General features: G+C 66.8%; 51 protein-coding genes (1 of these 51 running past the window's edge). 13 read left to right on the top strand and 38 right to left on the bottom strand.

What is annotated here, in order from left to right; translation table 11 throughout:
- Both cbpA and KH389_RS02675 read left to right on the top strand, forming a co-directional pair.
- Positions 1-781, top strand: the 3' portion of a protein-coding gene (gene cbpA, locus KH389_RS02670; RefSeq protein WP_043863494.1) for a curved DNA-binding protein. It extends 182 nt beyond the left edge of the window; 781 of the gene's 963 nt are visible here — the last part of the coding sequence; the start codon falls outside the window, past its left edge; its stop codon occupies positions 779-781.
- Between the two features lie 2 nt (positions 782-783).
- Complete coding sequence (locus KH389_RS02675; protein ID WP_043863493.1) at positions 784-1,089, top strand: chaperone modulator CbpM; 306 nt, start codon at positions 784-786, stop codon at positions 1,087-1,089.
- Positions 1,090-1,154: 65 nt separating this feature from the next.
- Here the strand turns inward: KH389_RS02675 and KH389_RS02680 are convergent, their stop codons facing one another.
- The 6 genes from KH389_RS02680 to urtA form a co-directional block, all read right to left on the bottom strand.
- A complete protein-coding gene (locus KH389_RS02680) occupies positions 1,155-1,673 on the bottom strand; it encodes a GNAT family N-acetyltransferase (protein ID WP_088514153.1) in 519 nt (172 codons plus the stop codon).
- A gap of 32 nt (positions 1,674-1,705) precedes the next feature.
- The gene (gene urtE / locus KH389_RS02685; RefSeq protein WP_043863491.1) at positions 1,706-2,404 is read right to left on the bottom strand and encodes an urea ABC transporter ATP-binding subunit UrtE; all 699 of its coding nucleotides are present in this window, start codon (positions 2,402-2,404) and stop codon (positions 1,706-1,708) included.
- A gap of 103 nt (positions 2,405-2,507) precedes the next feature.
- Entirely contained in the window at positions 2,508-3,368 is an 861-nt protein-coding gene (urtD, locus tag KH389_RS02690; RefSeq protein WP_167400197.1) for an urea ABC transporter ATP-binding protein UrtD, read from the bottom strand.
- Positions 3,365-4,444, bottom strand: coding sequence for an urea ABC transporter permease subunit UrtC (gene urtC, locus KH389_RS02695; RefSeq protein ID WP_213606835.1), 1,080 nt, complete (start codon positions 4,442-4,444; stop codon positions 3,365-3,367). Before urtC ends, urtD begins: the two co-directional genes overlap by 4 nt.
- On the bottom strand, positions 4,444-5,946 hold the full coding sequence (gene urtB / locus KH389_RS02700) for an urea ABC transporter permease subunit UrtB (protein WP_213606836.1): 1,503 nt from the start codon (positions 5,944-5,946) through the stop codon (positions 4,444-4,446). The genes urtC and urtB overlap by 1 nt, the downstream gene beginning before the upstream one ends.
- A gap of 127 nt (positions 5,947-6,073) precedes the next feature.
- On the bottom strand, positions 6,074-7,339 hold the full coding sequence (urtA, locus tag KH389_RS02705) for an urea ABC transporter substrate-binding protein (RefSeq protein ID WP_043863487.1): 1,266 nt from the start codon (positions 7,337-7,339) through the stop codon (positions 6,074-6,076).
- A gap of 247 nt (positions 7,340-7,586) precedes the next feature.
- Here urtA and KH389_RS02710 point away from each other — a divergent pair, with 247 nt between their 5' ends.
- Positions 7,587-8,117, top strand: a complete 531-nt coding sequence (locus KH389_RS02710; RefSeq protein WP_213606837.1) for a hypothetical protein — start codon at positions 7,587-7,589, stop codon at positions 8,115-8,117.
- On the opposite strand, the gene cycA is transcribed toward KH389_RS02710, so the two are convergent.
- From cycA to cbiE, 14 genes are all read right to left on the bottom strand, one after another.
- Positions 8,108-9,529, bottom strand: a complete 1,422-nt coding sequence (gene cycA, locus KH389_RS02715; RefSeq protein WP_054916158.1) for a D-serine/D-alanine/glycine transporter — start codon at positions 9,527-9,529, stop codon at positions 8,108-8,110. The genes KH389_RS02710 and cycA overlap by 10 nt on opposite strands.
- Positions 9,530-9,707: 178 nt before the next feature.
- Positions 9,708-10,721 carry a FecCD family ABC transporter permease gene (locus KH389_RS02720; RefSeq protein ID WP_213606838.1) on the bottom strand — a complete coding sequence of 338 codons (1,014 nt, stop codon included), beginning with the start codon at positions 10,719-10,721 and terminating at the stop codon, positions 9,708-9,710.
- Positions 10,718-11,662, bottom strand: coding sequence for an ABC transporter substrate-binding protein (locus tag KH389_RS02725; RefSeq protein WP_058541574.1), 945 nt, complete (start codon positions 11,660-11,662; stop codon positions 10,718-10,720). The genes KH389_RS02720 and KH389_RS02725 overlap by 4 nt, the downstream gene beginning before the upstream one ends.
- A complete protein-coding gene (locus KH389_RS02730) occupies positions 11,659-12,447 on the bottom strand; it encodes an ABC transporter ATP-binding protein (RefSeq protein WP_100632896.1) in 789 nt (262 codons plus the stop codon). The genes KH389_RS02725 and KH389_RS02730 overlap by 4 nt, the downstream gene beginning before the upstream one ends.
- 97 nt (positions 12,448-12,544) lie before the next feature.
- Positions 12,545-14,683, bottom strand: coding sequence for a TonB-dependent receptor (locus KH389_RS02735; protein WP_213606839.1), 2,139 nt, complete (start codon positions 14,681-14,683; stop codon positions 12,545-12,547).
- Between the two features lie 198 nt (positions 14,684-14,881).
- On the bottom strand, positions 14,882-16,942 hold the full coding sequence (locus tag KH389_RS02740; RefSeq protein WP_213606840.1) for a TonB-dependent copper receptor: 2,061 nt from the start codon (positions 16,940-16,942) through the stop codon (positions 14,882-14,884).
- 82 nt (positions 16,943-17,024) lie between these two features.
- Complete coding sequence (locus KH389_RS02745) at positions 17,025-17,441, bottom strand: DUF2946 domain-containing protein (RefSeq protein WP_088514157.1); 417 nt, start codon at positions 17,439-17,441, stop codon at positions 17,025-17,027.
- Positions 17,442-17,461: 20 nt separating this feature from the next.
- Positions 17,462-17,932, bottom strand: coding sequence for a copper chaperone PCu(A)C (locus tag KH389_RS02750; protein ID WP_043863478.1), 471 nt, complete (start codon positions 17,930-17,932; stop codon positions 17,462-17,464).
- Positions 17,933-17,979: 47 nt separating this feature from the next.
- On the bottom strand, positions 17,980-18,366 hold the full coding sequence (locus KH389_RS02755; RefSeq protein WP_054916153.1) for a DUF2946 domain-containing protein: 387 nt from the start codon (positions 18,364-18,366) through the stop codon (positions 17,980-17,982).
- A 96-nt stretch (positions 18,367-18,462) separates the two neighbouring features.
- A complete protein-coding gene (vapC, locus tag KH389_RS02760) occupies positions 18,463-18,879 on the bottom strand; it encodes a type II toxin-antitoxin system tRNA(fMet)-specific endonuclease VapC (RefSeq protein WP_213606842.1) in 417 nt (138 codons plus the stop codon).
- Complete coding sequence (vapB, locus tag KH389_RS02765; RefSeq protein ID WP_088514159.1) at positions 18,879-19,109, bottom strand: type II toxin-antitoxin system VapB family antitoxin; 231 nt, start codon at positions 19,107-19,109, stop codon at positions 18,879-18,881. Before vapB ends, vapC begins: the two co-directional genes overlap by 1 nt.
- An 83-nt stretch (positions 19,110-19,192) precedes the next feature.
- Complete coding sequence (locus tag KH389_RS02770) at positions 19,193-19,906, bottom strand: cobalt-precorrin-6A reductase (RefSeq protein WP_213606844.1); 714 nt, start codon at positions 19,904-19,906, stop codon at positions 19,193-19,195.
- Positions 19,903-20,997: a cobalt-precorrin-5B (C(1))-methyltransferase gene (locus tag KH389_RS02775; RefSeq protein WP_213606846.1), complete on the bottom strand. Its 1,095-nt coding sequence runs from the start codon at positions 20,995-20,997 to the stop codon at positions 19,903-19,905. Before KH389_RS02775 ends, KH389_RS02770 begins: the two co-directional genes overlap by 4 nt.
- A complete protein-coding gene (gene cbiE / locus KH389_RS02780) occupies positions 20,990-22,201 on the bottom strand; it encodes a precorrin-6y C5,15-methyltransferase (decarboxylating) subunit CbiE (protein WP_213606847.1) in 1,212 nt (403 codons plus the stop codon). The genes KH389_RS02775 and cbiE overlap by 8 nt, the downstream gene beginning before the upstream one ends.
- A 101-nt stretch (positions 22,202-22,302) precedes the next feature.
- Between cbiE and cobG the strand changes: the two genes are divergently transcribed.
- The 7 genes from cobG to KH389_RS02815 all read left to right on the top strand — a co-directional run bounded on the left by cobG (position 22,303) and on the right by KH389_RS02815 (position 29,043).
- The gene (cobG, locus tag KH389_RS02785) at positions 22,303-23,646 is read left to right on the top strand and encodes a precorrin-3B synthase (RefSeq protein WP_213606849.1); all 1,344 of its coding nucleotides are present in this window, start codon (positions 22,303-22,305) and stop codon (positions 23,644-23,646) included.
- Positions 23,639-24,265 carry a precorrin-8X methylmutase gene (locus KH389_RS02790; RefSeq protein WP_054916150.1) on the top strand — a complete coding sequence of 209 codons (627 nt, stop codon included), beginning with the start codon at positions 23,639-23,641 and terminating at the stop codon, positions 24,263-24,265. The genes cobG and KH389_RS02790 overlap by 8 nt, the downstream gene beginning before the upstream one ends.
- Positions 24,265-24,996, top strand: coding sequence for a precorrin-2 C(20)-methyltransferase (locus KH389_RS02795; RefSeq protein WP_213607489.1), 732 nt, complete (start codon positions 24,265-24,267; stop codon positions 24,994-24,996). Before KH389_RS02790 ends, KH389_RS02795 begins: the two co-directional genes overlap by 1 nt.
- Positions 24,996-26,702, top strand: a complete 1,707-nt coding sequence (cobJ, locus tag KH389_RS02800; protein ID WP_088514162.1) for a precorrin-3B C(17)-methyltransferase — start codon at positions 24,996-24,998, stop codon at positions 26,700-26,702. The genes KH389_RS02795 and cobJ overlap by 1 nt, the downstream gene beginning before the upstream one ends.
- Positions 26,703-26,830: 128 nt before the next feature.
- Positions 26,831-27,622 carry a hypothetical protein gene (locus KH389_RS02805; RefSeq protein ID WP_213606851.1) on the top strand — a complete coding sequence of 264 codons (792 nt, stop codon included), beginning with the start codon at positions 26,831-26,833 and terminating at the stop codon, positions 27,620-27,622.
- A 55-nt stretch (positions 27,623-27,677) separates the two neighbouring features.
- Positions 27,678-28,403, top strand: coding sequence for a hypothetical protein (locus KH389_RS02810; protein WP_116052617.1), 726 nt, complete (start codon positions 27,678-27,680; stop codon positions 28,401-28,403).
- Positions 28,390-29,043, top strand: coding sequence for a hypothetical protein (locus KH389_RS02815; RefSeq protein ID WP_043860476.1), 654 nt, complete (start codon positions 28,390-28,392; stop codon positions 29,041-29,043). Before KH389_RS02810 ends, KH389_RS02815 begins: the two co-directional genes overlap by 14 nt.
- Before the next feature lie 3 nt (positions 29,044-29,046).
- Here the strand turns inward: KH389_RS02815 and KH389_RS02820 are convergent, their stop codons facing one another.
- The 12 genes from KH389_RS02820 to KH389_RS02875 all read right to left on the bottom strand — a co-directional run bounded on the left by KH389_RS02820 (position 29,047) and on the right by KH389_RS02875 (position 43,953).
- The gene (locus KH389_RS02820) at positions 29,047-29,643 is read right to left on the bottom strand and encodes a MarC family protein (RefSeq protein ID WP_043860475.1); all 597 of its coding nucleotides are present in this window, start codon (positions 29,641-29,643) and stop codon (positions 29,047-29,049) included.
- 39 nt (positions 29,644-29,682) lie between these two features.
- A complete protein-coding gene (locus KH389_RS02825) occupies positions 29,683-32,460 on the bottom strand; it encodes a hybrid sensor histidine kinase/response regulator (RefSeq protein ID WP_213606853.1) in 2,778 nt (925 codons plus the stop codon).
- A gap of 92 nt (positions 32,461-32,552) precedes the next feature.
- Positions 32,553-33,848 (bottom strand): phosphoribosylamine--glycine ligase, encoded by a 1,296-nt coding sequence (gene purD / locus KH389_RS02830; protein WP_043860473.1) that lies wholly within the window; start codon positions 33,846-33,848, stop codon positions 32,553-32,555.
- 181 nt (positions 33,849-34,029) lie between these two features.
- Positions 34,030-35,637, bottom strand: coding sequence for a bifunctional phosphoribosylaminoimidazolecarboxamide formyltransferase/IMP cyclohydrolase (gene purH / locus KH389_RS02835; protein WP_058541562.1), 1,608 nt, complete (start codon positions 35,635-35,637; stop codon positions 34,030-34,032).
- Positions 35,638-35,719: 82 nt separating this feature from the next.
- A complete protein-coding gene (fis, locus tag KH389_RS02840; RefSeq protein WP_003186237.1) occupies positions 35,720-36,040 on the bottom strand; it encodes a DNA-binding transcriptional regulator Fis in 321 nt (106 codons plus the stop codon).
- Positions 36,037-37,050: a tRNA dihydrouridine synthase DusB gene (gene dusB, locus KH389_RS02845; RefSeq protein ID WP_043860471.1), complete on the bottom strand. Its 1,014-nt coding sequence runs from the start codon at positions 37,048-37,050 to the stop codon at positions 36,037-36,039. Before dusB ends, fis begins: the two co-directional genes overlap by 4 nt.
- 207 nt (positions 37,051-37,257) lie before the next feature.
- Positions 37,258-38,589: a DUF3426 domain-containing protein gene (locus KH389_RS02850; RefSeq protein WP_210015340.1), complete on the bottom strand. Its 1,332-nt coding sequence runs from the start codon at positions 38,587-38,589 to the stop codon at positions 37,258-37,260.
- A 40-nt stretch (positions 38,590-38,629) separates the two neighbouring features.
- The gene (gene prmA / locus KH389_RS02855; RefSeq protein WP_043860469.1) at positions 38,630-39,508 is read right to left on the bottom strand and encodes a 50S ribosomal protein L11 methyltransferase; all 879 of its coding nucleotides are present in this window, start codon (positions 39,506-39,508) and stop codon (positions 38,630-38,632) included.
- A 224-nt stretch (positions 39,509-39,732) separates the two neighbouring features.
- Entirely contained in the window at positions 39,733-40,839 is a 1,107-nt protein-coding gene (locus KH389_RS02860) for an acetoin dehydrogenase dihydrolipoyllysine-residue acetyltransferase subunit (protein ID WP_078481548.1), read from the bottom strand.
- On the bottom strand, positions 40,836-41,855 hold the full coding sequence (locus tag KH389_RS02865) for an alpha-ketoacid dehydrogenase subunit beta (RefSeq protein ID WP_088514167.1): 1,020 nt from the start codon (positions 41,853-41,855) through the stop codon (positions 40,836-40,838). The genes KH389_RS02860 and KH389_RS02865 overlap by 4 nt, the downstream gene beginning before the upstream one ends.
- Before the next feature lie 39 nt (positions 41,856-41,894).
- On the bottom strand, positions 41,895-42,872 hold the full coding sequence (locus KH389_RS02870; protein WP_043860466.1) for a thiamine pyrophosphate-dependent dehydrogenase E1 component subunit alpha: 978 nt from the start codon (positions 42,870-42,872) through the stop codon (positions 41,895-41,897).
- A gap of 22 nt (positions 42,873-42,894) precedes the next feature.
- Entirely contained in the window at positions 42,895-43,953 is a 1,059-nt protein-coding gene (locus KH389_RS02875) for an ATP-NAD kinase family protein (RefSeq protein ID WP_088514168.1), read from the bottom strand.
- Positions 43,954-44,221: 268 nt separating this feature from the next.
- Here KH389_RS02875 and KH389_RS02880 point away from each other — a divergent pair, with 268 nt between their 5' ends.
- Positions 44,222-46,087, top strand: coding sequence for a sigma-54-dependent Fis family transcriptional regulator (locus KH389_RS02880; protein WP_213606855.1), 1,866 nt, complete (start codon positions 44,222-44,224; stop codon positions 46,085-46,087).
- Positions 46,088-46,249: 162 nt separating this feature from the next.
- Here the strand turns inward: KH389_RS02880 and accC are convergent, their stop codons facing one another.
- The 6 genes from accC to KH389_RS02910 form a co-directional block, all read right to left on the bottom strand.
- Positions 46,250-47,605: an acetyl-CoA carboxylase biotin carboxylase subunit gene (accC, locus tag KH389_RS02885; RefSeq protein WP_043860463.1), complete on the bottom strand. Its 1,356-nt coding sequence runs from the start codon at positions 47,603-47,605 to the stop codon at positions 46,250-46,252.
- A gap of 17 nt (positions 47,606-47,622) precedes the next feature.
- Entirely contained in the window at positions 47,623-48,081 is a 459-nt protein-coding gene (accB, locus tag KH389_RS02890; protein WP_043860462.1) for an acetyl-CoA carboxylase biotin carboxyl carrier protein, read from the bottom strand.
- A 91-nt stretch (positions 48,082-48,172) separates the two neighbouring features.
- Positions 48,173-48,625, bottom strand: a complete 453-nt coding sequence (gene aroQ / locus KH389_RS02895) for a type II 3-dehydroquinate dehydratase (RefSeq protein WP_043860461.1) — start codon at positions 48,623-48,625, stop codon at positions 48,173-48,175.
- Positions 48,626-48,797: 172 nt separating this feature from the next.
- A complete protein-coding gene (locus tag KH389_RS02900; RefSeq protein ID WP_104572965.1) occupies positions 48,798-50,567 on the bottom strand; it encodes a protein-disulfide reductase DsbD in 1,770 nt (589 codons plus the stop codon).
- Positions 50,568-50,732: 165 nt separating this feature from the next.
- On the bottom strand, positions 50,733-52,694 hold the full coding sequence (locus tag KH389_RS02905; RefSeq protein WP_213606856.1) for a methyl-accepting chemotaxis protein: 1,962 nt from the start codon (positions 52,692-52,694) through the stop codon (positions 50,733-50,735).
- A gap of 163 nt (positions 52,695-52,857) precedes the next feature.
- The gene (locus KH389_RS02910) at positions 52,858-54,474 is read right to left on the bottom strand and encodes a response regulator (RefSeq protein ID WP_043860458.1); all 1,617 of its coding nucleotides are present in this window, start codon (positions 54,472-54,474) and stop codon (positions 52,858-52,860) included.
- Positions 54,475-54,752: 278 nt separating this feature from the next.
- Here KH389_RS02910 and KH389_RS02915 point away from each other — a divergent pair, with 278 nt between their 5' ends.
- Both KH389_RS02915 and KH389_RS02920 read left to right on the top strand, forming a co-directional pair.
- Positions 54,753-55,826 (top strand): DUF2333 family protein, encoded by a 1,074-nt coding sequence (locus KH389_RS02915; protein ID WP_043860457.1) that lies wholly within the window; start codon positions 54,753-54,755, stop codon positions 55,824-55,826.
- Positions 55,826-56,362, top strand: a complete 537-nt coding sequence (locus KH389_RS02920) for an NUDIX hydrolase (RefSeq protein ID WP_043860456.1) — start codon at positions 55,826-55,828, stop codon at positions 56,360-56,362. Before KH389_RS02915 ends, KH389_RS02920 begins: the two co-directional genes overlap by 1 nt.
- Positions 56,363-56,494 lie beyond the last annotated feature (132 nt).

The following is a 56,494-nucleotide window of genomic DNA, read 5'->3' on the forward strand; positions in this document are numbered from 1 at the left end:
GCGCGCCGAATACGACGAGCTGCGCAAGTACGGCCAGCACGGCCGGCCCTTCCAGGGCCCGCCGGGCTGGGAAAGCCGTGGCGGTGGCGGTGGCGGTGCCGACTTTGGCGGCGGCGACTTCTCGGACTTCTTCAGTTCCATTTTCGGCTCGGCCGGACGTGGCAACGGCAACCCCTTTGGCCGTGGCCAGCAACGCAGTGCCGGTCGGCGAGGGCAGGACGTGGAAATGGAACTGGCGATTTTCCTCGAGGAAACCCTGGCCAACGAGTCGAAGAAGATCAGCTTCCAGGTGCCGCAGTACAACGCGGCCGGGCAGCGCACGGGCGACACCACCAAGACCCTCAACGTCAAGATCCCTGCCGGGGTGACCGACGGCGAGCGCATCCGCCTCAAGGGCCAGGGTGCGCCGGGCGTGGGCGGCGGCGCCAATGGCGACCTGTACCTGATCATTCGCCTGGCACCCCACCCGCTGTTCGATGTCGAAGGGCATGACCTGATCATCACCGTGCCGCTGGCACCGTGGGAGGCTGCGCTGGGCACCAAGGTCGAGATGCCGACCCTGACCGGCAAGGTCAACCTGACCATCCGCCCCGACAGCCAGAGCGGCCAGCGCCTGCGCATCAAGGGCATGGGCCTGAGCAACAAGCAGGGCCAGCGTGGCGACCTGTATGCGCAGCTGAAGGTGGTGATGCCGACGCAATCGAGCGCCGAAGCCCGCGAACTGTGGACCAAACTGTCGGAGAAGGCCGGGTTCAACCCGCGAACTCAATGGAGTAAGTGACCATGAGCAGTACCCTGATCGTTCAACTGGACATGCGAACCCTTTGTCAGGAGGCCGATGTACCGGCAGCCTACGTGATCGAGATCGTCGAACACGGCATCGTTGAACCTTCGGGGCGAACGCCGGAGGAATGGGTGTTCGACGACCGTGCCCCGGTGCTGGCCAAGCGCGCGGCCAAGCTGCACCAGGAGCTGGAACTGGAGTGGGAAGGGGTGGCGCTGGCGCTGGAGCTGCTGGAGGAAGTGAAGCAGTTGCGCAGTGAGAATTCGATGTTGAAGCAGCGCCTGGGCAGGTTTGTGCAGGGCTGACTGACGCCTTCGCCGGCAAGGCCGGCTCCAGTGTAGGAGCCGGCCTTGCCGGCGAAGGCCGCGGCTCAATCCCTGGGCTCTGCCCCCGGTGCCAGCATCAGTTGCATGAAGGTCAGGTCCAGCCACTTGCCGAACTTCACCCCCACCTGCGGCATCTGTCCGTTCAGGGTGAAGCCTAGCCGCTCGTGCAGGCGGATCGACGCCGTATTGCCGCTCTCGATCGCCGCCACCATCACATGCTTGCCACAGCCCCTGGCACGCTCGATCAGCGCCTGCATCAGCAACGGCCCCAGGCCCTGGCCGCGCTGGTCGCTGCGGATGTACACCGAATGCTCCACGGTGTGGCGAAACCCCTCGAACGGGCGCCAGTCGCCGAACGAGGCATAGCCCAGCACGTCCCCTGCCTCATTCACCGCCACCAGAATCGGATAACCCTGCCCCTGGCGCGCCGCGAACCACGCCTGGCGATTGCCCAGGTCGACCGTCTGCTCGTTCCAGATCGCCAGGGTGTTGAGCACCGCGTCGTTGTAGATATCACGGATGGCCGGCAGGTCGGCGTGCACGGCGTCGCGGATGTGATTCATGACAGGCTCTCGAAACGGGACAGGCGCACAGATTAAATCGTAACCAGGCCGCGTACACCTTCGGCCTCCATGTTTTCCCCGCGGCCCTGCTGCACGATCTCGCCGCGGGACATCACCAGGTACTGGTCGGCCAGCTCGGCGGCAAAGTCGTAGAACTGCTCCACCAGCAGAATCGCCATGTCGCCACGCGCGGCCAGTTGGCGGATCACCGCACCGATCTCCTTGATCACCGATGGCTGGATGCCTTCGGTGGGCTCGTCGAGAATCAGCAGGCGCGGGCGGCTGGCCAGGGCGCGGCCGATGGCCAGTTGCTGTTGCTGGCCACCGGACAGGTCGCCGCCGCGGCGGTGTTTCATCTGCAGCAGTACCGGGAACAGTTCGTAGATGAAGGCCGGCACCTCCCGCGCCTGGCTGGCGCCGAAGCGTGACAGGCCCATCAGCAGGTTCTCCTCCACCGTCAGGCGCGGGAAAATCTCGCGGCCCTGGGGCACGTAGGCGATTCCGGCGTGCACGCGCTGGTGCGGCTTGAGCGTGGTGATGGCCTGGCCCTCCCAGTGCACGCTGCCTTCGCGGGCGGGCAGCAGGCCCATCAGGCAGCGCAGCAGGGTGGTCTTGCCCACGCCGTTGCGGCCCAGCAGGCAGGTGACCTCACCGACCTTGGCCTGGAACGACAGGCCACGCAGGATGTGGCTGCCGCCGTAGTACTGGTGCAGGGTGTCGATTTTCAGCATGTACCTTGTCCTTTTTTGTCTGTACCGGCCTCTTCGCCGGCAAGGCCGGCGCCTACCAGAGCCGCGGTGTCTCTGTAGGAGCCGGCGTTGCCGGCGAAGCTTTTCAGCGCCCCAGATAAACCTCGATCACCCGATCATCGGCCTGCACCTGTTCCAGCGAACCCTCTGCCAGCACGCTGCCCTGGTGCAGCACCGTCACATGGTCGGCAATGCTGCCGACAAACCCCATGTCGTGCTCCACCACCATCAGCGAATGCCGGCCGGCCAGGCTTTTGAACAGCTCGGCGGTGAATTCGGTCTCGGCGTCGGTCATGCCCGCCACCGGTTCGTCCAGCAGCAGCAACTGCGGGTCCTGCATCAGCAGCATGCCGATCTCCAGAAACTGCTTCTGCCCATGGGACAGCAACCCCGCCGGGCGCTGCGCCGACCCGGTCAGGCGAATGGTCTGCAGCACCTGGTCGATACGGTCGCGCTGTTCGCCGCCGAGTCTCGCGCACAGGCTGGCCCACACCGACTTGTCGGCCTTCTGCGCCAGTTCCAGGTTTTCGTACACGCTCAAGGCCTCGAACACCGTCGGCTTCTGGAACTTGCGCCCGATGCCGGCCTGGGCGATCTGCACCTCGCTCATGCGCGTCAGGTCCAGGGTCTCGCCGAACCAGGCCTTGCCGGTGGTGGGGCGGGTCTTGCCGGTGATCACGTCCATCAGCGTGGTCTTGCCCGCCCCGTTGGGCCCGATGATGCAGCGCAACTCGCCCACGCCGATGTACAGGTTCAGCGCATTCAGCGCCTTGAAGCCGTCGAAGCTCACGCTGATGTCCTCCAGCGTCAGCACCGTGCCGTGGCGCACGTCCAGCCCCGGCTGGCGTGCCTGGCCCAGGCCGATGGCATCGCGACCGCTGCCGGCGTCGATGATCGGTTCGAGCATGAACTCGGGGTGTACGGCAGGCAGTGGTACGCTTCTCATTGTTCACCCCTTTTCTTCAGCAGGCCGACCACGCCCCTGGGCAGGTAAAGCGTTACCAGAATGAACAGCGCACCGAGAAAGAACAGCCAGAACTCGGGGAACGCCACGGTGAACCAGCTCTTCATGCCATTGACCACGCCGGCGCCCAGCAGCGGCCCGATCAGCGTGCCGCGCCCGCCCAGGGCTACCCACACGGCGGCCTCGATGGAATTGGTGGGCGACATCTCGCTGGGGTTGATGATGCCCACCTGCGGCACGTACAGCGCACCCGCCAGGCCGCACAGCACGGCGCTCAGCACCCACACGAACAGCTTGAAGCCGCGCGGGTCGTAGCCGCAGAACATCAGGCGGTTCTCGGCGTCGCGCAGCGCCGTGAGCACGCGCCCGAACTTGCTGCGCGCCAGGCGCCAGCCCAGGTACAGGCTGCCCGCCAGCAAGGCCACGGTGAGCAGGAACAGCACCGCGCGGGTGCCCTGGGCGGTGATCTCGAAACCCAGGATGCTGCGAAAGTTGGTGAAGCCGTTGTTGCCGCCAAAGCCGGTCTCGTTGCGAAAGAACAGCAGCATGCCGGCAAAGGTCAGGGCCTGGGTCATGATCGAGAAGTACACGCCCTTGATCCGCGAACGGAACGCGAAGTAGCCGAACACCAGCGCCAAAAGCCCCGGCGACAGCACCACCAGGCACAGTGCCCAGGCAAAGTGCTGGGTGCCGGCCCAGTACCACGGCAGCTCGCTCCACGACAGAAAGGTCATGAACGCCGGCAGGCCGTCGCCGGCCGCTTCGCGCATCAGGTACATGCCCATGGCGTAGCCGCCCAGGGCGAAGAACAGGCCATGGCCCAGCGACAGCAACCCGGCGTAGCCCCACACCAGGTCCAGCGCCAGGGCAACGATGGCGTAGCACAGGATCTTGCCCACCAGGGTCAGGGTGTAGGCCGACACCTGCAGGCTGTGGCCGGCTGGCAGCAACGACAGCAGTGGCAGGGCGATCAGCACCAGCAGCACCAGGGCGCCGACGGCCAGGGTCAGGCGCGGGCCGGCTTTTTGCGTAGCAGTGACAAGCAGTGGCTGGTTCATCAGTCGATTACCCGTCCCTTGAGGGCGAACAGGCCTTGCGGACGCTTCTGGATGAACAGAATGATCAGCGCAAGGATGAGGATCTTGCCGAGCACCGCACCGATCTGCGGTTCCAGCAACTTGTTGGCTATGCCCAGGCCGAACGCGGCCCACAGGCTGCCGGCCAGTTGCCCGACGCCACCGAGCACCACCACCAGGAACGAGTCGATGATGTAGCTCTGGCCCAGGTCCGGGCCGACGTTGCCGATCTGGCTCAGGGCCACACCGCCAAGGCCGGCGATACCCGAACCCAGGCCGAAGGCGAGCATGTCCACGCGCCCGGTGGGCACGCCGCAGCAGGCGGCCATGTTGCGGTTCTGGGTGACGGCGCGCACGTTCAGGCCCAGGCGGGTGCGGTTGAGCAGCAGCCAGGTGAGCAGCACCACGCACAGGGCGAAACCGATGATCACCAGGCGGCTGTAGGGCAGCACCAGGTTGGGCAGTACCTGCAGGCCGCCGGAGAGCCAGGCCGGGTTGGCCACCTCGACGTTCTGCGCGCCGAACAGCAGGCGGATGGCCTGGATCAGGATCAGGCTGATGCCCCAGGTGGCCAGCAGGGTTTCCAGCGGGCGCCGGTACAGGTGGCGGATCACCGTGCGTTCGAGCAGCATGCCGACCCCGGCACTCACACCGAAGGCCACCGGCAGTGCCAGCAGCGGGTAGAAGTCCAGCGCGCCGGGGGCGTAGCGCTGCACCAGCACTTGCACCACGTAGGTGCTGTAGGCGCCGAGCATCAGCATTTCGCCGTGGGCCATGTTGATCACCCCCAGCAGGCCGAAGGTGATCGCCAGGCCCAGGGCTGCCAGCAGCAGTATCGAACCCAGCGACAGCCCGCTGAAGGCCTGGCCGAGCAGCTCGCCGATCAGCAGCTTGCGCTTGACCTGGGCCAGGCTGGTTTCGGCGGCGGTGCGCACCGTGGGGTCGGTTTCCACACTGGGGTCGAGCAGGCTTTCGAGGCGGGTGCGGGCCATCGGGTCGCCGGTTTCGCCCAGCAGGCGCACGGCGGCCAGGCGTACGGCGGGGTCTGTCGCGACCAGTTGCAGGTTGGCCAGGGCCAGGCCCAGGGCTGCGTGCACGGCGGCGTCGGGCTCGCTGGCAAAGCGCCGGTCGAGGAAGGCGACCTGAGCGGGCTGCGCGCTTTTCTGCAGTTGCTGGGCGGCGGCCAGGCGGACCCTGGCGTCATCGCTGAGCAGTCGATGGCTGGCCAGGGCGTTGTCCACCAGGCCGCGCAGGCGGTTGTTCAGGCGCAGCTTGCGGCTGTCGTCCGGGCCCAGGCGGCCTTGCTGCAGCGAACTCAGCAGTTCGAGGCGCGCGGGGTCGGGTTGCGCCGCCCAGCCCTGCAGCAGGCTGGCCTGTTCGTTGGGCTTGGCGGCGATGAAGTAGTCGGCGTCGCCAGCGGCCCGGGCTGCCAGAGGCAGCAGCAGGAGCAGGGCGAGCAACAGCGAGTGGAGTGCCTTGGGCATGGCGGCTTCCTCGAAAGGTTAGGTGACTGTCAGGGCCTCTTCGCGGGTCAAGCCCGCTCCTACAGAGTTCGGTGATCCCTGTGGGAGCAGGCTTGACCCGCGATGGGCCGCACGGCGGCCCCCTGCCTCAGTTGCCTTTCACGGCATAATCCGGCCGCTTGTCGTTGCCCGGAATGAACGGGCTCCACGGCTGCGCGCGCAGCGGCTGCTCGGTCTGCCACACCACGCTGAACTGCCCGTCATCCTGGATCTCGCCGATCATCACCGGCTTGTGCAGGTGGTGGTTGGTCTTGTCCATGGTCAGGGTGAAGCCCGACGGCGCCTTGAACGTCTGCCCAGCCAGCGCCTCGCGCACCTTGTCCACATCGGTGCTCTTGGCCTTTTCCACCGCCTGGGCCCACATATGGATGCCCACATAGGTGGCCTCCATCGGGTCGTTGGTCACTGCCTTGTCGGCGCCCGGCAGGTTCTTCGCCTTGGCATAGGCCTTCCAGTCGGCCACGAACTGCGTGTTGACCGGGTTGTCCACCGACTCGAAGTAGTTCCACGCCGCCAGGTGCCCCACCAGCGGCTTGGTATCGATGCCGCGAAGCTCCTCTTCACCCACCGAGAACGCCACCACCGGCACGTCGGTGGCCTTCAGGCCCTGGTTGGCCAGTTCCTTGTAGAACGGCACGTTGGAGTCGCCGTTGACGGTGGAGATCACCGCCGTCTTGCCCCCGGCCGAGAACTTCTTGATGTTGGCCACGATGGTCTGGTAATCGCTGTGGCCGAACGGGGTGTACACCTCCTCGATGTCCTTGTCGGCCACGCCCTTGCTGTGCAGGAACGCACGCAGAATCTTGTTGGTGGTGCGTGGGTAGACGTAGTCGGTGCCCAGCAGGAAGAAGCGCTTGGCTGCGCCACCGTCCTCGCTCATCAGGTATTCCACCGCCGGTATCGCCTGCTGGTTGGGCGCTGCCCCGGTGTAGAACACGTTGGGCGACATCTCTTCACCTTCGTACTGCACCGGGTAGAACAGCAGCCCGTTGAGTTCCTCGAACACCGGCAGCACCGACTTGCGCGACACCGAGGTCCAGCAGCCGAACACCACCGCGACCTTGTCCTGGGTCAGCAACTGGCGGCTCTTCTCGGCGAACAGCGGCCAGTTGGAGGCCGGGTCGACCACCACCGGCTCCAGCAGCTTGCCGTTGACCCCGCCCTTGGCGTTGATCTGCTCGATGGTCATCAGGGCCATGTCCTTGAGCGAGGTCTCGGAGATCGCCATGGTGCCCGACAGCGAATGCAGGATGCCGACCTTGATGGTCTCGGCGGCCTGGACCGTCCAGCTCAGGCCCATCGCGGCAATCGATGCGCTGAGGGTGAATGCCTTGATCAGACTGCGACGCTTCATAGTGCTCTCTCCATGGGATCGAATGGTTCTGCTGGGCAGACGGCGACTTTGTGCAGAGAGCTTTAGCAAGGGCTGTGCCGATGTCGTACACAGGCTTGCCAGCGGCGTGTTCACAAGGTGCAGGGCAGGGTGGGTGCACCGGGATGGCGCTTGCCGTGGTGCAGTACGCGCAAGGCTGCACAGCAATAGTTCACGGCGATGCCTTATGCTTGCGCCCTCACTTCAACTCGGCTCAAGGATTTTCGCCATGGAAGCGTCATCGCTGTACTTTCGCTGCAACATCACCCCGGCCCAGTACCAGGCCGCGGTGACCTCACCTGCGGCGGGCGCTGGCGAGTTTGATGACTGGCAGCAATGGCTGGACGCCGCCGAGGTGCACGGGGTACGTGATCTTGACCAGAAGACGCCTGAAAATGCGGTGGCGCTGGGCGATTTGCTTCAGGGCTGGGTCGACTGCATGTACGGCAGCCTGATGCAGTACGACGAGGCGTCGCAGGTCTGGCAGTTCGCGTTGGTGGAGTTCACCAACAATTACGGCGAGATGATCCAGCTGCTGGCCCCTCTGCGTCAGATGGCGAAGTACGCCAAGCCGGAGTCGGACAGCTTCCTGCTGGTCTATTCGTATATCTGGGGTGATGGCGACAATGCGTTCCTCACCCTGGGCCAGCAGCGCAGCCAGTTTGCCAGCGGCCCTTCGCCCGAACAGCGGGCCGAGGCCGATGGCGTGCTGGAAGGGCTTGCCCAAGCCCTCCAGCAGCAGGAGTACGACTACGACTGACGCGGCGTGGTAGCGGGCACCGGCACACGCGCCTGGCGCTTGCGGCGCACGGTCTGGTAGGTCACGGCCAGCAGCACGAACCACAGCGGCGTCACCAGCAGGGCCTGGCGGGTATCGCTCTCCAGGCACAGCAACACCAGGATGAAGGCGAAGAACGTCAGGCATACCCAGCACATGAAGCGCCCGCCCGGCATCTTGTACTTCGAGGCCTGGTGCAGCGGCGCACGCTCCTTGCGGTAGGTGAGGTACGACAGCAGGATCAGCGTCCACACGAACATGAACAGGATCGCCGACACCGTGGTCACCAGGGTGAAGGCCTCGATCAGGTCGGGGATCACGTACATCAGGGCCGCGCCCAGCAGCAGGCAGGTGCACGAGAAGTACAGGCCGTTGGCCGGCACCTTGCGGCTGGACAGGGTCTCGAAGCTTTTCGGCGCATCGCCCTGCTGGGCCAGGCCGAACAGCATGCGGCTGGTGGAAAACACCCCGCTGTTGGCCGAGGAGGCCGCCGAGGTCAGCACCACGAAGTTGATGATGCTCGCCGCCGCCGGCAGCCCGGCCAGCACGAACAGCTCGACGAACGGGCTCTTGCCCGGCACCACGTCGCGCCACGGGGTGACGGCCATGATCGCGATCAGCGCCAGCACGTAGAACATGATGATGCGGATCGGGATCGAGTTGATCGCCCGCGGCAGGGTGCGTTCGGGGTTCTTCGCCTCGGCGGCGGTGGTGCCCACCAGTTCGATGCCGACGAAGGCGAACACGGCAATCTGGAAGCCCGCGAAAAAGCCCATCAGGCCATGGGGGAACATGCCCGCGTCATTCCACAGGTTGCTCAGCTGTGCACTGGTGCCGGTGGGCGACTGGAAGCCGACGAACACCATGTACAGGCCGGTGCACACCAGCGCCATGATCGCGATGATCTTGATCAGGGCGAACCAGAACTCGATTTCGCCGAACAGCTTCACCGTGATCAGGTTCAGCGACAGCAGCACGCCGACGCAGGCCAGGGCTGGCGCCCATTGCGGCAGGTCAGGGAACCAGAACTGCGAGTAGGCGGCGATTGCGATCACGTCGGCAATGCCGGTGATGATCCAGCAGAACCAGTAGGTCCAGCCGGTGAAGTAGCCGGCCCAGGGGCCGAGCAGGTCGGCGGAGAAATCGATGAACGACTTGTAGTTGAGGTTCGACAGCAGCAGTTCGCCCATGGCACGCATGACGAAGAACAGCATGAAACCGATGATCATGTAGACGAAGATGATCGACGGGCCAGCCAGGCTGATGGTCTTGCCCGAGCCCATGAACAGGCCGGTGCCGATGGCCCCGCCAATCGCGATGAGCTGGATATGGCGGTTGGTGAGGTTGCGTTGCAGGTCGTGGGCCGGGGTGTCCGGCGGTTGCTGGTTGGTCATGGGTGGCATTCCATTGAGAAGTCAGTCTTCTTGTGCGTGAAGCGCTCGCTAGGCTATCACGGGCTTTTGCCCTGGCGAGGTGGCAATACGTCTCAAGTTGGTACGTTCGCACCGCTTTGTTGATCGCGGTCAAGGCAGGATTTCCGGGCCAGGCAAGGGCTCAGCGCCAGGCAGCAGTTCAGCGCCGGCGCATCATGCCGATGAAGAACAGCCCGCCGATGGCCGCCGTGGCGATGCCGATGGGCAGGTCTTCAGGGGCGATCAGGGTGCGTGCGGCCACATCCACCCAGATCAGGAACAGGCTGCCCAGCAGCAGCGACACCGGCAGCAGCCGGCGGTGCTCGGCGCCCACCAGGCGCCGCGCAATGTGCGGCACCATCAGGCCGACAAAGCCGATGGAACCGCTGATCGCCACCAGCACGCCGGTCAGCAGCGAGCAGATCAGAAACGCCAGCAGGCGCACCGAGCGTGCGTTCAGGCCCAGGGTCACGGCGGTCTGCTCGCCGGCCATCAGCGCATTGAGCGCGCGTGCCATGCCCAGCAGCAGGCCCAGCCCCAGCAGCACGCTGGCTGCCGGCACCGCCAGCAGCTCCCAGCGCGCCAGGCCCAGGCCGCCGAGCATCCAGAACATCACCGCAGAGCTTGCACGATGATCGCCCATGAACAGCAGCAGGTTGGCCAGCGCCATCATCACGAAGGCCACGGCCACCCCGCACAGCAACAGGCGGTCGCTGTCCAGGCGGCCATGCCGGCTGGCAATCGCCAGCACCAGCAGCATGCTGCACAGCGCGCCGACAAAGGCTGCCAGCGGCAGGGTCAGCACGCCGATCAGTTCACCCACATGCAGCACCACCAGCACCGCACCCAGCGTGGCGCCGGAGGTCACGCCGAGCAGGTGCGGGTCGGCCAGCGGGTTGCGCGTGACCGCCTGCAGCACCGCGCCGATCATCGCCAGGCCGCCGCCCACCAGCGCGCCCAGGAGCATGCGCGGCACCCGGATCAGCCACACGATATGTTCCTGGCCGGCGGTCCAGGCGGGCACATCGGGGGCAATACCGAACACCTTGAACAGCAGCACCCGGGCGACCACCTCGACCGGCACCGGGGCCGAACCGAACCCCAGCGAGAGCACGCACGACACCAGCAGCAGGCCGCTCAGCGCCAGCAGCATCAGGCGATAGCGAGTGTTCATGCGCCGTGCAGGCCCTTGGCGATGGCCTCGATCGCCTCGACGTTTTCCAGGCTCGGCGTGGCGGCCACATAGGGGATGACCACGAAGCGCCGGTTACGCACCGCGTCGACCGATTGCAGGGCCGGGTGCTGTTCCAGAAACTGCTGCTTCTGCGCGGCGGTGATCTCGCCATAGTCGACGATCACGATCACCTCGGGGTTGCGTTCGACCACGCTTTCCCAGTTCACGCGGGTCCAGCTGGCCTCGATGTCATCGAGGATGTTGCGCCCGCCGGCGGCGTTGATCAGCGCCTCGGGCATGCCCAGGCGCCCGGAGGTCATGGCGCGGTCTTCGCCGCTGTCATACAGGAACACCCGCGGGCGCTGCGCCGGCAGGTGCTGCTGCACGCTGGCCACGCGCTGCTGCATCTGCTCGATCAGCTGGCTGGCGCGGGCCTGCACGTCGAAGATCCGGCCCAGGTTGCGCAGGTCGGTGTAGGTGTCGTCCAGGCTCGCCGGCGGGCGCTTCATCACGAACGCGCACGACTCGGTCAGCTCGTACACCGCGATGCCCAGCGGTGCCAGGCTCTGCGGGGTGAGGTCGCCGCCCACGCGCATGCCGTAGTCCCAGCCGGCGAAGAAGAAGTCGACGTTGGCGTTGAGCAGGGTTTCCACCGAAGGGTACTTGCTGGCCAGCTCCGGCAGGCCGTCGAGTTCCTTGCGCAGCGCCGGGGTCACTGCCTTCCAGCCGCTGACGCCGCTGTAGCCGACCATCTTCGTGCGCAGGCCCAGGGCGAGCATCATCTGGGTCATGTTGATGTCGTGGCTCAGGGCGCGTTCGGGGGCCTTGGCGAAGGTCACCTCGCGGTTGCAGCTGTGCACCGTGAGCGGGTAGCGCGTGGCCTCGGCCAGGGCCGGGCCGGCGACCAGCAGCAGCGCGGCAAGCAGGGCGGATCGAATCATTGGGGGGCTATCCAGGTGATGCGTGGATGGTCGGCCAGCGGGTGGCGGTCGATCAGCGCCTGAACGCCGAACACCTCGCGCAGCAGCTCGGCGGTGAGGACCTGGTGCGGTGTGCCGCTGGCCACGATGCGGCCGTGGTCGAGTACGTACAGGCGGTCGCAGAAGGCCGCGGCCAGGTTCAGGTCGTGGATGCTGGCCAGGGTGGCGATGCGCAGCTGGCGCACCTGGTGCAGCAGGGCCAGTTGGTAACGCGGGTCGAGGTGGTTGGTCGGTTCGTCGAGGATCAGTACGCGCGGTTGCTGCACCAGGGCGCGGGCCAGGATCACGCGCTGCTTTTCACCGCCCGAAAGGGTGGCGAAGGCGTGGTCGTCGAAGCCGTGCAGGCCGACGTCGAGCAGCGCCTGCTGCACACGCTGGCGGTCTTGGCTGCTGTCGCCGTCGAACAGGCCCTGGTGCGGAATGCGCCCCATGGCGACCACTTCGGCCACGCTCAGGCCAAACGCGTCGGGGAACTCCTGCAGCACCACCGCGATGCGCTGGGCACACCAGCGCGGCGATTGTTGCCAGAGGTTGTGGTCGTCGAGGGTGATGTGCCCGCGTTCGGGGGCGTTGAAGCGGTAGGCGCACCGCAGCAGGCTGGTCTTGCCGCTGCCGTTGGGGCCAATGAGGCCGACGAATTCGCCGGGGCGCACCTGCAGGTCGACGCCACGCAGCTGGAACTGGTGGTGGCAGTGGCCGTGGCCTTTGGGGGACCAGTGCAGGTTGTGGATATTCAGGGTGGTCATGTGTCGTCTATTCGGGCCTCTTCGCCGGCAAGGCCGGCTCCTGCAGGACCGGTGTGGTGTGCAGGAGCCGGCCTTGCCGGCGAATGGGGCGACGCGGTCAGAAGGTGTAGTCGGCCGTCACGAAGAACGAGCGCGGCTCACCCAGGATCCATTGCTGGCCGTCATTGTACTGACTTTGCGCGTACCGACGGTCGAACAGGTTGTTCAACTGCAGGCCCAGCGTGGTATCGCTGAGCACCTGCCACGCCACCGAGGCATCCACCACCGTGTAGCTCGGCAGCCGGGTAGTGTTGCCCATGTCGGCATAGCGCCCGTCCACATAGCGCACCCCGGCGCCTGCGCGCAGGCTGTCGGTCAGGCCCTTGCTCAGCCACAGGTTGGCGGTGCGCCCCGGTACGTCGGTGGGGCGGTTGCCGGCCCGCGATACCATCACGCCGTTCACCTCCTGCTCGAATTCGTCATAGCGTGCACGCACGAACGCGGCGTTGGCCTGTACCTGCCAGTCGTGCGGCAGCTGCAGGTCCAGGCTGGCCTCGATGCCGTCGGACGACTGCTTGCCCACCTGCAGTTGCCGGCCGGTGCCGATCTGCGACGGGTCGTCGGTGAGCAGGTCCTTCTTGACGATGTGGTATGCCGCCAGGGTCCATTCGCCACGCTGCTGCCAGAACTGCTGCTTGACCCCGACCTCGGTCTGGCGCGCCTTGGCCAGGCCGTACTGCTGCTGGTCGGGGCTCAGCGAGATCAAGCCGCCAACGCCATCGGTGCTGGTGGCGTGCTGGGCATACAGCGACGTTTCGGGGGTGAGGGCGAACACCAGCCCGGCCTTCCAGTTGTTGCCGTCCAGGCTGGTGTCGCTGCGTGTGTTGCCGGTCACTTCGCTGCGCAGGTCGTTGCGGTCCAGGTGCACCACGTCGCGGCGCACGCCCGTCACCAGCGACAGGCGCTCGGTGAGCTGCAGGCGGTTTTCTGCGAACAGCGCGAACTGGTGGGTCAGGCTGTCGAACTGCGGACGGTACGCCGAATCGCTGGCAAAGCCGCTGCGCTGCGGGTGGCGCAGGTCGATCGGCTCGCCGCCGACGATGCTGTCGTTGAATGGCGCGTTGCTGTTGAGCTGGAAGCGGATGCGGTTGTAGTCGGCGCCCACCAGGGTCTGGCTGTCGAGGCCGAACAGGCTGTGCCTGAAGGTGAAGGTCTGGCGATCACCCAACTGCTCCTGCTGGTGCTTGATGCCGAAGTTGCCACTGCGCAGCAGTTGCTGGCTGGCCGCATCCCAGGTGTAGTTCTCGGCGTTCTGCCAGCGGCGGTTGGCCTTGAGGTAGTACAGCTCGTTGGTGGAGCTGACGCTGTCGCTGATCTGCCACTCGGTGGTCAGGCGCGTCCACTGGTCGTTGTAGTGCTGCTTGTCGTTGCTGATGTTGTAGTTCTTGTCGCGCAGGCTCTCGCGCAGGTGGCCGTTGATCAGCGGCGTGCCGAAGTAGTTCATCGGCTTCTGGTCGCCATAGTCGTGCGCCAGGGTGAAGGCCAGGTCGTCATTGGCCTGCCAGCGCAGCGCCGCACTGATGGCGGTGCTGCTGGAGTCGCCGTGGTCGATCCAGCCGTTGCTGCGCAGCTGGTTGATGTTCAGGCGGTAGCTCAGGCTGTCGGTGAGCGAGCCGCCGCTGTCGAGGGCGGTCTGCTGGCTGTCGTGGTTGCCGTAGCCCAGGCGCAGGTGGTTGACGATCTCGCCCTCGAAGGGCTTTTTCGGCACCACGTTGACCACCGCACCGGTGGCGCCTTCGCCATACAGCACCGAGGCCGGGCCGCGCAGAACGTCGATGCGTTCCACCGACCAGGTGTCTACCGGGAAGGTCACGGTGCCCATGCCGGTGTACATGCGGTTGCCGTCGAACAGCTGCATCACCGAGCTCTGCCCGGTGAAGCCGCGGGCCTGCAGCGAGGTGCCGCCATCGCCCGGGGTGCCGGTGCGGCTGATGCCGGTACTGCGCGACACGCCGTCCTGTACGCTGCGATCGCCACGTGCGCGTACCTGCTCGCCGCTCAGGCTCTCGACGCTGCCCGGGGTTTGCAGGGCGTTCAGGTTCAGGCGCGAACCGGCGCTGGTCGGGGTATCGAGGCTGACCCGCTGTTCGGCGTCGGCCGTGGCGGTGATGGTGCCGGCAGGCAGGGTCAGGGTGTTGGCCAGGGCGCAATCGCACGCGGCCAGCAGGCTCAGGGAGCCGATCAGGTACTTGTTCATCGGAAGGGAAATCGCTTGTCCATAAGGCCCGGGCGCGTCGGTGCGCCGGGTTCGAGGCGGGTGTTTTTCGGGGCGTATAATGTAACATTTTGCCGATTGGCGGTAGCGCAGCGTGCTCATGTGCTGCATGAGCAGGGCTCAGGTTGGCGCCGCCGGTCTGCCAGAGGGCGCGGCCAGTGGCCGCGCCCGTGTGGTGCATCAGAAGCTCAGGTCGACCTTGGTCCAGAGGGTACGCCCTGGCTCGTTGATCGCCTGCGGATCACTGGCCGGGTAGCCGAAGCCGGCATTGCCCGCCAGGTTCAGGTGCTCGGCGTAGGCCTTGTCGAACAGGTTGTCGACGCCGGCACTGAGCTTGATGTTCTTGCTCACGCGGTAGGCGCCGTTGAGCGAGAACACGCCGAAGCCTGCGCTTTTCTCGTAGTCCTTGCCCACCACGTTGCCGGAACCCTCGGCGATGCGGTTCTGCGCCGAGACCAGGCGCCACAGCGCACCGGCGCTCCAGGCGTCGCGGCTGTAGGTCAGGCCCAGGCGGCTTTCCAGCGGCGGCATCTGCGGCAGCGCCTTGCCATCGCTGCTGTTCTTGCCCCAGGCGTAGGCCAGGGTGGCGTCGGCTTTCCAGTTGGGCGCGAACTGATAGGCCGCGCCCAGCTCGCCGCCCATGATACGGGCATCGATGTTCTGCGCCTGGGAGCTGAGCATGCCCATCATGCCGGGACGGTAGTCGAACAGGATGTAGTCGCGCACCTGGCCGACATAGCCCGAGGCCCAGGCTTCGAGCTGCTCGGTCTTGTACTGGATGCCCACGTCCAGCTGAGTGGTCTTCTCCGGCTTGATCGAGTCGAACGCATTGAGCGAGCCGGCCGGGCCCGACTTGGGCGAGAACAGCTCCCAGTAGTCGGGGAAGCGCTGGGCATGGCCCAGGCCCACATAGGTGGTGGCCGGGAGGTCGAGCAGGTCGTGCTCGTAGCGCACGAACCCGCTGGGCAGGGTGTCGGCGCGGGTGTTGCCGCGGGTGGCGCTGGCTTCACGAAAATCCTTGGCCGAGGCGCGGTCCAGGCGCGCGCCGCTGACCAGGCGGTCCTGGCTGGAGGTTTCCCAGGTCAGCTCGCCGAACACGCCGTAGTTGTGAAAGTCCGCGTCCTTGGTCCAGGGCTCGGCCTTGTGCGCATCCACGCCCATGCCGCCGCGCTGGCGATGTTCGTTGGTCTGCGCATCGACACCGCTGACCAGGGTCACGTCCTCCCAGCGCCAGGTGGCCTTGAGCCGCCCGCCGAGGGTACGGCGGTCGACGTTGCTGACCATCGGCCCGGCCATCATGCCGCTGGTGGGCGAGGTGCGCAGGCTGTAGTTGTCCATCACGTGGTCGGCGTAGTTGTAGTAGACCTGGGCTTCGAGCTTGTCGAGCACCCCGCCCAGGTTGGATTTCTCAAAGCGCAGGCCCAGGCTTTCGCGCTTGAACTGCGAACCGTCCATGCCGCGCCCGGCATAGCGCGCCTCGCCATCGCCCTTGCCGGCAGTGAGTTCGAGCAGGGTGTCGGCATCCGGGGTCCAGCCCAGGGCCACGTCACCGTTCCACTTGTCCCAGCGCGAGGGCACGGTGTCGCCGTTGCCGTCCTTGTAGTCGTCGGAGCGCGACTGGTTGCCGACAAAGCGTGCATAGCCCTGTGCGTTGCCTGCCGCAGCATCCAGCACCTTGTCGAAGCGCCCGTTGGAGCCGGCCAGCAGGCTTGCGTTGACGCGGCTGCCCAGCTCGCCGAACTGTTCGGGCTCGCGGTCGAAGAGGATGGTGCCGGCCGAGGCGCCGGGGCCCCACTGCACGCTCTGCGGGCCCTTGATCACGGTGAGGCGGTCGTAGGTTTCCGGCGAGATGTACGAGGTGGGTGCGTCCATGCGGTTGGGGCAGGCGCCGAGCATCACGCCGCCGTTGGTAAGGATGTTCAGGCGCGAGCCGAACATGCCGCGCAGCACCGGGTCGCCGTTGGTGCCACCGGCGCGGATGGCCGAGAAGCCCGGGATGGTCTTGAGGTAGTCGGCGCCGTCGCTGGCCGGTACTGGCTGGCGTGGGTCCTTGGGGTTGGTGACGATGGTCAGCGGCGAGCTGGGCGCCACGGCAGTGATCACCGTGGGGCTCAGTTCGGTGTGGTCGTGGCCTTCGTGGCCGCTGTCGGCGGCCAGGGCCACGTGGCTGAACAGGGTGCCGCACAGCAGGGCGATGGTGCCTTGCAGCGACAGGCGCAGGGTAACGGTAGAGCCGGACATAGTATTTCCAACATCGTGTGGTCGTGAGGGTGCGCAAGAGCCTCGGCAGCAAGCCGGGCCCTGGGGCGCATGCAAAGTGGGTTCAGACGACGATGTGGGCAGGTGGCGCGCGGCTGCGGGCGCCGGGGAAGATGGCCTGGCGCGCATGGCCCTGGCGCGGCTGGGCGCGCAGGGTGGTGTGGGGCGAGACGGCCTCGGTGTCGAGCAGGCTGAGCGTCTGCGGCAGCGCCGGGCAGTGGAAGAACAGGCTGCAGTAGCCGCACTTTTCCCAGATGACGTGCAGCGCTGCCGGGTTGTCGGCCGGGCTGCTGGCGTGGCTGCCTGAGTGGCAGTCCATGGCCATGTCCATGCCGGGCATGGAGGCACGGTGATCCATCGGCATCGACTGGGAGACCAGTGGGCCGATGAAGATCATCAACATGGCGAACAGGCTCAGCCAGCTGCCGCGTGCTCGTTGGAGGTCAGCGGGGCGGGCGAGCCTGCTGCGGGGCAGGCGCATGGCGTGCAGCCGTCAGCGAATCAATGGCTGTGGGCGGTGCCCTCGGGGGCCTGTTTCTGCACGGCCACTTCGACCGTGATGTTGCCGGCCTTCTGGAAATGCAGGGTCAGCGGGAAGCGCTTGCCGTCGCTGAGCAGGCTGCGGTCCTTGGGCTGCATCAGCATCACGTGGTAGGCGCCGGGGGCGAACACCAGGTCGGCGCCGGCGGGGATGTCGACACCCTGCACCTGCTGCATCTTCATCAGGCCGTCCTTGTGCACATGCTCGTGCAGTTCGGCGTTGTCGGTGATCGGGCTGTCGACGCCGAGCAGGCGGTCGGCGCTCTTGCCGTTGTTGTGCACGATGAAATAGGCGGCCACGTTGGGGGCGTTGGGCGGCAGCTCCTGCGACCACGGGTGGGCGATATGCAGGTCGCCCACGGTGTATTCATGGGCGTTGGCAAAGGTGGCGGGCAGCAGCAGGGCGGCCAGCAGCAGGGCGTTCTTGAGCATGGTCAATCTCCGTTCGAGTCAGGTTCGCAACTGGTAGCGTAGTGAACTCAGGCCTGGGGGGAGGCGCGGGGATTGAGCGCGGGCCATTGCTGGCGTGGCGTGGGGTGGTAGCTGGCGAGTAGCGGTGACGGGGTGTTGAGGGTGTGCTCGGACGTCACCAGTCGTGGCGGGTGGCCGGGCAGGGCCAGCAGCGGGGCAGTGCCGGAGCAGCACCAGCAGTGCTGCATGGTGGAGTGGTCGTCGTTCTGCTGTTGGCCGTCGGGGGCATTCAGCGAGATGGCGATCATCTTGGTCACGCCGCTGGAGCAGAAGGTGCCCCACAGCAGTTGTTCGGGTTGGGCTTTTGCAGCGGCGGCGGACAACGGCATGGCCAGCAGATTGAACAGCACTGCGAAGCAGGCGATCCAGGCGTAGGCGAGCCGGTGTGCGGGCATGGGGAGATCCGGTCAGGAATCGAGTGGGGCTATTTAGCCAGATGTCGAAGTATATGTAAAAAAGCCGGGGTGTGATGGAGTGTCGCAGGTGGGGCGTCAGGGGCAGCCTCGTTGCCCGAGCCAGTCTTCGGTGCGCAGCCCGGGCACACGAGCGAATTCGCGAAGATTGTTGGATACCAGGATCAGGCCGCGTGAGCGGGCATGTCCGGCGATCATCTGGTCATAAGGGCCGATAGGTGTCCCCAGCCTGGCCAGCTCTGCTCGCAGTTGCCCGCAGTGCGCAGCGGCGGGTACGTCGTAGTCGAGTACTTCAAGGCGAGCGGCGAAGCCTTCCACCACGGCGAGGTTCTTTCCGGGAGCGGAGGATTTTTCTGCACCGAACATCAGTTCCATCAGGGTGATCGTGCTGATGCACATTTGCCCATGATGCAGGTTGAAGGCTTCGCGTACTTCCTGAGGCTTGTTCTTCAGCGTGAAGATGCAGATGTTGGTGTCGAGCATGTACTTGAGCATCAGAAGTCTTCTCGCTCCTGATCGGCGGGCTGCTCGCGGCCGGCCATGAAGTCGGCGGTGACGCTGTCACCGTCGAACCAGCTGTCCCAGCACTCGCCGGCCGGAGTGATGATTCGAGCCCTGCCCACTGCAACGATATCCACGCGCTTTACCTCTGGCGGCAGAGCGACCGATTTTGGCAGGCGTATGGCCTGGCTGCGGTTGCTCTTGAAAACGGCACCTTGCTCCATGATCCGCCCCTTGTATATTCCAAATGTATATCCAAGTTTAAGCGCGTGTGCAAAGGCGTCAACGGGAATTGGAAGGCTTGGCTTCAGAGCTGTGCCAACAACTCGGCCACCCCCACAAACTCCCGATCCCCCCCCGCCAGCGCCGGCCGCTTCAGGATCAGTACCGGCACACCCCGCTCGCGCGCCACTTCGAGCTTGGGCTCGGTCGCGGCGCTGCCACTGTTCTTGCTGATCAGCACATCCACCCGGCAACGCTCGAACAACGCCCGTTCATCCTCCAGGCGAAACGGCCCCCGCGCGCCGATCACTTCGCATCGCGCATTCCCCTCGCACACCTCCAGCGCGCGCAAGGTCCAGAACTGCTGCGCGGGTATCTCGTGCAGGTGCTGCAACGGCTCGCGCCCCAGGGTGAACAAGGGCCGGCGAAACGGTTTCAATGCCTCGATCAACTGCGTCCAGTCCGCCACTTCCCGCCAGTCGTCACCGGCCTGCGCCTGCCATGCCGGGCGCCGCAACGCCCAGCATTCAACCCCGGCCAGGCGCGCTGCCTGCGCCGCATTGCGGCTGATCTGCGCCGCATACGGGTGGGTCGCGTCGATCACCAGACCGATGCCTTCGGCCCGCAGGTAAGCGGCCAGGCCCTCGGCTCCACCATAACCGCCCACCCGCACCTGGCACGCTAGGTCGCTGGGCACCCGGCCGATACCGGCCAGGCTGTAGACGTGCTGCGGGCCCAGCTGACGGGCTATCAACAGCGCCTCGGTCACGCCGCCCAGCAACAGGATGCGCCGGCTCATCGAACACCCGCCCGGCCGACGATGCCGCCCTGGCGGTCGATGGCGAACACCTCCACCTGTACCTGCGCCGGCACCACGCTGCGGGCGAAAGCCAGCGCGTGCTCGCACACCGCATCCCCCAGCCCGACCCCCGCCGCACTGGCCAGGGCCAACGCCTGCTGGCTGGTGTTGGCGCCGATGATCGCCGCCTGCAACGCGGCGTCGGCACCCACCGCCGCCGCCCAGCCAGCCAGTTGCGGCAGGTCGATGCTCGAATGCCGGCTGTGCAGGTCCATGTGCCCGGCCGCCAGTTTGCTGATCTTGCCGAAGCCGCCGCAGATGCTCAGCTTGCCAACCGGCACCTTGCGCAGGTGCTTGAGCACCGCGCCGACAAAATCGCCCATCTCGATCAGGGCGATGTCGGGAATGCCGTAGACCCGGCGCATGGTGTCTTCGCTGGCATTGCCGGTACACGCGGCAATGTGTTCGTAGCCATTGGTCTTGGCCACGTCGATGCCCTGGTGGATCGAGGCAATGTAGGCCGCGCAGGAAAACGGCCGCACGATGCCACTGGTGCCCAGAATCGACAGCCCGCCGAGGATGCCCAGGCGCGGGTTCATGGTCTTGAGGGCCAGGCTGTCGCCGTCCTGCACGTTCACGGTGACCTCGAAGCCCCCCGCGTAATCGCACTCCAGCGCCAGACGCTGCAGGTGCTCGGTCATCATGCGCCGCGGCACCGGGTTGATCGCCGGCTCGCCCACCCCCAGCACCAGCCCGGGGCGGGTCACGGTGCCCACGCCGATGCCGGCGACAAAGCGCACGCCCGGCTCGGCCAGCAGCCGCACCTGGCTGTAGAGCAGCGCGCCATGGGTCACGTCGGGGTCGTCGCCGGCATCCTTGAGGGTGCCGGCTTCGGCGCCTGGCCCGGCCAGCCGGCAGAACTCCAGGCGCATCTGCACCTGTCTGCCCTTGGGCAGGGTGATGTGCACCGCGTCGTCGCATTGCCCGCTCAACAGCAGGCGCGCCGCCGCCAGGCTGGTGGCAGTGGCGCAGCTGCCCGTGGTCAGGCCGCTGCGCAGCGGCGCCGGCTGTTCTGCGGTTTCGTCACGCATCGAGGGGCTTTACCACATCAAGCAGGGTGATCGGCAGCGCCTGGCGCCAGGTGTCGAACTCGCCCAGCGGCTGCGCCTGGGCCACATGGATACGGGTGAGCTCGCCGCCATGACGTTCGCGCCAGCTCATCAGCAGGGTCTCGCTCTGCAGGGTCACGGCATTGGCCACCAGCCGGCCACCGGGGCGCAGGTGCGCCCAGCATTCGTCCAGCACGCCCTCGCGGGTCACGCCGCCACCGATGAAGATCGCGTGGGGCCGCTCCAGGCCCTGCAACGCCTGCGGGGCGCGCCCGCGCACCAGTTGCAGGCCAGGCACGCCCAGGGCGTCGCGGTTGTGTTCGATCAGGTGCTGGCGGCCGGCGTCGGCCTCGATGGCCAGCGCCCGGCAGCTGGGGTGGGCGCGCATCCATTCGATGCCGATCGAGCCGCTGCCGGCGCCCACGTCCCACAGCAGCTCGCCCGGCTGCGGGGCCAGGCGGGCGAGGGTGATGGCGCGCACGTCGCGCTTGGTGATCTGCCCGTCGTGCGCGAAGGCTGAATCGGGCAGGCCGGCCAGCGGCGACAGGCGCGGTGCATCGGCGCCGGCCCGGCAGTCGATGGCCACCAGGTTGAGGTCGGCGAAGTCGGCGTCTTGCCAGCCATCGGCACGGGCATCGATGCGCCGTTCGTCGGCGCCACCCAGGTGCTCCAGCACGCTCAGGTGGCTGGGGCCGAAGCCGCGCTCGCGCAACAGGGCGGCCAGGGCGGCGGGGCTGCTGCGGTCATTGCTCAGCACCAGCAGGCGCTGGCCGCTGTACAGGTGGGCGGCCACGGCGGCGACCGGGCGCGCTACCACCGACAGCGTGACCACGTCCTGCAGGGGCCAGCCCAGGCGGGCGGCGGCCAGCGAGTAGGAGGACGGTGCAGGCAGCACCCGCATGGCCTCGGCCGGCAGTTGGCGCGCCAGGCTGGCGCCTACGCCGTAGAGCATCGGGTCGCCGCTGGCCAGCACGCACACCGGCTCGCCACGTTCGGCCAGCAGTGGCGCCAGGGAAAACGGGCTGGGCCAGGCGACGCGTTCGGCGCGCGAGCAGTGGGGCAGCAGGGCCAGCTGGCGCGGGCTGCCGAACACCTTGGTGGCTCGCAGCAGGGCATGCCGAGCATGTTTGCCCAGGCCCGTGAAGCCGTCTTCGCCAATACCTACTACCGTCAACCAGGGCGCCATGCCGTTCCTCTTCGCTTGCCTATCCGACCGGCTGGCTTAGCCTGCCGACGGACAAAGCAGGCATAATACCGCGCCTTTGTGCTACCAGCGCCTTTTGACGATTGCCGGGTGATCCCTTGCCGCAACCCCTGCCCACTCCAGCTCTTCGCCCCTCGGCCTGCCCGGGGTTGTGGCGTATCGTGCAGGCGCTGGACGGCGGCATTTCACGCATCAAGCTCGACGCCGGCACCCTGAGCGCGGTCCAGGCACACGCAGTGGCCGATGCCGCCGAGCGCTTTGCCGGCGGCGTGATCGAGGTAACCAACCGCAGCAACCTGCAGATTCGCGGCATCGGTGCCGACCACGCCGGGCTGGTGGCATGCCTGCTCGACGCCGGCCTGGGCCCGCGCCAGGCGGCGGGCGACGATGTGCGCAACCTGATGCTCAGCCCGGCGGCCGGTCTCGACCCGGCCATGCTGTTCGACAGCCGGGCGCTGGCGGGGCAGATCCTCGAATCGCTGCAGACCTGCGAGCGCTTTCATCAGTTGTCTGCCAAGTTCGCCGTGCAACTGGACGCTGGCGAAGACCTGGCCATGCTCACCCACCCCCACGACCTGTGGCTGTCGGCACTGCGCCTGGACGGCGAGGTGTGGCTGGCCTTTGGCCTGGCCGGCTGCCCGGCCGAGGAGGGTGCGCTGGGCGCGGTGCCGCTGGCCGATGGGCACGCGCTGGTGCTGGCGGTGTTGCAGCGGTTTCTCGACCTGGCCACTGCGCAGCAGGCGCGCATGCGCCAGTTGCTGGCCGAATGCGGCAGCGAGGCGTTCGTGCAGGGCCTTGGCGTGGCGCTGCGCCGCGACCACGCGGTGCTGGGCTGGCGCCGGCCGCGACGTGACCAGGCCCGCCATCTGGGTGTCTACCCACAGCGCCAGACGGGCAGGGTCGCGGTGGGCGCCGCCGCACCGCTGGGGCGCCTGAGCGCCGCGCAGTTGCGTGGCGCCGCGCACCTGGCCAGCAGCCTGGGCGACGCCAGCCTGCGCATGACGCCCTGGCAAAGCCTGCTGCTGCCCAATCTTGCCGCCACCGACGCCGAGCTGGCACTGGCCGGGCTGGCAGCGCTGGGCTTGCTGTGCGACCCGGCGCAGCCGCTGGCGCGCATGGTGGCCTGCACCGGTTCGGCCGGCTGCGCCAAGGCCCTGGCCGACACCAAGGCCGACGCCGTGCAGCTGGCGGCGCTGCTGCGCGAGCCGGGCCCGGTGGCCGGCATTCACCTGAGCGGCTGCGCGCGTTCCTGCGCGCTGGCCCACCGTGCACCGGCCACCCTGCTGGCGGTCGGGCCCGGGCATTACGACCTGTATTTTCACGACCCGGCGCAGCCGGGCCTGGGCGCCCCTGGCGGGCGCAACCTGACATTGAAAGAAGCGGGCGCGCAACTCGACGCCCGCCTACGGAGCAACCCCGATGATTGATTACATCCGCGACGGCCAGGAGATCTACCGCAACTCCTTCGCCATCATTCGCCAGGAGGCTCGCCTGGAGCGGATCCCGGCCGACCTGGAAAAACTCGCGGTGCGGGTCATCCATGCCTGCGGCATGGTCGAGGTGGTCGACAAGCTGCGCTTCAGCGAAGGCGCCGGCAAGGCCGGGCGCGAGGCGCTGGCCAACGGTGCGCCGATACTGTGCGATGCGCGCATGGTCGCCGAAGGCATCACCCGTGCACGCCTGCCGGCCAACAACGAGGTGATCTGCACCCTGCGCGACGACAGCGTGCCGGGCCTGGCCAAGGAGCTGGGCAACACCCGCTCGGCGGTGGCCCTGGAGCTGTGGCGCCCGCACCTGGAAGGCAGCGTGGTGGTGATCGGCAATGCGCCGACCGCATTGTTCTACCTGCTCGAGATGATCGATGCGGGGGCGCCGAAGCCTGCGCTGATCCTCGGCTTCCCGGTCGGTTTCGTCGGCGCGGCCGAGTCCAAGGCGATGCTCGCGGCCGACAGCCGTGGCGTGCCGTTCGTGATCGTCGAGGGCCGCCTGGGCGGCAGCGCGATGGCAGCAGCGGCGGTCAATGCCCTGGCCACGGAGGTCGAATGATGCAGCCACGCGGACGACTGCTTGGCCTGGGCGTGGGCCCCGGCGACCCCGAACTGATCACGGTCAAGGCGCTGCGCCTGCTGCGCGAGGCGCCAGTGGTGGCGTATTTCGTGGCCAAGGGCAAGCGCGGCAATGCCTTCGGCATCATCGAGGCGCACCTGCAGCAGGCGCAGACATTGCTGCCGCTGGTGTACCCGGTGACCACCGAGGCGCTGCCGGCGCCGCTGTCGTATGAGCAGGTGATCAGCGACTTCTACGACGGCGTCAGCCTGGAAGTGGCCGCGCACCTGGATGCCGGCCGCGACGTGGCGGTGATCTGCGAAGGCGACCCGTTCTTCTATGGCTCCTACATGTACCTGCACGACCGCCTGGCCGAGCGCTACGAGGCCCAGGTGATCCCCGGCGTGTGCTCGATGCTCGGTGGCGCCTCGGTACTCGGCGCGCCACTGGTGTACCGCAACCAGAGCCTGTCGGTGCTGTCGGGCGTGCTGCCGGCCGACGAGCTCAAGCGCCGCCTGGCCGATGCCGACGCGGCGGTGATCATGAAGCTGGGGCGCAATTTCCCCAAGGTGCGCCAGGTGCTGGCCGAACTGGGCCTGGCCGAGCGAGCGCTGTACGTGGAGCGCGCGACCATGGCCAACCAGAAGATCGTGGCGCTGGATGCGGTCGACCCGCAGTCCTCGCCATACTTCTCGCTGATCATCGTGCCGGGTGAACGGTGGCAAGGGTGATGACATCTCACGCACCGGCCATCGTGATCCTGGGCAAGGGCAGCCTGGCCACTGCCCGCAGGCTCCAGCAGCTGTACCCCGATGCATTGATCCACGGCCTGGCCGGGCGGGTCGAGGGCACGGACCGCAGCTACCAGGACTTCGGCGCCACCCTGCGCCAGCTGTACCAGCAGGACACCCCGATCATTGCCCTGTGCGCCGCCGGCATCGTGATTCGCAGCCTGGCCAGCGTGCTGCTGGAGAAGGGCGCCGAACCACCGGTACTGGCCGTGGCCGAAGACGGCAGCGCCGTGGTGCCGCTGCTGGGCGGGCTGGGCGGGGTCAACGGGCTGGCCCGCGAGATCGCCGCCGGCCTCGGCGTGGCGCCGGCCATCACCACCAGCGGCGAGCTGCGCTTCGGCACCTGCCTGCTCAACCCGCCCAGTGGTTATGCGCTGGCCGACCTGGAGCTGGGCAAGCGTTTCGTGTCCGACCTGCTGGCCGGTGAAAGCGTGCGCATCGATGGCGCCGCGCCGTGGCTCGAACAGGCGCAACTGCCGCAGAGCGAGCAGGCGCAGCTGGCCATTCATGTGGGCTGCGATGCACGTGAGGCCGACGCCAACGAGCTGGTGATCTACCCGCGCTGCGTGCTGGTGGCCGTGAGTGCCCAGGTGCCGGAGCTGGCCGCGGCGGTGCGTGCGGCGCTGCACCGCGCGAAGATCGCCGAGCCGGCATTGGCCTGCCTGCTGGCGGCCGACAGCGAGATGGCCAGCCCGGCGTTGCACGCGGCAGCGGCCGAGCTGGGCGTGCCGTTGCGCTTCGCCCCGGCCGCCGGCAGTGTTGCCGAGCTGGCCGCGCAGGCCTGGCCGCAGTTGCTGGCGCCGCAGTGCGCAGGCGAGGGCGTGGCGATTGCGGTGGCCGGCCAGCCGATCGACCCGCAACGGATCGGGCGCGCCCGTGGCCGCCTGGCGGTGATCGGCCTGGGCCCGGGCGCCGCCGACCTGATGGTGCCGGCGGTCAAGGCCGAGCTGGCACGCGCCAATGACGTGCTGGGTTATGAAACCTATGTGCGCATGGCCGGCCCGTTCCGCGCCGATCAGGTGCTGCACTGCACCGACAACCGCGAAGAAATGCAGCGCGCACGGCATGCCTTCGAGCTGGCCGCGCAAGGCCGCTCGGTGGTGGTGGTATCGTCGGGCGACCCGGGCGTGTTCGCCATGGCAGCGGCGGTGCTCGAAGCCTTGCACGAGTCGACGGACCCGCAGTGGCACAGCGTCGAGCTGCAGATGCTGCCGGGCGTCTCGGCCTCGCTGGCCACCGCCGCGCAGGCCGGTGCGCCGCTGGGGCATGACTTCTGCGTGCTGTCGCTGTCGGACAACCTCAAGCCCTGGGACATCATCGAGAAACGCCTGGACCTCGCCTGCCAGGCCGACCTGGCGTTGGCCTTCTACAACCCGATCTCGCGCTCGCGGCCCTGGCAGCTGGGGCGTGCCCTGGAGATCGTGCGCCAGCACCGCACGCCGGCCACCCCGGTGGTGCTGGGCCGTGACATCGGCCGCCCCGGCCAGACCCTGCGCACCCTGACCCTGGGCGAGCTGACGCCAGAGCAGGTGGACATGCGCACCATGGTGCTGGTGGGGTCGTCCACCACCTGCACCTTCGCGCGTGCCGACGGTGGCGAGTGGGTGTACACGCCGCGTTGGTATGGCGCCGGCCGCCCTGGATAGCAACAGGGTCTCGTAGGGAAAGAAAGGTGCGCCTGGAAACGGGCGCACCTTTTTTCATGCAGGCCCGGTGATAGTTTGCAGTGGCCTGGCTGTGCCGCGGCAAACCAAAACTGAACAAGGATGATGTTATGGATAACTCGACTGTGTTTCCCTGCGCGGAAAAAAGCGCTGAATTCTTCAGCAACCTGGAAGTACCGGATCTTCAGCATTCGCCGCTGTCCATGCGCGGGCTGCTGGCCAGTGAAGAGCTCGATGACGAAGCGGGCGAAGTGGCACTGATGACCAGCGAAGGCCCGACGATTCTGACCTTTGCCGACAAGCTGTCGGCGGACAAGCGCCAGATGGCCAAGGACGCCACCCTGTTCGCCGAGATGGTGGCCAACACCTCGGGCAGTATCCAGGAGCAGCCCCTGCAATGGCTGGCAGCCTACCGGGAGGCCATGCTGCACGCCGGCTGGTTCATGACCAGTTCGGACCGTCAGAGCTACAACACCAGCAAGCGCGACATCACCATGGACAGCGTGGTGCTGGAAATCGTCGCCTCGGTGGCCGGTGGCAACGCAGCCGCCATGATCCCGCTGGTTTCCAGGGCCCTCGACAAGCTCAAGGGCGACGAGGACATGATCACCCTGTTCAACAACAACAGCACCGGCGCGAGCAAGGACAGTTGCCGCATTCTGCCGTGCCTTGAAACGGATAACGGCGAAGCCGTGACACTGTTCATCGGGCTTGAATACAACAAGCGTACCGACAAGGGCGGCGCACTGTTCTGGAAGTGGGACAACGAAACCATGGACATCACTCAGGTGGCCACCATGGTCAACTGGAACGAACGTGTCTATCAGCGCAACAAAGACGACATCCACGACTACATGGGTATTTCCTCGGATAACTTCTTCAGGAAAATCAAGAAGAAGTAATTCTACCGGCACCGGTGTCAAGGCGCCGGTGCCGCTATCCTCAAGGAGTCGAGGCATGGCAATGCAGTACGAGACATGGGTCAATGGTGCGCAGCTGATTTCATTTCCCGGCGGGTTGAGCGCACCGGACAGGGATGATGTATTGAACTCCCACTTGCTGGCGCAGGTGTCGGCCAACCAGGACGGCCTGGTCACCGCCAACCCCCGGGCCTGGTTCAAGCGCAATGTGGACGGCCTGGGCCAGCTCATGTGGAGCACCCAGACCGTGCAGTCCGATGTGTCCAGGTTCGCCGGCCTGGATGACCTGAGCATCGTCGCGCTGGTGACCAGGCACCTGAAGAAGAAGTTGCCTGCGGCCATCGTGCGGCAGATGACCGGCATGCTGGAGCAGATTTGCGAACTGGCCTACGAGCACCCGGCGCGCCAGCTGTTTCGTGCCCAGGTGCTCGCGCACACCCAGGCCAGCCAGCGCACGGCGATCAACTTCCAGCTCAGTGCGTGTACTGCGCCAGACCAGGTGTTCAGCCTGTTTGTGAGCCTGGCGCTGGTGGTGCCGCTTCAGCAGGACTTTCTGCACCAGACGTTCTGCGGGGTCGACAGCCCGGGCGACGCGCTGTTCTTCTACAGCCACAAGCAGTTGTCGGTTGCGCGGTATGCGCGACTGCGCGAGATGACGGTGGCAGCCCTGGAGGACGATGCCGTTGTGCTCAGGCGGGTGGTGCCGCAGGCCAAGGCCAAGGCCGACGGCTCGCTGCAAGGAGGCACCCATGACCTCCACTGAACGTTCGCAGGTGATCGGCGACAACCGGGTGTCGTTCGGTGAGGGCATGGACCCTGCCGACATGCAGGACATGATGGACCTGATGGTGTACGCCGAGATGTACGCCAGCAAAGCGGTTGGTCAGCATGCCTCGCCGCAGGCCTGGAATGAGTTCCACCATGCCTGCCTGCTGCGGCATGGTTGCCGTCTGATCAGCTTTCTGTCGTCGGTGTCCACGGCTGCCCACGACCTGGCGCAGGTGCGTGCCTTCGAGGTCACGGTGGTACAGCGGGACGCCGAGGTGCTGTTTCACCAGGTGATCAGCCAGTCGCTGCGCGACCTCGACCTGGAGACAAAGGCCCGACGCCACTTCGAGTCTTCGGCCATGCCCAGGCGCGACGTGGAGAAGGCCATGCACTGCAAGGTCACGCCCTGTTTCACCGATCGACGCAACCAGCCCATGCTGTGTTTCTGCGGGCTGGTGATGCGCTTTGAAGTGGACGTCGAACACGGCTTTCTGACCGATACCTACCGGCGCTACGTGACCCTGACTCCCCATGGTGGCTGCTACCTGTTCGATCGCCAGGCGTACGCGAGCCATCGCACGTTCGTACTGGCCCAGACCCGGGCACTCTCGGAAGGTTTCTTCCAGGACCGGTAGGGGCTAGAGCACCAGGTAGCCCTTGATCCCGGTGAAGATGATCTGCGCCGCCAGGGCGCACACGAACAGGCCCATCAGCCGGCTGACGATCTGCAGGCCCTGGTCGCCAAGCAGCCGTTCGATGCGGTGCGACAGAAACAGCACCAGGCCAACGGTGAAGCTGGCCAGGGCGATACTCACGATGGCCAGCAGCTTGTCGTCCCAGTGCGGCTGGCTGACGCCCATCACCAGCAGCGCACCGATGGTGCCGGGGCCGACGGTCAGCGGGATGGTCAACGGCACGATGGTCACGTCCTGCTGCACGTTGTCGGTGTTGACCGCCGACTTGCCCTGGGCCATGCCCAGCGCCGAGATGAACAGCACACTGCCGGCGCCGATGCGAAACGCGTCGGGGGTGATGCCGAAGATGCCGAAGATTGCCCGCCCGAACAGGTACAGCAGCACGCTGGCGATCAGTACCGCCAGCGCCACGCGCCAGGCCAGCTGCTTGCGCTCCTTGCTGGAGTGGCCGCGGGTCAGGCTGATGAAGCAGGACAGGACGAAGAACGGGCTGTAGAGCACGAGCATCTTCAGGTAGACGCTGAACAACTCATGGAGCATGGCGTGGGCTCGCGGCAAAGGGGGCGTTGGGCAAGTGTATCAGTGGGGGACGGGCGCGTTGTCGGGCTGCTCGTGGGGCTTGCGGTGGGCCACCCAGTATTCGATCAGTTCGCGCAGTTGCGACAGCTCCACCGGCTTGGCCATGTGCCCGTCCATGCCGGCCTGGCGTGCGCGCTCCTTGTGCTCGGCCAGGATGTGCGCGGTCAGCGCCACCACCGGCGTGCGCGGGCGCAGGCTGACCGCCTCCCAGGCGCGCAGCTGCTGGGTGGCCGAGAAGCCGTCCAGCACCGGCATCTCGCAGTCCATCAGCACCAGGTCGTAGCGCTGCGCCTTCATGGCCTGCAGGGCTTCCTCGCCGTTGCTGGCGGTGTCGGGCTCCAGGTTGAGCTTGCCGAGCATGCCGCGGATCACCTTGGTGGAGATGTTGTTGTCTTCGGCCACCAGGATGCGGAAGTCGGCGGGCACGTCCAGCGGGGTGGCCAGGCTGGGCGGCTGCATGCCGAGCATCTGGCCCTTGCTGCGCTGGGCCAGTTCTTCGGCCAGGGTGGTTTTGAGGGTGTAGCCGGCCACGGGCTTGGCCAGGATGCGCTTGACCCCGGCGTTGCGGGCGATGACCTTGCTCGGCGCATTGGTGATGCCGGTGAGCATGATGATCAGGATGTCGTGGTTCAGGCTCGGATCTTCCTTGATCTTGGCGGCCAGTTGCATGCCGGTCATGCCGGGCATGTTCTGGTCGAGCAGCACGGCATCGAAGTAGTCACGCAGGTGCGCCTTGGTGCGCAGCAGCGCCAGGGCTTCCTTACCCGAGGGCACGGCGCTCACGTTCATGCCCCAGGCGCTGCACTGCTGCACCAGCACCTTGCGGCAGGTGTCGTTGTCGTCCACCACCAGCACCCGGGCATCGCGCAGCGGGCCGTCGAGGTCGGCGGCGGGCTGTTCGAGGCGCTGCGGGTCCAGCGGCAGGGTCATCCACAGGGTGTTGCCCTGGTTGTGGCTGGTCTTGATGCCGAACTCGCCCTGCATCAGGGCGATCAGTTGCTTGGCGATCACCAGGCCCAGCAGGCCGCCAAGCTTGTTGCTCGACAGCACGTGCTCGCTGTGCAACTCGGCCTGCAGCAGTGCCTCGCGCTCGCTGGGCGGGATCGGTTCGCCGCTGTCCTGCACGGCCAGGCGCAGGCGCGGGCTGCTGCCGCGCTGGTCCAGTGCCACCACCAGCAGGATCTCGCCCTGCTCGGTCTTTTTCAGGGCGTTTTCCAGCAGGCTCAGCAGGGCCTGGCGCAGGCGCGTGGGGTCACCGCTGATGACCCGTGGCACCTGTGGCTGGGTGAAGCTGATCAGTTCGATGTTCTGCTGTTCGGCCTTGGCCCTGAAGATGCTCAGGCAGTCCTCGATCAGGGCGTTGAGGTCGAACTGCACGTCATCCAGCTCGATCTGGCCGGACTCGAGCTTGGAGATGTCGAGGATCTCGTTGATCAGGGTCAGCAGCTCGTTGCCGGCACTGTGGATGGTCTGCACATAGTCGCGCTGCTTGACCGACAGCGGGGTGCCCAGCAGCAGTTCGGTCATGCCCAGCACACCGTTCATCGGGGTGCGGATTTCGTGGCTGATGCGTGCCAGAAACTCTGCCTTGGCGTTGATTTCGGCGGTGCTGGCGGCCAGTTCGCGGCTGGCGCTGAAGCGCGCCTCGCTGATGCTGCGCAGGCGCTCGCCCAGGGCCATGTTGAGCAGAAGGCCGGTGAAGGCGATGAACCCCAGCAGAATGAACAGCAGCCATTCGGTGGGGGTGCGGGTAAGGCCCAGCAGCGCCGGCAGCACCACCAGGCAGCCCAGGTTGAACACCAGCATGGCCAGGCTGAACAGGCGCGCCGGGGCGAAGCCGCGCACCCAGTGGCAAACGGCCGTGATCAGCATGCTCAGGCTGGCCAGGGCCACCAGCGCGTAGGTGGCCAGGTTCAACGGCAAGGTGTCGACGAACAGCAGCAACAGGCCGCCGATGGCGATCAGCAGGATCTCGCCTTGCAGCAGGCGGGCCAGGCGCGGCTGCTGCAGGGGGGCGAAGAAGCGCAGGGTGAAGGCCAGCCCGCAGAGGCTGGCGAGCAGGGCGGTGAGGTAGGCGGCCGGGGTCTGCGAAGTCTGCCAGAGGTTCCACGGCCCGCTCAGGTTGAGCAGGATCAGCGCGCTGAGCAGCATCAGGCTGTGGTAGCCGGCCAGCCACAGGCTGCTGGTGGAGCGCGAATAGCCGAAGCGCACCAGGTTGTGCAGGATCAGCATGCCCATGCAGCCGAACAGCAACCCGAACAGCAGTGGCTGGCGCTGGTCGGCGGCGGCGCTCACGGCGGGCATCAGGCTGATGCCGGGCCGCAGCTGGTGCTCGGAGACCAGCCGCAGGTAGAGGTCCTGGGCCTGGTCGCTGCTCGGCACCGCCAGCAGGTGATCGTTGGTGGTCAGGCTCACCGGGCCGTTGGTGTCCGGGCGGCCGTTGTGGGACTGCTCGATCAGCCGGGCGCCGTCGACCACATACAGGTTCAGGTGCGACAGGTCCGGGGCGAACAGGCGCAGTACCTGTTCGGGCTGGTGTGGGGGCAGGTGGTAATGCAGCCAGAGCGCCTGCTGGGGCTCGGCGGCATCGAGCTGGTTGAGCTCGATGGGACTGAACTGGTTACGGTAACGCTCGGAACGGATGTCGCTCAGTTGCAGGTTGGCCTGATCGTCGAGCAATACCGACCACCCACTGCCCGAATCGGCCGTGGCCGGGAACAGGCAGAGCAGAGTCAGCAGGCTGACGGTGAGTCCAATGGCAATCCTGAGCCAACGCACGAGATATCCCTTCCTAGCCAAATGCCGGTTTGCAACTATGCGCGGCGTGCCAAGCCGAAGGCAAGGCCCCTTTGGAGCCTTGCCGTGTCAGCTTACTCCTGGTGCTCGCCACGTTCACGGGCGATGGCGCGGTAGCCGATGTCGGTGCGGTAGAAACTGCCGTCCCACTCGATTTCGGCGGCCAGGCGGTAGGCCTGCTGCTGCGCGGCTTCGACGGTCTCGCCCAGGGCAGTGGCACACAGTACGCGACCACCGCTGGTGACCACCTGGCCGTCCTTGAGGGCGGTACCGGCATGGAACACCTTGCCGGTGAGCTTGGCTGCGGCGTCCAGGCCGCTGATCGGTGCGCCCTTGGCGTAGTCGCCCGGGTAGCCGCCGGCGGCCAGTACAACGCCCAGGCTCGGCTGCGGGTTCCACTGCGCTTCGACCTTGTTCAGGGCCTTGGCGAACGCCGCTTCGATCAGCAGCACCAGGCTCGATTCCAGGCGCAGCATCACCGGCTGGGTTTCCGGGTCGCCGAAGCGGCAGTTGAACTCGATGACCTTGGGGTTGCCGGCCTTGTCGATCATCAGCCCGGCATACAGGAAGCCGGTGTACACGTTGCCTTCGGCTGCCATGCCGTTGACGGTCGGCCAGATCACCTGGTCCATCACGCGCTGGTGGACCTCGGCGGTGACCACCGGGGCTGGCGAGTAGGCGCCCATGCCGCCGGTGTTGGGGCCGGTGTCGGCGTTGCCGACGCGCTTGTGGTCCTGGCTGGTGGCCATCGGCAGCACGTTCTGACCGTCGACCATGACGATGAAGCTGGCTTCCTCGCCGTCGAGGAACTCTTCGATGACCACGCGCGAACCGGCGTCGCCGAAGGCATTGCCGGCGAGCATGTCGCGTACCGCGTCCTCGGCTTCAGCCAGGGTCATGGCGACGATCACGCCCTTGCCCGCGGCCAGGCCGTCGGCCTTGATCACGATCGGTGCGCCTTTTTCGCGCAGGTAGGCCAGGGCCGGCTCCACTTCGGTGAAGTTCTGGTAGTCGGCGGTCGGGATCTTGTGACGGGCCAGAAAGTCCTTGGTGAAGGCCTTGGAGCCTTCCAGCTGCGCCGCGCCCTTGGTGGGGCCGAAGCAGTCCAGGCCGCGGCTGCGGAACAGGTCGACCACGCCGGCTACCAACGGGCCCTCGGGGCCGACGATGGTCAGGGCGACGTTCTTCTCGGCGAAGTCGGCCAGTTGGTCCAGGGCGGTGACGTCGATGTCGACGTTCTTGCACTTGGCTTCGGTGGCGGTGCCGGCGTTGCCGGGGGCGACGAAGACAGTCTCGACGCGAGGGTCCTGGGCAACTTTCCAGGCCAGGGCGTGTTCGCGGCCGCCGCTACCGATGATCAAAACGTTCATGTCAAAACCTCGATGACGCTAATTCGGATGAGTGCTGTTCTGTGCAGGTCATTGCAAGAGCGAGGTCCTGTGGGAGCGGGCTTGACCCGCGATGGGGGCCACGCGATCAGGAAGTACCGCGTCGCTCGCATCGCGGGTCAAGCCCGCTCCCACAGGGATATGTCTGCACCTTTTCTGTTGGTCAGTGACGGAAGTGGCGCATGCCGGTGAACACCATCGCGATGCCGGCTTCGTCGGCCGCGGCAATCACCTCGGCATCACGCATCGAACCGCCTGGCTGGATCACCGCAGTGATACCCACCTTGGCCGCATTGTCGATACCGTCGCGGAACGGGAAGAACGCATCCGAGGCCATGACCGCACCCTGTACCTGCAGGCCGGCATGCTCGGCCTTGATCGCGGCGATGCGCGCCGAGTTCACGCGGCTCATCTGGCCGGCGCCGACACCGATGGTCTGGCGGTTCTTGGCGTAGACGATGGCGTTGGACTTGACGTACTTGGCCACTTTCCAGGCGAAGATCAGGTCGTGGATTTCCTGCTCGGTCGGCGCACGTTTGGTCACCACCTTCAGGTCGCCCTCGGTGATCATGCCGATGTCGCGGCTCTGTACCAGCAGGCCGCCGGTGACGCGCTTGTAGTCCCAGGCAGCGGCACGCTCGGCCGACCACTGGCCGCACGCCAGCAGGCGCACGTTGGCCTTGGCGGCCACCACGGCGCGGGCTTCTTCGCTCACGCTCGGGGCGATGATCACTTCGACGAACTGACGCTCGACGATGGCCTTGGCGGTTTCGGCATCCAGCTCGCGGTTGAACGCGATGATGCCGCCGAAGGCTGATTCGGTATCGGTGGCGTAGGCCAGCTCGTAGGCCTGGCGGATGCCGCCCTCGGCGTCCGGGCTGACGGCCACGCCGCACGGGTTGGCGTGCTTGACGATCACGCAGGCCGGCTTGACGAAGCTCTTGACGCATTCCAGCGCGGCGTCGGTGTCGGCCACGTTGTTGTACGACAGCTCCTTGCCCTGCAGCTGGGTGGCGGTGGCGATGCCGGCCTCGCTCGGCTTGGCCTCGACGTAGAACGCCGCGCTCTGGTGCGGGTTCTCGCCGTAGCGCATTTCCTGGGCCTTGACGAACTGGCTGTTGAAGGTGCGCGGGAACTGGCTGCGGTCTTCGGTGCTCAGGGTGTCGGCCGACTGGTTCACGGTGCCCATGTAGTTGGCGATCATGCCGTCGTAGGCGGCGGTGTGCTCGAACGCCTTGAGCATCAGGTCGAAGCGCTGGGCGTAGGTCAGGCCACCGGCCTTGAGGCTCTCGAGTACCTGGCCGTAGTCGCTGGCGTTGACCACGATGGCCACGTCCTTGTGGTTCTTGGCCGCCGAGCGAACCATGGTCGGGCCGCCGATGTCGATGTTCTCGATGGCGGTCGGCAGGTCGCAGCCCGGCTTGGAGATGGTGGCTTCGAAGGGGTACAGGTTGACGGCGACCAGGTCGATCGGCTTGATCCCGTGCTCGGCCATGATGGCGTCATCGGTACCGCGACGGCCGAGGATGCCACCGTGGATCTTGGGGTGCAGGGTCTTGACCCGGCCGTCCATCATTTCGGCAAAGCCGGTGTAGTCGGCAACTTCCACCGCGGCGACGCCATTGTCCTGGAGCAACTTGAAGGTGCCACCGGTGGACAGGATCTCGACGCCGAGCTGTTGCAGCTCACGGGCGAATTCGAGGATTCCGGTCTTGTCGGAAACGCTGATCAAGGCGCGGCGGATCGGCAGGCGGGTAGTCTGGTCGGTCATTTCAGATTCCATAACGCGGTGGAGTCAGCAAAAAAGGCGACCTCATCGAATGGGAGCCGCCTTTTCTGGTGTGGATTCGTTGTTACAGCAGATCGTACTGCTTGAGCTTCTTGCGCAAGGTGCCCCGGTTGAGCCCCAGCAGCTCGCTGGCCTTGGTCTGGTTGCCCTTGACGTAGTTCATCACGCTTTCGAGCAAGGGTGCCTCGACTTCAGAGAGCACCAGGTTGTACACGTCCGTGACAGCAGCGCCCTCGAGGTGCGCAAAGTAGTTGTGCAGCGCCTTCTCCACGCTCCCGCGAAGGGTCTGGCCCTCTTCGCTCGGGGTGTTCAGGTGCTGTTTCAGGTTGACGTTGTCGCTCACGGGCGTTGTTCCACTCACTAAAGTCTCGGTCATCATCGTCATGCGGCCACCCCTTGTCCGTCCTCTGTCTCAAGGCTCTGTTCACGTTCGCGGAAAAACTCGCGAACGTCGGCGCACTGCGCGTGTGTTTCTTCCAAACCATTGAAGCGGGCGCGAAACTCCCTGGCGCCCGGTAACGTTGCCAGGTACCAGCCCACATGCTTGCGGGCGATACGCACACCCATCACATCGCCATAGAAGGCGTGCAGCGCGGCCAGGTGCTCCAGCAGAATTCGTTCCACTTCAGCCAACTGCGGTGCCGGCAACAGCTCGCCGGTGCGCAGGTAGTGCTCGACCTCGCGAAAGATCCACGGCCGCCCCTGGGCGGCGCGGCCGATCAGCAGGCCGTCGGCGCCGGTGGCGTCGAGCACCTGTCGGGCCTTTTGCGGCGACGTGATGTCGCCATTGGCAAATACCGGTATCGACACCGCCTGCTTGATGGCGGCGATGGTGTCGTACTCGGCGTCGCCGGTGTACAGGTCGGCACGGGTGCGGCCATGTACGGCCAGTGCCTGAATGCCTGCCTGCTCGGCGATCTTCGCCACGGTCAGGCCATTCTTGTTGTCCCGGTCCCAGCCGGTGCGGATCTTGAGGGTAACGGGTACGTCCACGGCGGCGACCACCGCCTGGAGGATCTCGTTGACCAGCACTTCATCCTTCAATAAAGCAGAGCCTGCAGCTTTGTTGCAGACTTTTTTTGCCGGGCAGCCCATGTTGATATCGATGATCTGCGCGCCGGCCTCGACATTGGCCCGGGCCGCGGCCGCGAGCATCTGCGCGTCACCGCCGGCGATCTGCACCGAGCGGGGCTCGGGATCGCCATCGTGAATCATGCGCAGGCGCGACTTGCGGCTGTTCCACAGGCTCATGTCGCTGCTGACCATTTCGGACACCACCAGGCCTGCGCCCATTCGTCGGCACAGCTGACGAAAAGGCTGGTCCGTGACCCCGGCCATCGGGGCAAGGATCAGGGCGTTCTGCAGTGTGTATGGGCCGATGCGTACCGCCGACATAGGAGTTCCCTGTTGTGGGGGCCGATCTTAGAGTTCGAAAAAGGGTGGGCATGATACCCGCTCTCGGTGACCGGATAAAGGTCGATCTGGATAAAATATGAACAGTTTGAGCGGCAAGCGACAAGCTTCAAGCCCCAGCCAAAAGCAGGAGTGGCGTGATACCGCGCTTTTCTCTTGCCGCCTGAAGCTTGCCGCTGGTCGCTGGGTTTACTCCGGCGAGCGGAAGCTCAGGCTGTAGTTGACCGCCTTCGGGCCCGGATCGAGGATGTCCAGGGCGATGTGGATCGGGGTCTGGCTGGGCATTTCGGCCTTGCCGGCCAGCTCGCCGCTCAGGTACTCGCCGGGCTTGAAGCGACGGCTGGCGATCAGTTGGCCGTTGAGGTCGGCAAACCGCAGCTCCAGCAGCGGGAATGGCTGCGAGAAGGGCGCACGATTGTAGATGATCGCGTCCACGATCAACGCGCCGGCAAAGTCCGGGTGGCTGCGGACCACCAGGTTGCTGCTCTTGATGCGGGCGATGTCGACCTTGGAAGGCACTTCGCAGCCCAGTTGCGGGCACAGCTGCTGGAACCAGGGGCGGTACTGGTCCTGGCGGGCCAGTTCGTCGAAGTGATAGGCGATGTACTGGCCAGCCAGTGCCGCGCCTGCCAGCAGAGTCAGCAGCGCCCACAGCAGGCGCCGGCCCCAGTGGCTGCGCGGCTTCTGCCAGTCGAGCTGCAGCGGGTCGTCGACGATGTCGACCAGCGCCGGCTTGCGCGGCGAGCGTGCGGCCATCGGGCCAAGGTCGGGTTCGTGGCGGGTATTCGGGGCGTCGTCGAACGCCGGGTCCGGCGCGTCGGGCTCATCGCCCGGGTCGCGTGCCGACAGGTGCTCGGCCACCACGTCGGGGTCGTGGAGGGGCTGCTCGCGCAGCGGGGGCTCGTCATCCAGGCCGTCCAGGTCCAGCGACAGCGAGGGTTCGGTGCGCTCGCCCGGCAGCGCCACGGTAGCCGGGACGGGTTCGTCGACCAGCGGCGGCTGCGGCGTTGCCTGGGCTTCGCGTTCGTCGGCCGGGCTGCTGAACAGGCTGTCGGTGTACGAGGTGTCGTCCGGGCCGTCGCGCTGGGCGCTGAGGCTGTCCTCGCGGCGTGGCGCCAGGTCGAAGTCTTCAGCCTGGCTGCGCTTGAACTCGCTGATCGGCTGGATTTCGCGTTGCTCCAGGCGGGCGAGTTCCTGGTCGAGGTCCAGTTGGTCGAGGTCGACGTCCAGCGCGCTGGCCGTCCATTCGCGCTGGCTGATCGGCGCGGGGGCCGACGGCGCTGGCTGCGGTGCATGTTCGGTTTCGGCCACCGGCGCAGGCAACGGCGTTGCCGGCGGCAGCGCGGGGGCCACCTGCAGCGCCTGTTGCGCTGCACTCTGCTCCAGCAGTTGCTTGGCGGCGTTGAATACCTGCAGGCAATTGCCGCAGCGCACTACCCCGCGGGCCACACTCAATTGAGTGTGGCTGACGCGAAAGCTGGTCTGGCAATGCGGGCACTGGGTGACGAAACTGTCGGTCATGCGGCGGTCCGGGTTGTGCAGAGTTGTAGTCTAGGCGCAGTTAGCGCCGGCGACCACTGATGCGTACCCAGCCATCGCGCACGGCGATCGGGTCCAGGTCGAAGTCCTTGGCGTAGGCGGCGGCCACTTCATCGCCCTGTTCGGCGAGGATGCCCGACAGCGCCAGCAGGCCGCCGGGGCGTACCAGGCCGGACAACTGCGGGGCCAGCGAGACCAGCGGGCCGGCGAGGATGTTGGCCACCAGCACGTCGGCCTGCATGGCCGGCATGTCCTGGGGCAGGTACAGGTCGAACAGCGCGTCGGCGATGCCGTTGCGCCCGGCATTGTCGCGCGAGGCCTCGATGGCCTGCACGTCGATGTCGGTGCCCACCGCCTTGCGTGCGCCCAGCAGCAGCGCGGCGATGGCGAGGATGCCTGAGCCGCAGCCGAAGTCGAGTACTTCAGTGCCGTTCAGGTCCTGGCCGTCGAGCCATTCCAGGCACAGGGCGGTGGTCGGGTGGGTGCCGGTGCCGAACGCCAGGCCCGGGTCGAGCAGCAGGTTGACGGCGTCCGGCTCGGGGGCGGCGTGCCAGCTGGGCACGATCCACAGGCGCTGGCCGAAGCGCATGGGCTGGAAGTTGTCCATCCAGCTGCGTTCCCAGTCCTGGTCTTCGATCACTTCGGCCTGGTGCTCGGGCAGGGCGGCCCCGGTCAGCAGTTGCAGGTGGGCAAACACTGCCTCGGGTTCGGCGTCGGCTTCGAACAGGGCCAGCAGGTGGGTGTGCGACCACAGCGGGGTAGTGTTGAGGTCCGGTTCGAAGATCGGCTGGTCTTCGGCGTCCATGAAGGTGACGGAGACGGCGCCGACTTCGAGCAGGGCATCTTCGTAGGTTTCGGCTTGTTCCGGGCTGATGGCCAGACGTACTTGCAGCCAGGGCATGGCGGGCACCTTTGGGTAATTCGTGGAGGGCAGCCGCTGGGGACTGCGCGAAGCGCGCCAGTTTACTTGAGTGCGAGGGGTTTGTATCGGGGGCGCTGCAGTGTCTGTACTGGCGTGATCGCGGGTCAAGCCCGCTCCCACAGAGACGGCAGTGATCCCTGTGGGAGCGGGCTTGACCCGCGATCGGGCTGCAGAGCAGCCCTCGAGACACAAACCGGTGCTGGTCAGTGCCCGCGCAAAAACGCCAGCAGTCGCGCATTGACCTGCTCGGCCGCTTCCAACTGCACCATGTGCCCCTGGCCCGGCAGTATCGCCACCTCGGCTGGCAGGCCGTCCACATGGGTGGCCGGGATGATCGCGTCATCGCTGCCCCACAGCACCAGCGTCGGCTGCTGCGCCACCACCGGGCGCAGGTCGTGACGCTGCACGCCGTCGCTGGCCAGTGCGTCGGCCAGTTGTCGCAGGGCCTCGTCCACCCCCTCCAGGCGCTTGAACCTGAGCATGTCCTCGAGCATCTGCCGGGTCACCAGCCCGGGGTCGGAGAACAGCTGCGTCATCTGCGGCTTCAGGGCGTTGCGGTTGGCCGCCGCAACGATGCCCTGCAGGTAGCCGCCATTGATCTCGCGCCCCAGCCCGGCGCTGGCGATCAGGCTCAGCGACTGCACCCGCGCAGGTGCCAGCCGCGCCAGGTTCAAGGCCACCGCACCACCCATGGAGTGCCCGGCCAGGTGCACGCGCCCCAGGTCCAGGTGATCGAGCAGGGCCAGCACGCTCTGGCTCAGCTCATCCAGGTCGCCGCGTTGCAGGTGCTTGCCCGACTCGCCATGCCCGGGCAGGTCGAGGGCGATCACCCGGCGCTCGGCGGCCAGCGCCGGGTGGTTGAACATCCAGTTGTTCAGGTCGCCGCAGAAGCCGTGGATCAACACCAGCGGCGTACCGCCTTCGCCGAGGTCGAAGTAGCGCACCCGGTGCCCGCCCAGCTCGACTTTCTGCGGCGCCGGGCCGCTGTCCTGCTCGGCGCCGTCACCGGGCACGAAATCGGCCTGAAAGCGCTGCACCACCGCATCGATCTGCGCGTCGCTGGCCTCGCCCTCGACCACCACGGCCAGCAGCGCCCCCACTGCCAGGGTCTCGTCGGGCCTGGCGATCTGACGGCGCAGCACGCCGCTGAACGGGGCCTCGACGCTGCTGGAGATCTTGTCGGTCTCCACGTCCAGCACCTCGTCGCCCTTGCTGATGTGCTCGCCTTCCTGCTTGAGCCAGGTGTCGATGCGCCCCTCGGTCATCGACAGGCCCCACTTGGGCATGGTCAGGGTATGGATCTGGCTCATGCCGCGTTCCTCCCTTTCATCACTGTGTGCACAGCAGCCTCGATCTTGGCGGCGGTGGGGATGTAGAGGTCTTCCAGCGCGTCGGAGAACGGCACCGGGGTGTGCGGCGCAGTGACCATCTCGATCGGGCCCTTGAGTGCGCCGAAGGCTTTCTGCGCCACCAGCGCACTGATGTCGGTGGCCATCGAGCAGCGCGGGTTGGCTTCGTCGATCACCACCAGGCGGCCGGTCTTTTCCACGCTTTCGAGAATGCTGTCTTCATCCATCGGGCTGGTGGTGCGCAGGTCGAGTACCTCGCAGTCGATGCCCTGGCGCGCCAGGTTGGCCGCCGCCTCCATGGCCAGGTGGACCATGCGCCCGTAGGTCACCAGGGTGATGTCGTCGCCGTCACGCAAGAAGTTGGCCTCGCCGAACGGCACGGTGTAGACCTCTTCCGGCACTTCGCCCTGCAGGCTGTAGAGCAGCTTGTGCTCGCAGAAGATCACCGGGTCGTTGTCGCGGATCGCCTGGATCAGCAGGCCCTTGGCGTCATACGGCGACGACGGGCACACCACCTTCAGGCCCGGGATGTGGGTCCACAGCGAGGTGAGCATCTGCGAGTGCTGGGCGGCGGCGCGCAGGCCGGCGCCGACCATGGTGCGCATCACCAGCGGGGTGACCGCCTTGCCGCCGTACATGTAGCGAAACTTGGCTGCCTGGTTGAGGATCTGGTCCAGGCAGCAGCCGGCAAAGTCGACGAACATCAGTTCGCACACCGGGCGCAGGCCCTGGGTGGCGGCGCCGACCGCTGCGCCCACATAGCCGATTTCCGATAGCGGCGCGTCCAGCACGCGGCCGGGGAACTGCCCGTAAAGGCCCTTGGTGACGCCGAGCACACCGCCCCAGGCGTCATTCTCGCCCGGTGCACCGGCACCGCCGGCGACGTCCTCGCCAATGATGAACACCGTGGGGTCGCGGCGCATTTCCTGGGCCAGGGCTTCGTTGATGGCCTGCTGGTAGCTGATTTTTCTCGCCATGATGATTCTCCGATTGTTCTTGTTGTAAGGGCAGCGTGCTCAGGGGTAGGCGACGTACACGTCGCTGAGCAGGTCGGCAGGCTGGGGCTTGGGGTCGGACTTGGCGCGGCGCACGGCGTCTTCGATCAGGTCCTCGACCTGGGCATCCACTAGGTCCAGCTGGGCGTCGCCGAGCAGCCCGGCGCGGGTGGTGCGCTGGCGGAACTGCATCAGGCAGTCGCGGGTTTCGCGCAGGTTCTTCACCTCGTCCGGGGCGCGGTAGGTTTGCGCGTCGCCTTCGAAGTGGCCGTAGTAGCGGGTCAGCTTGACCTCCACCAGCGACGGGCCCTGGCCGCTGCGGGCACGCTCGATGGCGGCGCCGGCCGCCTCGTGCACGGCAAAGAAGTCGTAGCCGTCGATGGTCACCCCGGGCATGCCGAAGCCGGCGGCGCGGTCGGCGATGTGGTCGCACGCCACCGACCAGTTGGAGGCGGTGGCCTCGGCGTAGCCGTTGTTCTCGGCCACGAAGATGCACGGCAGGTTCATGATCGCGGCCAGGTTCATGGCCTCGAACACCGCACCCTCGTTGGAGCCGCCGTCACCGAAGAACACCACGGCCACGTCATCGGTGCCCTTGAGCTTGGCCGCCAGGGCAGCGCCGGCCACCAGGGGCGCGCCGGCGCCGACGATGCCGTTGGCGCCGAGCATGCCCTTTTCCAGGTCGGCGATATGCATCGAGCCGCCCTTGCCGCCGCATACGCCGGTCTTCTTGCCGTAGATCTCGGCCATCATGCCGTGCACGTCCACGCCCTTGGCGATGCAGTGGCCGTGGCCGCGGTGGTTGGAGGCGATGCAGTCGCTGTCGCGCAGGTGCGCCATGACCCCGGCGGCCGATGCCTCTTCGCCGGCATACAGGTGCACGAAGCCTGGGATCTCGCCGGTGGCGAACTCGATGTGCAGGCGCTCTTCGAAGGCGCGGATGGTGCGCATGACCCGGTAGGCATGCAGGAGTTGCTCGGTGTTCAGGTGAGTGGACATCTTGTTGTTCTCCAGGGTTGTCTCAGCACTGAGGGTGCGCAGGGTGTTGCGGGTGTTCGCGGCCTACCGCCAGCAGGCGATGGCGGGCGGCGAAGGCCAGTACGGCCTCCACGTCGATGCTCAGGGGTCCGTGGGCGTCGAGGGTGACGGTGGGGCGGTCGTGCTCGCTGAACTCGATCTCGCGCTCGCCGTCCAGCGCCAGGGTGCCGCTGGACAGGCTCAGGGAGTAGGCGACGCCCGGTGCCAGCGGGCCGGCGGCCGTGATGCCGCAGCCTTGCACCAGGCCAGGGGCCAGCGGCGCCAGCAGCGCCTGTTCGGCCTGGCCGTTCAAACGCACCCAGGCGCCTTCGGCGGCGTGGCGCGACACCGGGCACCACAGCCCGCACAGCGCCGAGAGGCCGATGGCATGGGGTTCGGCGAAGGTGGCGAAGACTTCGGCAAGGTCTTCGGCGCGGCTCAGGGCGCGGGCGCCGATGAAGCGCTGCGGCGACACCGCGACTTCCACCAGCGCCCATTCGCACAGCTCCCGCGCCGGGTCGCGCACCAGCAGGCGCTTGTTGCGGCGCAGGCCCACCTGGGCCGGGATGCGCCCGGCGGCGAACAGCCCGCCGGCCAGCCCGGCGCTGGTGGCCTCGCGCAATTCGGGGAAGGCGTTGTTGGTACCGGTGGAAAGGGTCAGCAGCGGAATGTCGCCGACCTCGGCGGCCACCGCCTTATGGGTGCCGTCGCCGCCGAGCACGGCGATCAGTGCGACCCCGCGGGCGAGCATCTGGCGCGCGGCCAGGCGGGTGTCCTCCACGGTCTGGTGCAGCGGCATGTCGAGGATGTCCAGTTGCGGCCAGCGCTGGCCGGCGGCCTGCGGGCCGTTGCTGGCCTTGAGCACGGCGGCGGCGATGCCGGTCATGTCCGGCGGCAGCAGCACGCGCCGGATGCCGGTGGCGGCGAAGGCGGCCAGCAGGCGTTGCACGGCCGAGGCCTTGTCGGTGCTGGAGTACAGGCCGGCGCTGGCGGTAAGCCTGCGCAGGTCGCGGCCCGAGGCCGGGTTGACGATGATGCCCACGGTGGGGGCGGGATGGCTCATGGCGCACCTCTGGTTCTTGTGTACCAGGGCTGGAGCAAGGGTGGTGCCAGGTTGGGTGAAAGGCTTGATCCAGAGCCTTTGTGCAGCATTGCAGGGGCGTACTCGCGGGGTGTCGGCAAGACGCTGCGTTGCAGTGCGGGCAGCGCCGCGGCGAGACGCCGAGACGCTGCGTCTCACGGCGCCGCTTGCCCAGGCGGTGCTTGTCGGGGCCTGGCAAACGGCGCTTAATGGGCCGCATAACGACAAGAACACGAGAACCGGAGGCCCCATGCTTGCCGCGAACTCCAGAGCCCACGTCGACTGTGTCAGCCGTGTGCTCAAGAATGCCGACCGCCAGCCCCAGGCGCCGGTACCGCCGTTGATCCTCGACTCCTGGCGCCGCTCGATGGAGCAGCACCGCCTCGACCCTTCCTCGCAGCAAGGGCCGCGCATCCTGTCGCAAACCCTGCTCAACGAATGCCGCGAACGCGCCGAGCTGTTCATGCGCATTGCCAGTGATGCGGTGGCGCGCCTGCACGAGCGGGTGCGCGGTGCCGACTACTGCGTGCTGCTGACCGACGCGCAGGGTCGCACCATCGACTACCGCGTCGACGCCGCGCTGCGCAACGACTGCCGCAAGGCCGGCCTGTACCTGGGCACCTGCTGGTCGGAAGGCGAGGAGGGCACCTGCGGGGTGGCGGCGGTACTGACCAGCCAGGTGCCGGTCACGGTGCACAAGCGCGATCACTTTCGCGCCGCGTTCATCGGCCTGACCTGCTCGGCGGCGCCGGTGTTCGACCCGCAGGGCAAGCTGCTGGGGGTGGTCGACGTGTCGGCGCTGCAGTCGCCGGACGACCGGCGCAGCCAGCACCTGATCCGCCAACTGGTGGTGCAGACCGCGCGGGAGATCGAGAACGCGTTTTTCATGCACAACGCCCAGGCGCATTGGGTGCTGCGGGCGCACAGCGCGCCGGGGTATGTGGACAGCCAGCCGGACTTTCTGCTGGCCTGGGATGCCGACGGACGCCTGCAGGCGCTCAACAGCCTGGCGCGCTCGGCATTGCTCTCGCGCTACGGCGAGCTGCCGGCGCATATCGGCCAGCTGTTCGACCTGGACCAGTTGCGCGCGGTGACCGACGAGTCGGCCCAGCGCCTGAGCTGGCGCGCCGATGGCGATGCGCTACATGTGCGGGTCAGCTCGCCACAGCGTCCGGCGCGGGTGGTGCCGGTGCCGGGCGGGGTGGATGCACGGGTGGAGGAAAGCCTGCGCCTGGCGGTGCGGGTCAAGAACTGCAACCTGGCGGTGCTGGTGTTGGGCGAGACCGGTGCGGGCAAGGAGGTGTTCGCGCGTCAGCTGCATGAACGCAGCGCGCGGGCCGGCAAGCCGTTCGTGGCGCTCAACTGCGCGGCGATTCCCGAGAGCCTGATCGAGAGCGAGCTGTTCGGCTATGTGGCCGGGGCGTTTACCGGGGCCTCCAGCAAGGGCATGCGCGGGCTGCTGCAGCAGGCCGATGGCGGCACGCTGTTTCTCGACGAGATCGGCGACATGCCGCTGGCCTTGCAGACCCGCCTGCTGCGGGTGCTGGCCGAAGGCGAGGTGGCGCCGCTGGGTGCGGCCAGGCGCGAGCGTGTGGATATCCAGGTGATCTGCGCCACGCACCGCGACCTGGCGGCGCGGGTGGCCGACGGGCGCTTTCGCGAAGACCTGTACTTTCGTCTGGCCAATGCGCGCTTCGAGCTGCCGCCGCTGCGCGAGCGCAGTGACCGGCTGGCCTTGATCAATCGCTTGCTGGCCGAGGAGGCGGCCGGTTGCGGGGTGGACGTGGGCTTGAGCGAGGCAGCGCTGGAGTGCCTGCTGGGGTATCGCTGGCCGGGTAACCTGCGCCAGTTGCGCCAGGTGCTGCGTTACGCCTGCGCGGTGTGCGCCGGTGGCACGCTGCAGTTGCAGGACCTGCCGGCGGATGTGCGCGGGGCGCAGGTGCAGGGCCAGGTGCAGGCCAGCATGAGCCCGCAGCGCCAGGTGCTGCTGGAGGCGCTGGTACGCCATCGCTGGAAACCGGGGGAGGCGGCCAAGGCGCTGGGTATTTCGCGGGCCACCTTGTACCGGCGGGTGCATGCGCATGGCATCGAGATGCCGCGCATGGGGCGGGACTAGGCGGCGCATTCATCGCGGGTCAAGCCCGCTCCCACCGGTACGGCGGTGATCCTGAGATCAATGGCGTTCCTGTGGGAGCGGGCTTGACCCGCGATGGGCGTACCGCAGTCCAAAAAAAAGACCCCGGCACCAGGCCGGGGTCTTTTTCACATCACACCTGCATCACTCGTCGTTGGCGAGCTTGTGTTCCAGGTAGTGAATGTTCACGCCACCTTTGCAGAAACCTTCATCGCGCACCAGTTCGCGGTGCAGCGGGATGTTGGTCTTGATGCCGTCGACGACGATCTCGTCCAGCGCATTGCGCATGCGCGCCATGGCTTCGTCACGGTCCTTGCCGTAGGTGATCAGCTTGCCGATCAGCGAGTCGTAGTTCGGCGGTACCGCATAGCCACTGTACAGGTGCGAGTCGACGCGAACGCCGTTGCCGCCCGGTGCGTGGAAATGCTTGACGGTACCCGGGCTCGGAATGAACTTCTTCGGGTCTTCGGCGTTGATCCGGCACTCCAGCGAGTGACCGCGAATCACCACGTCATCCTGGGTGAACGACAGCTTGTTGCCAGCGGCGATGCTGAGCATCTCCTTGACGATGTCGATACCGGTGACCATCTCCGAAACCGGGTGCTCCACCTGAACACGGGTGTTCATTTCGATGAAGTAGAACGCGCCGTTCTCGTAGAGGAACTCGAAGGTGCCGGCACCACGGTAGCCGATGTCGATGCACGCCTTGACGCAGCGGGCGAAGACTTCCTGGCGGGCCTTTTCGTCGATGCCCGGGGCTGGCGCTTCTTCCAGCACCTTCTGGTGGCGGCGCTGCAGCGAGCAGTCGCGGTCACCCAGGTGCACGGCGTTGCCCTGGCCGTCGGACAGTACCTGGACTTCCACGTGACGCGGGTTGGTCAGGAACTTCTCCAGGTACACCATCGGGTTGCCGAAGGCGGCGCCGGCTTCGCTGCGGGTCAGCTTGGCCGAGGCGATCAGGTCCTCTTCCTTGTGCACCACGCGCATGCCGCGACCACCACCGCCACCGGCGGCCTTGATGATCACCGGGTAGCCGACTTCACGGCCGATGCGCAGGGCTTCTTCCTCGTCTTCCGGCAGCGGGCCGTCGGAACCCGGAACGGTCGGTACGCCGGCCTTGATCATCGCGTCCTTGGCCGACACCTTGTCGCCCATCAGGCGGATGGTGTCGGCCTTGGGGCCGATGAAGGCGAAGCCGGAGTTCTCGACCTGCTCGGCGAAATCGGCGTTTTCCGCGAGGAAACCGTAGCCTGGGTGAATGGCGGTGGCGCCGGTCACTTCAGCGGCTGCGATGATCGCCGGGATGTGCAGGTAGGAGTGGGTGGCCGAAGCCGGGCCAATGCATACCGATTCGTCGGCCAGGCCCAGGTGCATCAGCTCGCGGTCGGCGGTGGAGTGCACGGCGACGGTCTTGATGCCCATCTCTTTGCAGGCGCGCAGGATCCGCAGGGCAATTTCCCCGCGGTTGGCGATCAGGACTTTTTCCAACTTGGCTGGCATCGTTGGTTCTCCGCGGTTCAAACGATGGTGAACAGCGGCTGGTCGTACTCAACCGGCTGGCCGTCTTCTACCAGAATGGATTCGATCACACCGCTGGTTTCAGCTTCGATGTGGTTCATCATTTTCATGGCTTCGACGATGCACAGGGTGTCGCCTTTCTTCACGGTCTGGCCGACTTCGACGAAGGCAGGCGAGGTAGGCGAGGCTTTGCGGTAGAAGGTACCGACCATTGGCGAGCGGGCCACGGTGCCGTTGAGCTTCGGCGCGGCTGGCGCTTCGGCGGCAGCCGGGGCAGCGGCGGCCACAGGGGCGGCGGCCGGTGCGGCAGCCATCGGGGCTGGCGCGTAGTACTGCTGGGCCGGGGTCTTGCTGTGGCGGCTGATACGGACGGACTCTTCGCCTTCCTTGATCTCCAGCTCGTCGATGCCAGACTCTTCCAGCAGTTCGATCAGTTTCTTGACTTTACGGATATCCATTAATCATCAACTCCCAAGGGTCGGTCAGGGTCGTATAAACGTGAATGTTAACGTTCGTACACGGCCCGGCCTGCGGCCAGGCTTCGGTTATTCAGGGTTTGGCGTGCGCTGCCAGGTGTTCCAGGGCGGACTCCAGGGCCAGGCGATAGCCGGTGGCGCCCAGGCCGCAGATCACCCCTACGGCGACGTCTGAAAAGTAGGAGTGGTGGCGAAACGGCTCGCGCTTGTGCACGTTGGACAGATGCACTTCGATGAATGGGATGCTCACCGCCAGCAATGCGTCACGTAATGCGACGCTTGTGTGCGTGAAAGCCGCCGGATTGATCAGGATGAAGTCCACCCCTTCGTTGCGTGCGGCGTGGATGCGATCGATCAGTTCGTACTCGGCATTGCTTTGCAGGTATTGCAGATGGTGGCCGGCGGCGCGTGCACGCTGCTCCAGGTCCTGGTTGATCTGGGCCAGGGTCACGGCCCCGTAGACGCCCGGTTCGCGGGTGCCTAGCAGGTTCAGGTTGGGGCCATGCAGCACCAGTAGCGTTGCCATCTGCGGTTCCTTTTATTGTCGGGCAAAAACGTAGCGCGGCGACTATGCCGCAAACTGCCGAGCACTGTCCAGTTACCTGCAATAGCCAGCACGATGACCGAGATTCGCGCGAAATTTATGACTATCTTGCCAATTTCGGTCATCCGTGGCGCTTTTCAAGCGGCCCCAGCAGTTATAGACCCACTTCGCTGCGAATGCGCGCCAGGTGTTCGGCAAATTCGCCGGCTTTTACCTCGCCTATCACCCTGCTGTCGGTTTTTTCGCTGCCGTTCGCGGCAAACACCAGGAAGCCCGGCGGGCCGAACAGCTGGTAGCGGTCCAGCAGCGCGCGTTGCTCGGCGTTGCTTTCGGTGATGTCGAACCGTACCAGGCGGTAACCCTGCAGTTGCGCCTGCACGGCCGGATCGCCGAGCACGTCATGCTCGATCACCTTGCAACTGATGCACCAGTCGGCGTACCAGTCCAGCAGCAGCGGTTGCCCGGCCGCCCTGGCTTCGGCCAGCAGGCCATCCAGGGCGGCGGGGGTGTTCACCGTCTGCCAGGCGCTGACCGGTGCGGCCGAGGGGGTGCTGGCGGGGGCGGGGAGTGGCCGCAGCGGGTCGGCCTGGCCACTGAAGGCGCCGTACCAGCAGGCCAGCGCGTAGGCCAGCAGCAACAGGCCGAGCAGCTGCGCCAGGCGCTGGCCGGTGGTCTTCACGCCGAATTCCAGGGCGCCGAGGAACAGCGCCACGCCGGCTGCAAGCAGGCCGATCAGCAGCAGGGTGAGCGGGCCGGGCAGCACGCGGCTGAGCAGGCCGATGGCCAGGCCCAGCAGCAGCACGCCGATGGCGTTCTTCACCGTGACCAGCCACGGCCCGCTTTTGGGCAGCCAGGCCGCACCGCCGGTGGCCACCAGCAGCAGCGGCGCGCCCATGCCCAGGCCCAGCGCGAAGAGTTTCAGCGCCCCGCCGATGGCATCGCCGCTGGCGCTTATATAAAGCAGCGCACCGGCCAGTGGCGCCGACACGCAGGGCGAGACCAGCAGGCTGGAAACCACCCCGAGTACGGCGGCGCCCAGCAGCGAGCCACCCTTGGTCTGCCCGGCCACGCGGTCCAGGCGGCTGCTGATGAACTGCGGCAGCTTCAGTTCGAACAGGCCGAACATGGCCAGGGCGAATACCACGAAGAATGCCGCGAAGGGCACCAGCACCCAGGCCGATTGCAGGCGTGCCTGCAAGTTGAGCTGGGCGCCGAACAGGCCCATCAGCGCGCCGAGCAGGGCGAAGCAGGCGGCCATCGGCAGCACGTAGGCCAGCGACAGGGCCAGGCCGCGACCGCCGCCGACCTGGCCACGCAGCACCACCCCGGAAAGGATCGGCAGCATCGGCAGCACGCACGGGGTGAAGGTCAGGCCGACGCCGGCAAGAAAGAACAGCAGCATTTCCTTCCAGCTCCAGGCGTTGCTGCTGGCCGGGGCGGCGGCGGTGGACGCGGCGCCGACGCCGTCGATGCTCAGGCGCTCTGTTTCCGGCGGGTAGCACAGGCCCTTGTCGGCGCAGCCCTGATAGCTCACCACCAGGGTGAAGGGGCGCTGGTCGGCAGTGCGTGGCAGGTCGATGTCGAGGATGCCGTGGTACACCTCGACGTCGCCGAAGTACTCGTCGTGCTTGGCCTCGCCGGCAGGTAGCTGCGCGGTGCCCAGGGCGATGTCGGCAGGTTCGGTACGGAACTGGAAGCGGTGGCGATAGAGGTAGTAACCCTCGGTGGTGACGAAGCGCAGCTTGATGGCCTGGGCGTCGCCCTGGATCAGGTTGAGCTTGAAGGCTTCGCGCACGGGCAGGAAGTCGGCGCTGTTGTTCAGGCCCGGTGCGCCGAGGGTGGCGCTGGGGCGGTTGTCGAGCAGCCCGGCGCCCATGGCGGGCAGGGCCAGGACCAGAAGCAGGAGGCAAAGCAGGCGACGCATGAGCGGTCTCGCTGGGGGGAACGTGGGGGCAATGATAACGGAGTTTGAGCAGGAGCAATCGAGTTGAACCCATCGCGGGTCAAGCCCGCTCCCACAGACAATGCATCTGGCTCAATCAGGATGCATACCTGTGGGAGCGGGCTTGACCCGCGAGAGTCCCCTGGATCAGACCCGGAACGCCTGCACGGCGGTGTTCAGCTCCCCGCCCAGGCGCAGCAGATGCTCACCCTGCTCGCGCCCCTCGCCAATGCGCTCCAGGTTGTCCGCGCCCAGTTCGTGGATCCGTTCGCTATGGTCGCGAATCTCGCTCACCGCACCGCTCTGCTGCGCGGTCACGTCGGCGATGCGTACGGCGGTCTGCGCAATGGTCTGGATCGCCGCGACAATCTCGTCCAGCGCTCCATCGGCAGACTGCGCCTGCTGGGCAGTGGCCTCGGCGTGCTCCAGCTGCGCGCGCATGCCTTCCACCGATTCGCGTGCCGCCTGCTGCAGGCGCGCGATCAGGGTCTGGATTTCGCCGGTGGCTCCGGTGGTGCGCTGGGCCAGCGAACGCACCTCCTCGGCCACCACGGCAAAGCCGCGGCCCATCTCGCCGGCCCTTGCCGCCTCGATGGCCGCATTCAGGGCCAGCAGGTTGGTCTGTTCGGCAATCGAGCGGATCACCGTGAGCACGCCGCCAATGGTCGCCGACTCCTGGGCCAGGCCCTCGATCATCTGTGCATTGCCCTGTACCTCGTCCACCAGCAGGCGCAGCCCGCTCAGGCTCTGGCCGATCACCGCCTGGCCCTGTTCCACCGCCAGCCCCGCGTGGCGGCTGGCGTCGGCGGCCTGGCTGGCATCGCCGGCCACCTGGGTGATGGTGGCCTCCAGTTCGCCCAGCGCATCGCGGATCTGCGCGGTGTCGCCGGCCTGGCGCTCGGCACCGTCGTGCAGCGCGCTGCTCATGCCGGCCAGGGCGTGGCTGCTGCCGGCCACCTGCTCGGCGTTGCTGCGGATGGTGCCCACCAGGTCTACCAGGTAGGCACGCAGGCGGTTGAGCGAGTCCTGGATGTCGTGCATTTCGCGGTTGCTGCGTCCCAGCGCAATGGCCTGGCTGAAGTCGCCGCCGGCCCACTGCGAGAGCGCCGGCGCCAGGTTGCCCAGCACCCGCGCCAGGCGCCGCTGCAAGGTGTCGATGAGCAGGGCGATCAGCAGGATCAACCCGATCATCAGGCCCTGGATCACCCGCACTTCGCCCTGGATCTGCCCATGCTGCGCGCGCACCCCCGGTTCCAGGTCGGCGATGGCCTGCTGCACGGCGGCCATGCGCGCCTGGGTGGTGGTGGCCAGTTCGGTGCGGCGCTCGATCTGCGCGCGGGTGCGTTGCAGTTCTGCCGGGTAGCGCGCCAGCAAACTGCCCAGTTCGCGCTTGAGGGCCACGCCGACGTCTTCGGCGCTGGTGGTGGCCTCGCTCTGCAGGCCCATCATCGCGGCGAAGTCGTCGGCGCCGGATTCCACCGCCGCGGTCACGCCCAGCAATGGCAGGGCGTCGAGGGCTTTGGCCTGGGTGATGATCAGTTGCAGTTCGCGCTCCACCTCGTCGGCCAGCTCGCTGCGCCCGCTGCTCACCAGCTTGTCACGCGCCAGCGACAGGCGGCCCAGGTGCAGGCTGGCTTCCAGCAGTGCCGACTGGTAGTGCGCCGCCTCGGGGTGGCCGCTGTCGTGGGCGTAGCGGGCGAGTTGTTCGAGGTTGGCGCCCAGTTCGCGTTCGGCCTGCAGCAACAGGGCCTGGGGGTCGCCGGCGAGCTTGCCGGCGGCCAGCAGCTCATTGGCGGTGAATGCCTGCAGGGTGTCGAGGCTGGGGCGCAGTTGCGCGGCCAGCCCATCGGGCAGTTGGGCCAGTTCCTGTTGCAGGTCCTGGGTGCTCTGCAGGGCGGTGGCGTGGCGCAGGGCATCGCCACTGTTCAGGTAATCCTGGGTGTTGCGGGCCACCTGGTTCTGGAACTGCTGGGACAGCGCCAGGTAACGCTCCATCAACAGGTAGGGCTGTTCCAGGGCACGTTGCGACCACCACAGGGTCGCCCCCAGGGCCAGGCACACGGTTACCAGCAGCAGGGTGTTCAGATTGGTCAGCAACTTCAGGCGCATGAGCGGGCTCTACCAACGGCGGGATGGCAAGCGCCTGAAGTTATTGCGTTTTTATGACGTGGTTATGACGCTGGCAGGGGTGTTGCGAAATAAAGTGGCTATATGGTGGCCCTTTCGCCGGCAACGCCGGCTCCTACACGGGCCGGGTTGCTGGCGAAAAGGCTCAGGCCTCGACCCGCTGTACGCAGTTGCGCCCCGCACCCTTGGCCAGGTACAGCGCCTCGTCCGCTGCGGTGGCCATGCTCAGCGCATCCAGCCCGTCGCTCAGTTGCACCACCCCGGCACTGAAGGTGCACGACAGGTCACGCGGCTGCGCCGGGTAGTGGATCTCGGCAAAGCGCCGGCGAATCTCGTCCAGCACCTTGTGCGCCGCATGCAGGTCGGTGTTGGGCATCACGATGGCGAACTCTTCGCCGCCATAACGGCCGATGAAGTCGGTCTTGCGCAGGCGCTGCTTGAGAAACAGCGCCAGGCTCTTGATCACCCGGTCGCCCATGGGGTGGCCGTGGCTGTCGTTGACCTTCTTGAAGTGGTCGATGTCGAGCATGGCAAAGCTCAGCGGGCGGTCTTCGCGCCGCGCCCGGAAGCTGCAGTCTTCGAGCAGTTGCAGGATGTGCGTGTGGTTGTACAGCCCGGTGAGGCTGTCGCGCACCATGCGCGCCTTGAGGTTGCGCGCCCTGGCCGCACGGTTGCGCACGGTGGTGATCAGGTGGCGCGAACGGATCGGCTTGGTGAGGAAGTCGTCGCCACCCTCGCTCATGGCATCGAGCTGCTTGTCCAGGTCGTCCTCGGCCGACAGGTAGATGATCGGCACGCTCACATAGCGGTCGTTGTGGCGGATCACCTTGGCCAGCTCGGTGCCGGTGCAGGCGGGCATGTACATGTCGAGGATGATCAGGTCGGGCTGAAAGTCGGCCAGCTCGGCCATGGTCTGGATCGGATCGGTGAGGGTGCGGGTGACGATGCCGGCATTGTTGAGCAGGCGCTCGGTGTGCAGTGCCTGGGCACGCGAGTCGTCGATCACCAGCACCTTGAACGGTTCGTACTGGGTCACGCTGGTGAGCAGCTCGACCTTTTCCAGCAGGCTGGAGGCCTCCAGGGTACCGGTGAGAAATTCCTGGCCGCCGGCGCGTACCGCGGCAAGCCGGGTGGGGGTGTCGGTTTCGTGCAGGCTGAAGAACAGCAGCGGCACGCGCTGCTCCAGGCCCTGCTGGGCCTGGGCGGCCAGCTGCAGGCCCTGGCCCTGGCCGCCGAAGTCGACATCCATGACGATCGCCGCCGGCAGGCGCTCGGCCATCGAGGCCTGGAACGCCTCGGGGCTGTACAGCGGCTCGACCCCCAGGCCGAAGAACTCCAGCTGCTTGGCCAGGCGCTCGGCGCGCTCGTGGTCCTGCAGCATCACGTAGATGGGCTTGCGCAGCGGCGGCAGCGGGGTGCGCTCGAGCTGGTCGCCCTGGCGCAGCCCGGTACGCGACAGGCGCTGCATCAGGCGGTTGAGTTCGTTGATCAGGCTGCTGCTCAGGCGCGCGCTGTTGGCCTCCACCGCCGCCAGGGTCTGGCCGATGGCATCGGCCAGCAGGCTGTGCTCGGGCTGCTCGAAGCGTTCGGCGTAGCGCTGCAGGCGCAGGTTGGCCTCGCCCAGCTCGCTCAGGTCGCAACTGGTCCACTCGCTGCGCTGCAGGCGCTGCCAGATCTCGAGAATTTGCCGGGCCTGGTGAATGACCCGCTGGGCAAAGTGTTGCTTGAGGCGCGCACGATTCGGGTCTTCTGGCTCGGTCATGTCCTGACTACTTGTAAGGGGTGAGGCAATTCGAGTGATGGCTCTATGCTAGCACCACTTTTCCGGCAATCGAGTGTGCTGCATCAATTAACTGGGGTGGCGCTAAATTCCTTTCCTGACCCGTTAGTCACTTATGCGAAGCGGCGCGCTTGATTTATAGTGCAGGCTTGGCTGGCGCCCCGGCCGCGCACGCTGGCACACAATGCTGGCCGGCGTGGGCACGAAGCGGGGGCCGCGCGGTCGAACCCTGGACACGACCTGACAGAAAGGACAACGCCATGCTGGACTGGAAAAACCGTACAGGCAAAGCCGAGGCACGCGAGCGGGTGGACGCCCGTGGCTCGGGCACCCGCAGCTACTTCGGCGGGCTGTTGTTCAGCCGGGCGCTGGGCACCCTGATCGGTCTGTACCTGCTGGTGACCATCGCCCTGGGCTGGTACTGGAGCCAGGAGCCCGACCTGTTCCCGGTGCAGCAGAACGCCCAGGCCGCCGCCGAGCGCAACGGCCAGCAGATGGTCGTCGGCTACACCACTGTCGAAACCCTCAAGACCGTGGTTGCCACCCTGCTCGACAAGCCAGGCGGCTACATCTCCAACGACCGCTTCCCGCCGGGCCTGTGGATGGACAACATGCCCAGCTGGGAATATGGCGTGCTGGTGCAGGTACGTGACCTCAGCCGTGCCCTGCGCAAGGACTTCGCCCGTTCGCAGTCGCAGTCGGCCGAAGACGCCGACCTTGCCAAGGCCGAGCCGCGCTTCAACTTCGACAACAAGAGCTGGATCCTGCCGTCGAGCGAGTCGGAGTACCAGGAAGGCATCAATTCACTGAACCGCTACCAGAAGCGCCTGGCTTCGCCCGACCAGCAGGGCGCGCTGTTCTACACCCGTGCCGACAACCTCAACAACTGGCTGGGCGATGTGGCCACGCGCCTGGGCTCGCTGTCCCAGCGCCTGTCGGCTAGCGTGGGCCGGGTCAAGCTCAACACCACCCTCAAGACCGAATCGGTGGTGCCGGGCCAGGTGCCGCAGCTGGACGAGGAAGTGGTCGAGACGCCGTGGCTGCAGATCGACAACGTGTTCTATGAAGCCCGTGGCCAGGCCTGGGCGCTGTCGCACCTGCTGCGCGCCATCGAGGTCGACTTCGCCGACGTGCTGGCCAAGAAGAACGCCACCGTCAGCGTGCGCCAGATCATCCGTGAGCTGGAAGCCTCGCAGGAGCCGCTGTGGAGCCCGATGGTACTCAACGGCAGCGGCTTCGGCATGTGGGCCAACCACTCGCTGGTGATGGCCAACTACATTTCCCGCGCCAACGCCGCAGTGATCGACCTGCGCCAGCTGCTGTCCCAGGGCTGATGCTGTTCAGCCAGAGCGAGGCGGCGCACCGCGCCGCCTCGGATGCCGAGCGCATCGCCTGGGTCGACGAGCAGGACAACCTGCTCGGCGCCAAGCCGCGGGCCGAGCTGCGCGAGCAGGGGCTGATCGGGCGGGGCACCTACATCCTGCTGTTCAACAGTGCCGGCGAGCTGTGCGTGCACCAGCGCACCCTGAGCAAGGCGATCTACCCCGGCTATTGGGATGTGGCCGCCGGCGGCATGGTCGACGAGCACGAAAGCTACGAGCGCTGCGCCGCGCGCGAGCTGGCCGAGGAGCTGGGGGTGAGCGGCGTGTCGCTGAGCTTCCACGAGCGCTTCTTCTTCGACCAGCCTGGCAACCGGCTCTGGTGCGCGGTGTTCTCGGCGGTCTGGGACGGGCCTTTGCGCCTGCAGCCCGAGGAGGTCAGCCAGGCCCGCTTCATGCCCTTGCAGGCAGCCCTGGACGACAGCCTGAGCACCCCCTACTGCCCCGACTCACTGGCGGCGCTGAACCGTTTCGTGGCGCGGCGCGGCTGACGTCGCGAAAGCCAAGCAAAATGGCGCAGTTTTGCACTTAGCATTCGGCGCAATTGTGGTTACACTGCGCGGCCTTTTCACCCTGCCACGGCTTGCCGCGGCAGGTGCGCTGCCCCTGCCAGAGTGGGGCTT

Source organism: Pseudomonas qingdaonensis (assembly GCF_018398475.1).
GTDB classification, from domain to species: Bacteria; Pseudomonadota; Gammaproteobacteria; order Pseudomonadales; family Pseudomonadaceae; genus Aquipseudomonas; species Aquipseudomonas palmensis.

Coding starts and splice junctions, on each gene's coding strand:
- KH389_RS02815 (WP_043860476.1), top strand. CDS start 28,390: ATGACCTCCACTGAACGTTCGCAGGTGATCGGCGACAACCGGGTGTCG.
- KH389_RS02735 (WP_213606839.1), bottom strand. CDS start 14,683: ATGAACAAGTACCTGATCGGCTCCCTGAGCCTGCTGGCCGCGTGCGAT.
- vapB (WP_088514159.1), bottom strand. CDS start 19,109: ATGGAGCAAGGTGCCGTTTTCAAGAGCAACCGCAGCCAGGCCATACGC.
- KH389_RS02725 (WP_058541574.1), bottom strand. CDS start 11,662: ATGATTCGATCCGCCCTGCTTGCCGCGCTGCTGCTGGTCGCCGGCCCG.
- accB (WP_043860462.1), bottom strand. CDS start 48,081: ATGGATATCCGTAAAGTCAAGAAACTGATCGAACTGCTGGAAGAGTCT.
- KH389_RS02775 (WP_213606846.1), bottom strand. CDS start 20,997: ATGCGTGACGAAACCGCAGAACAGCCGGCGCCGCTGCGCAGCGGCCTG.
- urtE (WP_043863491.1), bottom strand. CDS start 2,404: ATGCTGAAAATCGACACCCTGCACCAGTACTACGGCGGCAGCCACATC.
- KH389_RS02820 (WP_043860475.1), bottom strand. CDS start 29,643: ATGCTCCATGAGTTGTTCAGCGTCTACCTGAAGATGCTCGTGCTCTAC.
- KH389_RS02910 (WP_043860458.1), bottom strand. CDS start 54,474: ATGACCGAGCCAGAAGACCCGAATCGTGCGCGCCTCAAGCAACACTTT.
- prmA (WP_043860469.1), bottom strand. CDS start 39,508: ATGCCCTGGCTGCAAGTACGTCTGGCCATCAGCCCGGAACAAGCCGAA.
- KH389_RS02915 (WP_043860457.1), top strand. CDS start 54,753: ATGCTGGACTGGAAAAACCGTACAGGCAAAGCCGAGGCACGCGAGCGG.
- urtD (WP_167400197.1), bottom strand. CDS start 3,368: ATGAGAAGCGTACCACTGCCTGCCGTACACCCCGAGTTCATGCTCGAA.
- vapC (WP_213606842.1), bottom strand. CDS start 18,879: ATGCTCAAGTACATGCTCGACACCAACATCTGCATCTTCACGCTGAAG.
- KH389_RS02675 (WP_043863493.1), top strand. CDS start 784: ATGAGCAGTACCCTGATCGTTCAACTGGACATGCGAACCCTTTGTCAG.
- KH389_RS02745 (WP_088514157.1), bottom strand. CDS start 17,441: ATGCGCCTGCCCCGCAGCAGGCTCGCCCGCCCCGCTGACCTCCAACGA.
- urtC (WP_213606835.1), bottom strand. CDS start 4,444: ATGAACCAGCCACTGCTTGTCACTGCTACGCAAAAAGCCGGCCCGCGC.
- purD (WP_043860473.1), bottom strand. CDS start 33,848: ATGAACGTTTTGATCATCGGTAGCGGCGGCCGCGAACACGCCCTGGCC.
- KH389_RS02920 (WP_043860456.1), top strand. CDS start 55,826: ATGCTGTTCAGCCAGAGCGAGGCGGCGCACCGCGCCGCCTCGGATGCC.
- accC (WP_043860463.1), bottom strand. CDS start 47,605: ATGCCAGCCAAGTTGGAAAAAGTCCTGATCGCCAACCGCGGGGAAATT.
- KH389_RS02740 (WP_213606840.1), bottom strand. CDS start 16,942: ATGTCCGGCTCTACCGTTACCCTGCGCCTGTCGCTGCAAGGCACCATC.
- KH389_RS02770 (WP_213606844.1), bottom strand. CDS start 19,906: ATGAGCCGGCGCATCCTGTTGCTGGGCGGCGTGACCGAGGCGCTGTTG.
- KH389_RS02720 (WP_213606838.1), bottom strand. CDS start 10,721: ATGAACACTCGCTATCGCCTGATGCTGCTGGCGCTGAGCGGCCTGCTG.
- purH (WP_058541562.1), bottom strand. CDS start 35,637: ATGACCGACCAGACTACCCGCCTGCCGATCCGCCGCGCCTTGATCAGC.
- KH389_RS02790 (WP_054916150.1), top strand. CDS start 23,639: ATGATTGATTACATCCGCGACGGCCAGGAGATCTACCGCAACTCCTTC.
- KH389_RS02750 (WP_043863478.1), bottom strand. CDS start 17,932: ATGCTCAAGAACGCCCTGCTGCTGGCCGCCCTGCTGCTGCCCGCCACC.
- KH389_RS02850 (WP_210015340.1), bottom strand. CDS start 38,589: ATGACCGACAGTTTCGTCACCCAGTGCCCGCATTGCCAGACCAGCTTT.
- KH389_RS02730 (WP_100632896.1), bottom strand. CDS start 12,447: ATGACCACCCTGAATATCCACAACCTGCACTGGTCCCCCAAAGGCCAC.
- KH389_RS02865 (WP_088514167.1), bottom strand. CDS start 41,855: ATGGCGAGAAAAATCAGCTACCAGCAGGCCATCAACGAAGCCCTGGCC.
- aroQ (WP_043860461.1), bottom strand. CDS start 48,625: ATGGCAACGCTACTGGTGCTGCATGGCCCCAACCTGAACCTGCTAGGC.
- KH389_RS02755 (WP_054916153.1), bottom strand. CDS start 18,366: ATGCCCGCACACCGGCTCGCCTACGCCTGGATCGCCTGCTTCGCAGTG.
- cobJ (WP_088514162.1), top strand. CDS start 24,996: ATGACATCTCACGCACCGGCCATCGTGATCCTGGGCAAGGGCAGCCTG.
- urtB (WP_213606836.1), bottom strand. CDS start 5,946: ATGCCCAAGGCACTCCACTCGCTGTTGCTCGCCCTGCTCCTGCTGCTG.
- KH389_RS02795 (WP_213607489.1), top strand. CDS start 24,265: ATGCAGCCACGCGGACGACTGCTTGGCCTGGGCGTGGGCCCCGGCGAC.
- urtA (WP_043863487.1), bottom strand. CDS start 7,339: ATGAAGCGTCGCAGTCTGATCAAGGCATTCACCCTCAGCGCATCGATT.
- KH389_RS02900 (WP_104572965.1), bottom strand. CDS start 50,567: ATGCGTCGCCTGCTTTGCCTCCTGCTTCTGGTCCTGGCCCTGCCCGCC.
- KH389_RS02710 (WP_213606837.1), top strand. CDS start 7,587: ATGGAAGCGTCATCGCTGTACTTTCGCTGCAACATCACCCCGGCCCAG.
- cbiE (WP_213606847.1), bottom strand. CDS start 22,201: ATGGCGCCCTGGTTGACGGTAGTAGGTATTGGCGAAGACGGCTTCACG.
- KH389_RS02870 (WP_043860466.1), bottom strand. CDS start 42,872: ATGTCCACTCACCTGAACACCGAGCAACTCCTGCATGCCTACCGGGTC.
- KH389_RS02860 (WP_078481548.1), bottom strand. CDS start 40,839: ATGAGCCAGATCCATACCCTGACCATGCCCAAGTGGGGCCTGTCGATG.
- KH389_RS02905 (WP_213606856.1), bottom strand. CDS start 52,694: ATGCGCCTGAAGTTGCTGACCAATCTGAACACCCTGCTGCTGGTAACC.
- KH389_RS02805 (WP_213606851.1), top strand. CDS start 26,831: ATGGATAACTCGACTGTGTTTCCCTGCGCGGAAAAAAGCGCTGAATTC.
- KH389_RS02880 (WP_213606855.1), top strand. CDS start 44,222: ATGCTTGCCGCGAACTCCAGAGCCCACGTCGACTGTGTCAGCCGTGTG.
- dusB (WP_043860471.1), bottom strand. CDS start 37,050: ATGTCGGCGGTACGCATCGGCCCATACACACTGCAGAACGCCCTGATC.
- cycA (WP_054916158.1), bottom strand. CDS start 9,529: ATGACCAACCAGCAACCGCCGGACACCCCGGCCCACGACCTGCAACGC.
- fis (WP_003186237.1), bottom strand. CDS start 36,040: ATGACGATGATGACCGAGACTTTAGTGAGTGGAACAACGCCCGTGAGC.
- KH389_RS02810 (WP_116052617.1), top strand. CDS start 27,678: ATGGCAATGCAGTACGAGACATGGGTCAATGGTGCGCAGCTGATTTCA.
- KH389_RS02875 (WP_088514168.1), bottom strand. CDS start 43,953: ATGAGCCATCCCGCCCCCACCGTGGGCATCATCGTCAACCCGGCCTCG.
- KH389_RS02680 (WP_088514153.1), bottom strand. CDS start 1,673: ATGAATCACATCCGCGACGCCGTGCACGCCGACCTGCCGGCCATCCGT.